Annotated in this window: 46 protein-coding genes; 22 read left to right on the plus strand and 24 right to left on the minus strand. The window is 59.8% G+C overall.

Features of this window, described 5'->3' with window-relative positions; genetic code table 11:
* Positions 1-169: Rieske 2Fe-2S domain-containing protein (locus tag BM222_RS08125; protein ID WP_143105911.1), on the minus strand; the 169-nt coding region annotated here is incomplete at its 3' end.
* A gap of 284 nt (positions 170-453) precedes the next feature.
* Positions 454-2,100 (minus strand): phosphoglucomutase (alpha-D-glucose-1,6-bisphosphate-dependent), encoded by a 1,647-nt coding sequence (pgm, locus tag BM222_RS08130; protein WP_092227779.1) that lies wholly within the window; start codon positions 2,098-2,100, stop codon positions 454-456.
* 195 nt (positions 2,101-2,295) lie between these two features.
* Between pgm and BM222_RS40920 the strand changes: the two genes are divergently transcribed.
* On the plus strand, positions 2,296-2,472 hold the full coding sequence (locus BM222_RS40920; protein ID WP_177243078.1) for a hypothetical protein: 177 nt from the start codon (positions 2,296-2,298) through the stop codon (positions 2,470-2,472).
* Positions 2,473-2,567: 95 nt separating this feature from the next.
* A complete protein-coding gene (locus BM222_RS08135) occupies positions 2,568-3,722 on the plus strand; it encodes an acyltransferase family protein (protein ID WP_092227780.1) in 1,155 nt (384 codons plus the stop codon).
* Positions 3,723-3,884: 162 nt separating this feature from the next.
* Here BM222_RS08135 and BM222_RS08140 read toward each other — a convergent pair whose 3' ends face one another.
* A complete protein-coding gene (locus BM222_RS08140) occupies positions 3,885-4,769 on the minus strand; it encodes an aldose 1-epimerase family protein (RefSeq protein ID WP_092227781.1) in 885 nt (294 codons plus the stop codon).
* 287 nt (positions 4,770-5,056) lie between these two features.
* Between BM222_RS08140 and BM222_RS08145 the strand changes: the two genes are divergently transcribed.
* From BM222_RS08145 to BM222_RS08165, 5 genes are all read left to right on the plus strand, one after another.
* Positions 5,057-6,193 (plus strand): glycosyltransferase family 4 protein, encoded by a 1,137-nt coding sequence (locus BM222_RS08145; RefSeq protein ID WP_092227782.1) that lies wholly within the window; start codon positions 5,057-5,059, stop codon positions 6,191-6,193.
* A 180-nt stretch (positions 6,194-6,373) separates the two neighbouring features.
* The gene (locus BM222_RS08150; protein WP_244547039.1) at positions 6,374-7,555 is read left to right on the plus strand and encodes a glycosyltransferase; all 1,182 of its coding nucleotides are present in this window, start codon (positions 6,374-6,376) and stop codon (positions 7,553-7,555) included.
* A gap of 215 nt (positions 7,556-7,770) precedes the next feature.
* A complete protein-coding gene (locus BM222_RS08155) occupies positions 7,771-8,988 on the plus strand; it encodes a hypothetical protein (RefSeq protein WP_244547040.1) in 1,218 nt (405 codons plus the stop codon).
* Between the two features lie 79 nt (positions 8,989-9,067).
* Positions 9,068-10,300, plus strand: coding sequence for a glycosyltransferase family 4 protein (locus BM222_RS08160; RefSeq protein WP_092227784.1), 1,233 nt, complete (start codon positions 9,068-9,070; stop codon positions 10,298-10,300).
* Between the two features lie 63 nt (positions 10,301-10,363).
* Positions 10,364-11,752 carry a hypothetical protein gene (locus BM222_RS08165; protein ID WP_092227785.1) on the plus strand — a complete coding sequence of 463 codons (1,389 nt, stop codon included), beginning with the start codon at positions 10,364-10,366 and terminating at the stop codon, positions 11,750-11,752.
* Here the strand turns inward: BM222_RS08165 and BM222_RS39860 are convergent.
* Positions 11,730-11,987 carry a hypothetical protein gene (locus BM222_RS39860; protein ID WP_143105912.1) on the minus strand — a complete coding sequence of 86 codons (258 nt, stop codon included), beginning with the start codon at positions 11,985-11,987 and terminating at the stop codon, positions 11,730-11,732. The genes BM222_RS08165 and BM222_RS39860 overlap by 23 nt on opposite strands.
* 162 nt (positions 11,988-12,149) lie before the next feature.
* On the opposite strand from BM222_RS39860, the gene BM222_RS08170 reads away from it, so the two are divergent.
* The 4 genes from BM222_RS08170 to BM222_RS08185 all read left to right on the plus strand — a co-directional run bounded on the left by BM222_RS08170 (position 12,150) and on the right by BM222_RS08185 (position 20,214).
* Positions 12,150-16,061: an RHS repeat domain-containing protein gene (locus BM222_RS08170; protein WP_092227786.1), complete on the plus strand. Its 3,912-nt coding sequence runs from the start codon at positions 12,150-12,152 to the stop codon at positions 16,059-16,061.
* Positions 16,062-16,314: 253 nt separating this feature from the next.
* Positions 16,315-17,445 carry an acyltransferase family protein gene (locus BM222_RS08175; RefSeq protein ID WP_092227787.1) on the plus strand — a complete coding sequence of 377 codons (1,131 nt, stop codon included), beginning with the start codon at positions 16,315-16,317 and terminating at the stop codon, positions 17,443-17,445.
* Between the two features lie 55 nt (positions 17,446-17,500).
* The gene (locus BM222_RS08180; protein WP_092227788.1) at positions 17,501-19,006 is read left to right on the plus strand and encodes a lipopolysaccharide biosynthesis protein; all 1,506 of its coding nucleotides are present in this window, start codon (positions 17,501-17,503) and stop codon (positions 19,004-19,006) included.
* An 89-nt stretch (positions 19,007-19,095) separates the two neighbouring features.
* Entirely contained in the window at positions 19,096-20,214 is a 1,119-nt protein-coding gene (locus BM222_RS08185) for a glycosyltransferase family 4 protein (RefSeq protein ID WP_244547041.1), read from the plus strand.
* Here BM222_RS08185 and BM222_RS08190 read toward each other — a convergent pair.
* From BM222_RS08190 to BM222_RS08205, 4 genes are read right to left on the minus strand one after another with little or no spacing between them, the layout of a single operon-like run.
* On the minus strand, positions 20,196-21,317 hold the full coding sequence (locus BM222_RS08190; protein WP_092227790.1) for an acyltransferase family protein: 1,122 nt from the start codon (positions 21,315-21,317) through the stop codon (positions 20,196-20,198). The genes BM222_RS08185 and BM222_RS08190 overlap by 19 nt on opposite strands.
* Positions 21,314-22,420 (minus strand): acyltransferase family protein, encoded by a 1,107-nt coding sequence (locus tag BM222_RS08195; RefSeq protein ID WP_092227791.1) that lies wholly within the window; start codon positions 22,418-22,420, stop codon positions 21,314-21,316. The genes BM222_RS08190 and BM222_RS08195 overlap by 4 nt, the downstream gene beginning before the upstream one ends.
* A gap of 8 nt (positions 22,421-22,428) precedes the next feature.
* Positions 22,429-23,772: a hypothetical protein gene (locus BM222_RS08200; protein ID WP_244547042.1), complete on the minus strand. Its 1,344-nt coding sequence runs from the start codon at positions 23,770-23,772 to the stop codon at positions 22,429-22,431.
* An 8-nt stretch (positions 23,773-23,780) separates the two neighbouring features.
* Complete coding sequence (locus tag BM222_RS08205; protein ID WP_244547043.1) at positions 23,781-24,992, minus strand: acyltransferase family protein; 1,212 nt, start codon at positions 24,990-24,992, stop codon at positions 23,781-23,783.
* A gap of 705 nt (positions 24,993-25,697) precedes the next feature.
* Here BM222_RS08205 and BM222_RS08210 point away from each other — a divergent pair.
* The 3 genes from BM222_RS08210 to BM222_RS08220 all read left to right on the plus strand — a co-directional run bounded on the left by BM222_RS08210 (position 25,698) and on the right by BM222_RS08220 (position 29,024).
* Positions 25,698-26,111 (plus strand): hypothetical protein, encoded by a 414-nt coding sequence (locus BM222_RS08210; RefSeq protein ID WP_244547044.1) that lies wholly within the window; start codon positions 25,698-25,700, stop codon positions 26,109-26,111.
* Positions 26,112-26,134: 23 nt separating this feature from the next.
* Positions 26,135-28,366, plus strand: a complete 2,232-nt coding sequence (locus BM222_RS08215; RefSeq protein ID WP_092227793.1) for an AAA family ATPase — start codon at positions 26,135-26,137, stop codon at positions 28,364-28,366.
* Positions 28,367-28,730: 364 nt separating this feature from the next.
* Positions 28,731-29,024, plus strand: coding sequence for a hypothetical protein (locus tag BM222_RS08220; RefSeq protein WP_092227794.1), 294 nt, complete (start codon positions 28,731-28,733; stop codon positions 29,022-29,024).
* A 36-nt stretch (positions 29,025-29,060) separates the two neighbouring features.
* Here BM222_RS08220 and BM222_RS08225 read toward each other — a convergent pair whose 3' ends face one another.
* Positions 29,061-30,491 carry an undecaprenyl-phosphate glucose phosphotransferase gene (locus BM222_RS08225; protein WP_092227795.1) on the minus strand — a complete coding sequence of 477 codons (1,431 nt, stop codon included), beginning with the start codon at positions 30,489-30,491 and terminating at the stop codon, positions 29,061-29,063.
* A 480-nt stretch (positions 30,492-30,971) separates the two neighbouring features.
* On the opposite strand from BM222_RS08225, the gene BM222_RS08230 reads away from it, so the two are divergent.
* On the plus strand, positions 30,972-31,706 hold the full coding sequence (locus BM222_RS08230) for a metallophosphoesterase family protein (protein ID WP_092227964.1): 735 nt from the start codon (positions 30,972-30,974) through the stop codon (positions 31,704-31,706).
* Between the two features lie 172 nt (positions 31,707-31,878).
* Positions 31,879-32,181, plus strand: coding sequence for a hypothetical protein (locus tag BM222_RS08235; RefSeq protein WP_143105913.1), 303 nt, complete (start codon positions 31,879-31,881; stop codon positions 32,179-32,181).
* Positions 32,182-32,236: 55 nt separating this feature from the next.
* Here the strand turns inward: BM222_RS08235 and BM222_RS41950 are convergent, their stop codons facing one another.
* From BM222_RS41950 to BM222_RS08250, 3 genes are all read right to left on the minus strand, one after another.
* Positions 32,237-32,953 (minus strand): hypothetical protein, encoded by a 717-nt coding sequence (locus BM222_RS41950; RefSeq protein WP_244547045.1) that lies wholly within the window; start codon positions 32,951-32,953, stop codon positions 32,237-32,239.
* 765 nt (positions 32,954-33,718) lie between these two features.
* Positions 33,719-35,248 carry a hypothetical protein gene (locus BM222_RS08245; RefSeq protein ID WP_092227798.1) on the minus strand — a complete coding sequence of 510 codons (1,530 nt, stop codon included), beginning with the start codon at positions 35,246-35,248 and terminating at the stop codon, positions 33,719-33,721.
* A 28-nt stretch (positions 35,249-35,276) separates the two neighbouring features.
* Positions 35,277-36,725 (minus strand): UbiA family prenyltransferase, encoded by a 1,449-nt coding sequence (locus tag BM222_RS08250; RefSeq protein ID WP_092227799.1) that lies wholly within the window; start codon positions 36,723-36,725, stop codon positions 35,277-35,279.
* A 200-nt stretch (positions 36,726-36,925) separates the two neighbouring features.
* On the opposite strand from BM222_RS08250, the gene BM222_RS08255 reads away from it, so the two are divergent.
* Positions 36,926-38,254, plus strand: coding sequence for a hypothetical protein (locus BM222_RS08255; protein ID WP_092227800.1), 1,329 nt, complete (start codon positions 36,926-36,928; stop codon positions 38,252-38,254).
* 25 nt (positions 38,255-38,279) lie between these two features.
* Here BM222_RS08255 and BM222_RS08260 read toward each other — a convergent pair whose 3' ends face one another.
* Complete coding sequence (locus tag BM222_RS08260) at positions 38,280-38,852, minus strand: WcaF family extracellular polysaccharide biosynthesis acetyltransferase (RefSeq protein WP_092227801.1); 573 nt, start codon at positions 38,850-38,852, stop codon at positions 38,280-38,282.
* Between the two features lie 223 nt (positions 38,853-39,075).
* Between BM222_RS08260 and BM222_RS08265 the strand changes: the two genes are divergently transcribed.
* Together BM222_RS08265 and BM222_RS08270 are read left to right on the plus strand one after the other, a co-directional pair.
* Positions 39,076-40,326 (plus strand): WcaI family glycosyltransferase, encoded by a 1,251-nt coding sequence (locus BM222_RS08265; RefSeq protein ID WP_092227802.1) that lies wholly within the window; start codon positions 39,076-39,078, stop codon positions 40,324-40,326.
* Positions 40,319-41,515: a glycosyltransferase family 4 protein gene (locus BM222_RS08270; RefSeq protein WP_092227803.1), complete on the plus strand. Its 1,197-nt coding sequence runs from the start codon at positions 40,319-40,321 to the stop codon at positions 41,513-41,515. The genes BM222_RS08265 and BM222_RS08270 overlap by 8 nt, the downstream gene beginning before the upstream one ends.
* A gap of 5 nt (positions 41,516-41,520) precedes the next feature.
* Here the strand turns inward: BM222_RS08270 and BM222_RS08275 are convergent, their stop codons facing one another.
* Positions 41,521-42,678: a glycosyltransferase family 4 protein gene (locus BM222_RS08275; RefSeq protein ID WP_092227804.1), complete on the minus strand. Its 1,158-nt coding sequence runs from the start codon at positions 42,676-42,678 to the stop codon at positions 41,521-41,523.
* Here BM222_RS08275 and BM222_RS08280 point away from each other — a divergent pair.
* Together BM222_RS08280 and BM222_RS08285 are read left to right on the plus strand one after the other, a co-directional pair.
* Entirely contained in the window at positions 42,668-44,065 is a 1,398-nt protein-coding gene (locus BM222_RS08280) for an endo-1,3-alpha-glucanase family glycosylhydrolase (protein ID WP_143105914.1), read from the plus strand. The two genes, BM222_RS08275 and BM222_RS08280, sit on opposite strands and share 11 nt — an antisense overlap.
* A gap of 235 nt (positions 44,066-44,300) precedes the next feature.
* Positions 44,301-45,470 carry an O-antigen polymerase gene (locus BM222_RS08285; RefSeq protein ID WP_143105915.1) on the plus strand — a complete coding sequence of 390 codons (1,170 nt, stop codon included), beginning with the start codon at positions 44,301-44,303 and terminating at the stop codon, positions 45,468-45,470.
* 21 nt (positions 45,471-45,491) lie between these two features.
* Here the strand turns inward: BM222_RS08285 and BM222_RS08290 are convergent, their stop codons facing one another.
* The 6 genes from BM222_RS08290 to BM222_RS08315 form a co-directional block, all read right to left on the minus strand.
* Positions 45,492-46,166 (minus strand): hypothetical protein, encoded by a 675-nt coding sequence (locus BM222_RS08290; protein WP_143105916.1) that lies wholly within the window; start codon positions 46,164-46,166, stop codon positions 45,492-45,494.
* 71 nt (positions 46,167-46,237) lie between these two features.
* Entirely contained in the window at positions 46,238-48,469 is a 2,232-nt protein-coding gene (locus BM222_RS08295; RefSeq protein ID WP_244547046.1) for an AAA family ATPase, read from the minus strand.
* A 170-nt stretch (positions 48,470-48,639) separates the two neighbouring features.
* Positions 48,640-49,263 carry a hypothetical protein gene (locus BM222_RS40925; protein WP_177243079.1) on the minus strand — a complete coding sequence of 208 codons (624 nt, stop codon included), beginning with the start codon at positions 49,261-49,263 and terminating at the stop codon, positions 48,640-48,642.
* A 91-nt stretch (positions 49,264-49,354) separates the two neighbouring features.
* Positions 49,355-50,461 carry an O-antigen ligase family protein gene (locus BM222_RS08305; RefSeq protein ID WP_177243080.1) on the minus strand — a complete coding sequence of 369 codons (1,107 nt, stop codon included), beginning with the start codon at positions 50,459-50,461 and terminating at the stop codon, positions 49,355-49,357.
* Positions 50,462-50,834: 373 nt separating this feature from the next.
* Entirely contained in the window at positions 50,835-51,980 is a 1,146-nt protein-coding gene (locus BM222_RS08310; RefSeq protein WP_092227965.1) for a polysaccharide biosynthesis/export family protein, read from the minus strand.
* A gap of 265 nt (positions 51,981-52,245) precedes the next feature.
* Positions 52,246-52,962: a metallophosphoesterase family protein gene (locus tag BM222_RS08315; protein ID WP_092227810.1), complete on the minus strand. Its 717-nt coding sequence runs from the start codon at positions 52,960-52,962 to the stop codon at positions 52,246-52,248.
* 403 nt (positions 52,963-53,365) lie between these two features.
* On the opposite strand from BM222_RS08315, the gene BM222_RS08320 reads away from it, so the two are divergent.
* Positions 53,366-53,983, plus strand: coding sequence for a transglutaminase-like cysteine peptidase (locus BM222_RS08320; protein WP_092227811.1), 618 nt, complete (start codon positions 53,366-53,368; stop codon positions 53,981-53,983).
* A 966-nt stretch (positions 53,984-54,949) separates the two neighbouring features.
* Here BM222_RS08320 and BM222_RS08325 read toward each other — a convergent pair.
* The 4 genes from BM222_RS08325 to rfbC form a co-directional block, all read right to left on the minus strand.
* Positions 54,950-55,210 carry a hypothetical protein gene (locus tag BM222_RS08325; RefSeq protein ID WP_092227812.1) on the minus strand — a complete coding sequence of 87 codons (261 nt, stop codon included), beginning with the start codon at positions 55,208-55,210 and terminating at the stop codon, positions 54,950-54,952.
* 455 nt (positions 55,211-55,665) lie between these two features.
* On the minus strand, positions 55,666-55,911 hold the full coding sequence (locus BM222_RS08330; RefSeq protein WP_092227813.1) for a hypothetical protein: 246 nt from the start codon (positions 55,909-55,911) through the stop codon (positions 55,666-55,668).
* A gap of 306 nt (positions 55,912-56,217) precedes the next feature.
* Entirely contained in the window at positions 56,218-57,108 is an 891-nt protein-coding gene (gene rfbD / locus BM222_RS08340; RefSeq protein ID WP_092227815.1) for a dTDP-4-dehydrorhamnose reductase, read from the minus strand.
* Positions 57,108-57,662, minus strand: coding sequence for a dTDP-4-dehydrorhamnose 3,5-epimerase (gene rfbC, locus BM222_RS08345; RefSeq protein WP_092227816.1), 555 nt, complete (start codon positions 57,660-57,662; stop codon positions 57,108-57,110). Before rfbC ends, rfbD begins: the two co-directional genes overlap by 1 nt.
* Between the last annotated feature and the right edge of the window lie 9 nt (positions 57,663-57,671).

The raw sequence follows: 57,671 nt of genomic DNA on the forward strand, positions 1-57,671 counted from the left end.
ACGGCACCAGGCGGTGCCAGCAGGCATCCTCCAGCGCAGTCACCGAGCCATCGGCCTTCCGATACATCACGACATGCTTGCCGCAGATCGTCCGCGGCAACAGCGCCGGCTTCACCTCGGCGTCCCACGCGGCGGCGTACCAGGCATTCATCGGGAAGGGTTTTGTCATGGGCGTCTCCCAAAGCTGCTGTATGCGTTATGTATACAATAGCGAAGGAGGAAAATCGTTCAAGCCCTTATTTGCTTACTACAGTACCTATTATGGAGACAATGTATACAACCACGAGATCACTGTCATTCCCCGCGAAAGCGGGGAATCCAGTACGCCGCGGCCGACATTGCGTTCACATAATCGCGGCCGCGGCGTACTGGATCACCCGCTTTCGCGGGTGATGACAGCGGAGAATGCGGCAACCGCTCTCTCGAAGGGGCATCTGGGGCCCCGCCCGGCAGCTACGCCGCGAACACCTTCGCGAGCCCGGCCTGGGCTTCTTCCTGAATCCGCTTCAGGTGCTCGGTGCTGCGGAAACTCTCGGCGTAGATCTTGTACACATCCTCCGTGCCCGACGGCCGCGCCGCGAACCAGCCGAAATCGGTCTCGACCTTGATGCCGCCGAACGGCTGGCCGTTGCCGGGCGCCTTGCTCAGCGTTGCGCGAACGGGATCGCCGGCGAGATCCTTCAGGCCGAGTTGCTCGGGCGTGACGGATTTCAGGATATTCTTCTGCGGGCCGGTCGCGGCAACATCGATGCGCGCGTAATGCGGCACGCCGAACTCGGCGGTGAGATCATGAAACAGCTGGCTCGGATCGCGGCCGGTCTTCGCCATGATCTCGGCGGCCAGCAGGCCGAGGATGATGCCATCCTTGTCGGTGGTCCACACCGTGCCGTCGCGGCGCAGGAACGAGGCCCCTGCACTCTCCTCGCCGCCGAAGCCGAAGCTCCCGGTGACGAGGCCGTCGACGAACCACTTGAAGCCGACCGGCGTCTCGACCAGCTTGCGGCCGAGCTTCTTGGCGACGCGGTCGATGATCGAGCTCGATACGACGGTCTTGCCGATTGCCGCGCCCTTGCTCCAGTTCGGCCGGTGCGCGAACAGATAGGAGATCGCGGTCGCCAGATAATGGTTCGGGTTCATCAACCCGCCGGTGCGGGTGACGATGCCGTGACGGTCGGCGTCGGTATCGTTGGCGAAGGCGACGTCGAAACGGTCGCGCATCGCGATCAGGCTCGCCATCGCGTAAGGCGAGGAGCAGTCCATGCGGATCTTGCCGTCCCAGTCGACCGTCATGAAGCGGAAGGTCGCATCGATCGCCTCGTTGACCACGGTGGCCTTGAGGCCGTAGCGCTCGATGATCGGATGCCAGTAATGCACGGCCGCGCCGCCGAGCGGATCGATGCCGATCGTGATGCCGGCGGATTTGACGAGCTCGAGATCGACGACATTGCCGAGATCGGCGACGTAGGGGGTCATGTAGTCGTAGGCATGGACGGTCGAGGATTTCAGGGCCTTGGCATAGTCCATGCGCTTCACGCCCTTCAACCCATCGGCGAGATAGGCGTTGGCGCGCTTCTCGACGACCCCTGTGACATCGGTGTCGGCCGGACCGCCATGCGGTGGGTTGTATTTGTAGCCGCCATCCTCAGGCGGATTGTGCGAGGGCGTGACGACGACGCCATCGGCGAGGCCGCCGGCGCGACCCTTGTTGTAGGTCAGGATCGCGTGCGAGATGACAGGCGTCGGCGTGTAGCCGTGATCCTTGTCGATCATCAGCTCGACGCCGTTCGCCGCGAACACCTCCACGGCACTCACGAGCGCCGGTTCGGCCAGCGCATGGGTGTCGATGCCGATGAAGAGTGGACCGGTCAGCCCCTTTTCCTGCCGGTAGTCGCAGATCGCCTGCGTCGTCGCGAGGATGTGCCCCTCGTTGAAACTGTTCTTGAGCGAGGTGCCGCGATGGCCCGAAGTGCCGAACGCCACCCGCTGGGCCGGGTCTGCCGTGTCCGGAATGCCAGCGAAATAGGCCGTCACGAGCCGCGGAATGTTGGCGAGCGCGTTCGGCGAAGCCAGCTTGCCCGCCGCGGGATGAACATCAGCCACTGAAATATCCTCGTCCTGTCATGAAGAGATTGCGGGCCACCATAGCATCGGGCGGGCTGGCGCCAAACCACAACACGTATGACGGGTGGCCGTTCCCGAGATCGTGCCATGGCCGGGTGCACCGGACAGCCTTCCGACCGGCGGCAGCCCCGGCGGCACATCGGATGTTAACGCCAATGACGTAGGACGGGCTCGATGCGGCGGGATCCGAAACAAGCAAGTCTCGACGCGACGTGGAAGCACGTCGTGATGGCGGTGCTGTTGTCGGCATCAACCTGTGCCCAGGCCGGGAATGCCGAGCTGGGCGCGGCCGAAACAACGACATCCAGAATCGAGATCCGGAAGCGCGGGCGGCCGTTGACTGCTGGTTAACGCAAGAAGAGGCTTCCGCTTCGGTTCGGCTGGCGCGGCCTCTATGCTTTCACTTCGCAAGCGCGGCAGATGCGCAAGACCACGGAGCAAGCGTGATGCAGGGGCAGGCCTGGTTGGCCGGTCGAACCGATACAGGCGCGGCGCCGTTCGGCCGTTCGCACACGCTCGACGTCCTGCGCGGCATCGCCATCGCGGCCGTGATCGCGATCCACGTTTCGCAATCCTTTCCGTCACACATTCACGCGCTCGACGACGCCCTCCTGTACGGTTGGACCGGCGTCGACATATTCTACTTCGTCAGCGCCATCACGATGTGCCTGATGTGGACACGACGCGACGAGGCGGATGCGACGCGCAAATTCTATATCCGCCGCTTCCTGCGCATCGCGCCGCTGTTCTGGCTCGCGATCCCGGTCTATCTTTTCATCAACGGCACCGGACCGAGCTACAACGCGCCTGATGGCATCGGAGCGCTTCAGGTGATCCTGACGGCGACATTCCTGCACGGCTTCTGGCCGGACAGCGTCAACAGCGTCGTGCCGGGCGACTGGTCGATTGCCGCCGAAATGACGTTCTATCTCGTCTTCCCGCTCGTGATCACGGCATTCGGATCGCGTCGCAATCTCTATCTGCTGCTCGCGATCGTGCTGCACCTGGTCAATGTCGGTCTGTTCAAGACATGGGCGTTCGAGCAGTTCCTGGCCTATTACGGGCCGGATCAGGAATCCTTCGTCTGGACCGCGCTGCACATCAGCTTCCTGAACCAGCTGCCGATCTTCCTGGTCGGCTGTGCGCTGTTCTTCGCGCTGCGCGATGGTTTCACCAAGTCGGACGCCGCGACCCTCGCCGGCTTCATCGCACTTTCCTTCGTCGCCAACCGCGCAACCGGGGCGCACGAGTTCAACTATCTCCTGATCAACCTCGCGCTCGGCGCGCTCGTGTTCTGGTGCATTCGTCTTGCACTCCGTTTCGCGCCGATCGAGGCGCTCGGCCGCAACTCCTATTCGATGTACCTGTCGCATTTCGCGGTGATCTACGGCCTGCACCGGCTCTGGCCGTTCGCCGATGGATTGGCATCGCTGCTGCTCGTCTATGTCATCACCACCGCTTCGAGCTATCTCGTCGCGCGCGCCACCTGGTACCTGATCGAACGGCGCGCGCAGGATCTTGCGCGCCGCCTGACGTCCGTCGGATCGAGCCGCTCCACGCTCCAACCGATCATCGCAGCTCCCGCGGCAGGCATGCGCTGAGCGCCTGAGAGCCGGTGCGGCTTGCCTCGCGGTCGACACCGGCCGCTGGAAAATCACGGCCGACCTGGTCTCGCATGGCGACGGCCTCGACATGTCGCCGGCGTTTCTTGCGCGCTGGGTGTGCCTTGGCTGCCGGTTGATGACCCGGCGAGGCCGTCCGGCTCAGGACGCTCCGGCCTCGATTCGGAACAACAACTGCTCCTCCGCGCCTGGTGCGATGTGCATCAGGCCGGGCTTGTCGACGAATTCGCCCTCGAAGCCCATGGGGCTCGCATAACCGCGCCAGGGCTCGATGCAGAGGAACGGCGCGCCTGATGTTTTCGACCAAACGCCGAGCTCACGAAAGCCGCGCCAGGACATTGCGAGCCAGGGCCCGCCGCCATCCCGGGAAGCGTAGCGGACCGCAGTGCTGTTGATCTGATCGAAGATCACGGCGTCATCGACGAACAGAGATTCGGACAAGGGCAACACCGCGCCTTGGACAGGGCTCGGCTCTGCGGCTACCCGCATCAACCCACCCTCGACACGACGGATAGGCGACGGCTCCGCCTGAGCGAAGGTGAGCGCATAACTCTCCTTCGTCACGCCTGCCTGCAGCGGCCAGTTGAAGGCGGGATGACCACCGAGCGATGCCGGCAATGTCTCCTTGCCTGTATTGGTGACCGTGAGCGTGAGATCGAGACCTCTGTCGTCGAGCGCATAGGTTGCCGTCAAGCGGAATGCGAACGGATAGAGCGCGCGCGTCGCCTCGCTGTCCTCGAGCACCAGCACGCAGCGGCTGTCGCCGCGCTCCGCCCAGACGAAACGGTTGTCGCGCGCAAAACCGTGCTGGGTGAGCCGGTACGTCTTGCCCCGGTGCCGCAATTCGTCATTGGCGAGACGCCCGACGATCGGAAACAGCAGGGGCGCGTGACGCGGCCAGGCCGGACCTGCCTGCCAGACGAATTCAGTGCCGTCCTCGTGCCTCAGCGAGCACATCTCGGCGCCTTGCGCCTTGACGGTGGCGCCGAGGCGGCCACTGCGGATCGTGTGCGTATCATCGGTCATGACAACTCCAGGGCAGCGCGGCTGATGTGCGCGACACAACCACATTGTTCGGGCGAACCATAGCGCATTGGAATCGCCTTTGCGCGCCCATATTGGCGCGGCAAAGGATCGGGCCCTGCAAGATGAGTCAGCCCTGCGGCGAGCACCCCTCGTAAATGAAGCCCGCACCGGTGTGCAGGAACCTGGTGCCAGCATCCATGGCGCATTTTTGCCTGGTCATATTTCCGTGCCGAACCCCTGCTTTGTACGGGTCATCGGCTGGCCGCTCCATGTAACGCCCGAGCATCATGACCACACAGAACTCCAAAAGCTCTTACGCAAATTGCAAGAACCAGACCTTCTTCATCAATGGCCGATTCCTGTCTCAGGCGCTGACCGGCGTTCAACGCTATGCCCTCGAAATCGTGAAAGCCTTGGACCTCGCGCTGACCTCGGGTCGGTTCCCGGTGAGACTACAACATGCACAATGGCGATTGATGATTCCTCCCGATGCGCACAACCTGCCCGCGCTCGAAAAGATCGCGATTGAAAAGGTTGGGCGCCTGAGCGGACATGCCTGGGACCAGATTGATCTGGCACGCGCGACCAAGAGCGGGTGCCTGATCAGCCTGGCAAATTCGGGCCCCGTGCTGCATCGTGACCAAATCGTGGTCATTCACGATGCCCAGATATTCCGCCGTCCTGATTTCTTCGGCTGGCGCTATCGTACGGTGCATCGGACGATCGATCGGCTGCTTGCGCGGTGTGCAACCATCGCGACGGTCTCAAATTTTTCGCGTGAGGAGCTCGCCGCAACTCTGAATCTGAGCGCTTCGACGATTCCGGTGTTTCCCAACAGCGCAGAGCACTTCGCCTCGACCGAGCCGGATTACACCATTCTCGACCGGTTGGGCCTCGACCCCAACAGCTATTTTCTCTTCATCGGCTCGCGAACAAAGAACAAAAATCTCTCGGTTGCGGTTCGAGCCGTGCATCTGTTGGACCGGCCCGACGTTCCACTCGTCATCGTCGGCAGCCACAACAACAGCGTCTTCCAGGACAATCTGGGCGAGGCGGACTCAAACGTGATCCTGGCAGGTCGCCTGACCGACAGTGAGATCGCCGCACTCTATGCGCGCGCTTCAGCATTCGTTTTTCCATCCCTCTATGAAGGATTTGGCGTGCCGCCGCTCGAAGCCATGTTGTTCGGATGTCCTGTGATCGCATCGACCGCCGACGCAGTCAGGGAGACTTGCGGCGATGCGGCTGCCTATTTCGACGCCACAAATGCGACTGCATTGCGCCGGTGCATGCAGGAACGATTGAAAGGAGGCAGCATCACGGAGGACGAGCGTATGAAGCAGCAGAAGCGCGTTGCGATGTATTCATGGCAACGCTCTGCAGATTCATTGCTCCAATTCCTGTCGGACCGACAGGTCAACTGACACGCGCAACCCCATGAAATGCTCGCCGCCATTTTTCGTTCCAATCAAATTCACTTTTTCCGCGGCGAGTGGCGAACGAAAAATTCTCGGCGCAACAACACCACATCGCCGTCAAAATATTGCTCCGTATTGGGAGGAACGTTAACGGGATTCTGCTGACGACAACGAAGGGACTTCGCGATGTCAGGCTCGCTCCAACGGCCGCTCAAGGTGCTGCACGTCGCTGAGACGATCCGGGGCGGAATTGCGAGCTATCTGAACGAGCTGCATCCACAACAAGAAGCAAGCTTCGGCGTCGGCAACGTCCACTACGTCGTACCGTCCGATCATCGCGGTGACCTTGCCATCGATGACGACCGTATAACGACATTCGAGCGACCCGGCCGCAGCGTCGCGGGTCTCTTCCAGATGCTGCGGGCGAGCCTGCAGGCGATCGACGCATTGAAACCCGATGTCGTCCACCTACACTCCTCGTTTGCTGGCCTCGTTCTTCGCCCCGCGCTCGCAGCAAGGCCCCAAGCACCGGGCGTCATCTATTGTCCACATGGCTGGGCATTCTCGCGCGAGACGGGCCGCCTGAGTCACCAGGTTGCGAAAGCTGCCGAGAATGTTCTGGCGCGAACGACCGACCGGATCATCTGCATCTCAGCCGATGAGTTCAACGAAGCCATTCGCGCGGGGATCTCAGTTGATCGCCTCACGCTCGTACATAATGGCATCTCGAGAACACGCCCGGACCCCAAAGCAGTGGCAGCGACTTGGCCATCGGCCTGGCCATCCAAGAAGACCAAGGTGCTCTTCATCGGGCGTCTGGATCGGCAGAAGGGCTATGATTTGTTGATCGAAGCGGCAACAAGGCTCCAAGACGTGCTGGATGTGCGCATTGTCGGCGCCTCGGTCGTCGGCAAGTTCGATGGACCCGCCGTTCCTCCAAACGTCACACTGCTCGGCTGGCTCGATCGCCGCGAGATCGAGGGTCATCTGGAGGCAGCAGATCTGGTTGTGATCCCCTCGCGTTGGGAGGCTTTCGGTCTGGTCGCGCTGGAAGCCATGCGTGCCGCCAAGCCAATCCTCGCGTTTCGCATCGGCGCACTTCCGGAAATCGTGGTTGACGGCGTGACGGGTACGCTCTGCGAGCCGGTCTCCGCCACCCAGCTCGTCCAGGGCTTCCAGCGCATGCTAGATCTCGACCTGAAGGTGTTGGGGCATCGCGGCTACGATCGCTTCAGGCAGTTCTACGACGTGCAGAAGACGCATCGTCAGCTTCAGCAAGTCTATATGGACGTGCTGCAGAGCCACGAGCTTCGTTCCGAAAAGCAGACCCGGGCTGCAGTCGGACCTGCCGAGCAAAATTTGAAGTGAATGGACGCAATCCCAGGCACGGCGAAGCCACCAGAAAAGGACCGGCGTCAGGAAATCCCCTGACCTCACGAGCGAGGACCGCGGTGGGCGCGATCTAGATGATGCACAGCACCTTGAGCAGCAGCGCCGCTCGACAGACCGTCGTGTGGCTCCTTACAATCGGCTTGTCGATCTCTTGCGCGTTCGCTCAAGCTTCTCAGCCGCTGGACCGCCGGTTGCTGCTTGGTGTCGGTACTCATCAGGGACTCGGCGGTCCCGTCAGCCCGCGCGGCTACGTGCCGGCGACCAATATCGGCCAGATCAAGGAACTGGGCCTGAACGCCTTTCGCGACGATTTTCCCTGGTCCGATTTCGAGCACGACGGCGGTCGGATGGGCTTTCCCCCGCAGCTCGGCCGTCTGGATGCCCAGATCCGATCCGGCGTCGCGCGGCCCTTCCTTATTCTTGCATTCGGGCATCATCTCGTCCCGAATTCGATGCCACCCACCACGGACGAAGCGCGCGGGCGGTTTGCCGCCTATGCGTCGGCCGCGGCGCGCTCGGTCGCCCCGGAGCGTCCGATCTTCGAGCTCTGGAATGAATGGAATCTGGCGGCCAAGAAGGATCTTGCGTTCTCGGTCGACAACTATCTTGCCTTGGCAAAGGCGGTTCGGCCCAGCGTAAAGCAGGCCGCGCCTGACGCTCCCTTCGTTGTGGGTGCAATTGGCGACGACCCTGGCTGGACGTGGACCGAGCGGATGCTGCGATCGGGCATTCTTCAATATGCTGATGGCGCCTCGATCCACCTCTACAATTTCTGTATGGGTCCGGCCAAGCGCACCTCAGCGGAAGTCATCGATCGCTTGAACGCATTTCACCGCCTCGTCAGCGACGCCAGCGGCAACCCGACCTTTCCGATCTATTTGACCGAGGCCGGCTGGCCCACGGCAGCCAACAAATGCGGCGTCAATGAGCAGGCCGAAGCAGACAACATGGCCCAGCTTGTCCTTTGGGCCTCGACCGCATCGCGCTGGTTAAAGGGCATATGGCTCTACGAGCTCAAGGACAGCGGCACGGATGCCTCCGACCTCGAGCACAATTTCGGGCTCTATCGGTTTGACAATTCGCCAAAGCCCGCAGCCTGCGCGGTCCGCGACGCCTGGGCGTTTGTCCGATCGAGCACCGATGCGCAAGAAAGGAAATTAGCAGACGGAGTTGTTTCGATCGTCGCATCAACGCCAGCTGGCCAGCGGATTGCGCTCTGGTCCAGCGATCCGAACCAGCGTCACGTGGTTCGGCTACGATCCGACGCGCCCAATGCAACCTACGGCGCCCCTTGCGACGCTTCGACCAGGCCCGCGTCCGGAGTTTGGATGCCGATCTCGAGCACACCGCTCCTGATCCGAGCGAATTCGCCTGCCGCGCTCGACTTCGAAGTCCGGGCCGAGAGATGAGCGATATCGGGAGAGCATGCGGCCCCAAGCAGAATGATCCTGACGACTTCCCTTTGCTTTCAACAATGAGATTGGCACAATGAAGGTTCTTCTGACATCCTCACTCTATCCCACGCCCCAGACACCGATGGTCGTTGGAGGAGCAGAAATATTCGCGCGCCGTTTCGCAGAAGGCCTCGCGGAGAGCGGCGACCAAGTGGAAGTTGTCCGCACCGCCACTTCAGACGATCGACGCCCGGAAGCACATAACGGCATCGATATCTACACCGCCCCCGTGCAGAACGTCTACTTGCCTTTCAACGAGCCGAAGAACGTTGCGCTGCGCAGCATATGGCATGCGATCGAGGACTGGCAGATCCAGGCGCCGATGATCGAGGAGCGAATCCACGCGTTCAAACCGGACATCATCCACTCCAATAATTTGTCCGGATTGACCACTGCGATCTGGCGAGCCGGGGCGCAACTCGGCGTTCCCGTCCTTCACACGATCCACGATTATTATTTGACCTGCCCGCGCTGCTCCCGGTTTGCCAAAGGCAAATCCTGCGAGCACACCTGCACCAGCTGCGCATTGCTGACCTATCATCGCAAACGCGCGACACATTGGCTAAGTGCAGTGGTCGGGGTCAGCGCACGCGTGCTGTCGATCCACACGGATCTTGGCTTGTTTGCCGATACGCCGATCCGTACTGTCATCCATAACGCCTCGACGGCGCCGCCAAGCGCTCCCCATCTTCGACCGCTCTGCACCGGAGAGGTGACATTCGGATTCATCGGGCGCATCACCGAGGAAAAGGGCATCGAAAACCTGATGCGCGCGCTGGCCACGCTGCCGCGCGAACGCTTCAAGACGTTGATCGCCGGCCGGGTCAGTGACAACGAGCAGCAGCGGCTTCGGGCGATCGCCCCGAACGCGCGCGTCGAATTTCTGGGATTTGTCTCGCCCGATGACTTCTATCGGGCGATCGACGTCGTGATCGCACCATCGATTTGGCATGACCCCGGTCCGCTCGTCGTCGCCGACGCCAAGGCGGCTGGCCGACCGTTGCTCGGAACGCGATTTGGCGGAATGCCTGAGGCAATCGTGGACGGCGTAACGGGATGGCTCACCGATGCCGACCCGGCGTCGCTCGCCCGCAGCATGCTATCCATCGCAGCCGACCCGCACAAAATCGTCGAGATCAGCGAGCGCCTGGCGAGCGACAACAACCGATGGATGTTCCCCGACGTCGTTGCCGCCTACCGGAAACTTTACGAGCAATTGCGCGAAACCCAGCCGCGGCGGGATTATGCGCGGCGAGTCACGCACTGACATGCCGAGGCGGTTCCGCGTGCTTTTCTGTGCATCACTTGGCCACGACACCTCGACACCAAGATGATTCGACTCTTCGCCGTTGCCGGTTACGTCTATCAGAGCGCAACCGCAATTCTTCTGATCTTTGCGATCAATCATCTGCTCACGGCGGTCGACTACACTCATTTTTCGCTGGCACTCGCCTCGAGCCAGCTCCTCTGTGTGCTCATGTTCGAGTGGCTGCAGCTTGCCGGCCTTCGCTTCCTCGCGGCCGCCGGCGACCGCGACGCTGCGCGGCTCAGATGGTCGCTGTTCGCGGCTGGCCTCCTGAGCGCGGGGGCTTTGATCGTGGTCGGCGGCTGTGCCTCCCTGATGAGCCCATTGACGCCCGAAGTGATCGTCCTCGGCTTGAGCGTCGCCGTGCTTCAGGGGCTGACCGACCTGTATTTCCTGACGATTCGCCTGTCGAACCGGCTCGGCCTTTCGTCCTGTCTCCTTGCCTTGCGCGCGACCGCTCTTCTTTTCGGCGCCGTCACAGGTGCGGCGCTCTCCGGAACCGCGGAGGCGGCGCTGTTCGGCACCGCATCCGGCCATGTCGTCGGCCTCGTCGCGGGCCTGATCACAGGTCGGGCCAAGCTCGAGCGGGCGCCGACTTCAGCCATGCTGAGCGATTGGTCCGCGTTTCGCCGCTACGGCATGGTGGCGGCTGGAGCATCTGTCATACACATGTCCGTTCCCGTGCTTTTGCGCTTCATCATCATCGGCCGGCTGGGAGCCACCGGAGCCGGTGCCGGCTTCTCGGTCGCTCTCGACCTGCTGCAGCGCCCTTTTGGAGTCCTCAACGCGGCGATCCACACGATCAGCTATCCGGAAGTCGTTCAGGACTTTGAACGCGGGGGAACCGCCCGCTCAGTCGACTCGGCGCGGCGAATGTTCGAATTCATGATCTGCACGACGATCGTGCTGCTGGGCGGACTGATCGGCTTCATTCCGGATGCCGCTCACATCCTTCTGCCGGAAGAGAGCCTTGACGGCTTTCTCGCCACCGCTCCCGCAGTGGCCCTGTTCTATTTCCTGCACATGCATCTCCAAGGCACGGCCGCCATCGTCCCCCATCTGGAGAAGCTCGCAACTCGCCTCGTCATTGTGGCATCCGGCCAATTGGTGCTTGTCGCGCTTTCGTCCGCGCTTGCGGTGGCAGCCGGCCTGTCGTCGCGCGGTGCCGTCGCCTGCGCATCGGTCGCAACCGGACTCGTGATCTTGTTGGCACTCGGCCCGACAGTCCGATACCGCGCCGTGCCCCACGCGATCCTCATCATTCAGGCCCTGGCCGCAGCGTTCCTCATCGGATCGCTGGCATCCGTGCCGCTGCAACCGCTATGGCTCGCGGGGAAGGTGTTGATCGCAGCTCTCGCCACTGCCGCCGTAGCCTGGCGCGGAGATTTCCTCATGCTGGCGCGCCGCGGCTGACCGCGAAGTTCCAAGTCAGGAACCGCCGGCTTTCGACCAAAAGCGGCATCAACCCGAAAAGCAACGCGCTTCGCCACTCAACCATTGCGGTTGTCCGCCCATTATGCTCGCCATTGAAAATGGCGCTACGCAACGCGACCTCGTGACGAATCCCGCACGGGCATGCGCACATATTCAGCAGCGCGAACTGCAAAATTCTTGAAAGCGCCGTCGTCGTGCCATCGTAGATTGACAACGCTTCGATATCACGCCTGTCGGCACGACATCTGTTCCTGCACAAGGAACTCGGGTTGGGCACTTTTGCACGTCGATCTTTATTTGAAATTCACATTCGAAATCGAGAGTCGCGTTCAATCCCGCGGGCAATTCCGTTCGCTCTCTACAACTCGAGTGTGCAATGTCGTCAGATCAAACCATCCTCTCCGCCAGCGGCTTCATCAATTCCATCGGCGTCAACACGCATGCCGGTTTCGGATGGACCGACTACAACAATCTCGCAATGATGGACGACGACCTGAAGTACCTTGGTGTCACCCATCTACGCGACGCGATGGCGACCAATCCGGCCGCACAACCGGTCGTCGCTGGTCTGGCGGCTGCGGGCTACAAATTCGACTTCCTCGTGTCATCAGCCTTGCCCCAGCTGGGCTCGGCCGGTGTTCAGGATTATGTAGCCGCACTCGATAAGTTTTTGGCAAGCCATCCGGGCAGCATCAGCGCCATCGAGGGGCTCAACGAGGCGAACAACCAGCCCTTCAGCTACAACGGTAGCTCCAGCCTTGGTGCTGCGGCTCAATTTCAGAGCCTGCTCTACCAGGCGGTGAAGGCCGACGGCACTCTCTCGAACATTCCGGTCTACAATCTATCGCTCGCTTACAACGATCCGCAAGGATACGACCAGCTCGGCAACATGTCCGGCTCGGTCGACTATGCCAACGCCCACGCCTATGTCAGCACGGGTTCGACGACTGCGAGCTCAATCGCGGCTACGCTGAGCGCTGTCGAGGCAGCGGCCCCCGGCAAGCCGGTGGTCATCTCCGAGACCGGCTACACCACGCAGGCCGACACCCAATATCTCGGTGTCGACGAGACGGTGCAGGCGAAATCGATTCTGAACACGCTCGTCGACGCCTACAAGGCCGGCGTGAGCTCGACTTATCTCTACGAGCTGTTCGATCGGAATTCGTCCACGAACGACACCAACCCGGAGGACAAATACGGTCTGTTCCATTCGGATGGCACCCCGAAGCTCGCGGCGACGGCGATCCACAATTTGACGACCATTCTGGCGGACGATGGCACGGGCGGCCATCAGCCGACTGATCCATTGAACTACACGTTGAGCAACATGCCGGACTCCGGCAACAGCATGGTGCTCGGCAAGAGCAACGGCGCCTATGAGCTCGTCGTCTGGGCAGAGCCCTCGCTCTGGAACGACACCACCGATACGGAAACATCCAACCCGACGCAGACCGTCACCGTGAATCTCGGCGGCGTGCATCATTCCGTCAAGGTATACGACACGATGACGGGGACGACGGCAATCGCCAGTTATGCCGACGTGTCATCGATCACGCTTCCGCTCAGCGATCACCCCCTCATCGTTGAAATCGATGCACCTGCGAGCTCGACTGTTCCCGCGAGCGAACCGCCGACCGTCAGCGGCACGGCGGCCGAGATCGTACCGCAGCTTTCGGCTCTGAACGACTCAGATACCCTGCAGTCGATCGCGCTAACCGACACTCACGTGCTGCCGGTCGCCTCACAGGCGACGATGAACTACATCATCTCGCACGACACGAACGCCCTGGCGAAGATCCAGGGCGGCTATTCATTCTCCGTCACCAACTCCGCGGCGACATGGAGCAACACACTCACCTACGATTCGACGGGAACTCTTACGTCCGACTCCAATACCGGCCTGGACGCCAATGGCCTCCCCTTCACGACGACAGTCACCCACTCTGACGGTTCGCAGGACGCAATCGGCTATGCCAACGGCATCGAGACGACCCTCGTCCACGTGACGGCCGACGGCACGCGAACCACCGACAGCTATACGAGCGCCGGCGTCGTGGTCAGCGAGGTCGTCCAGAGGACGGACGGTTATTATTCCACAACTCTCTACTCCAATGCCGAGAAGACGGCGGCCTATGTCAAGAACGCCGACGGCACTCAGGACAATTACGCCTACAACATCTCCGGCCAGAGCTATACGACCGAGCAGCAGCATCTCGACACAACGGGACGGGTCGCCAGCGTGATCCGAACCCATGCGGACGGGACCCTCGATTCGACGCAGGTGTTCAACAGCGATGGCAGCAGTGCGATCACGATTTACGACGCCGGCGGAGTCAAACAGGTCGAGACCGACTACCACGCCGACCACAGCATGGACGTCTGGACCTCCAATATCATCGGGCAGAACTATGCGTCCGAGCACGATGTCTACGACAGCAACGGCTTTCTCACATCGTTGCAACGAACCCACACCGACGGCAGCCGCGCCTTTGGTCTGGCCCAGAGCACCGACGGAACCAAGACGAGCGATTGGTACGACGACAGCGGACATCTGACGACCGAGGTCGTTCAGATGGCCGACGGTTATTATTCCACCACACTCTACAGCAATGGCGTCGAAACCGCGGCCTATGTCCGCAATCCCGACGGCAGCCAGGACAACTATAGCTACGGCGTAACCGGCCAGACCTACAGCACCCTGATCCAGCACGTCGACCCCACCGGCCATGTGACGGCCGTCACCCGCGAGCATGCCGACGGGACGCTTGATTACACGCAGGTCATCAACAATGACGGTAGCAGCGTCGTCGCCACCTACGACAGCACGGGCACGAAAAGCAGCGAGACCGATTTCCATGCCGATGGCGGCAGGGATCTGTGGCTCTTCAACATCAGCGGGCAGAGCTACACGACCGAGCACGACGCCTACGATACCACGGGCTTCCTGACATCCCTCGTGCGCAGCCATGCCGACGGCAGCCTGGCGTTCACGCTGTCGCAAACCAACAACGGCGCCTACACGTCCGACTGGTACGACTCCACCGGCACCCTGACGAGCGAGGTCGCGCAGAATGCCGACGGCTCCCATTCAACGACGGTATACACGAACGGCGTGAAGACCGGCGCTTACGTTACCAACGCCGATCAGAGCCAGGACAACTACAGCTACAACATCACGGGCCAGAGCTACACGACTGAGCACCAGCACCTGAATGCGTCAGGCACCCTCGCTGAGCTCACGCGAACCCATGCCGACGGCACGCTCGACTATGACCAGATCAACAATGCCGACGGCAGCAGCGTAGTCAGCAATTACGATGCAACAGGCGCGAAGATCAACGAGACCGACTATCACGCCGGCGGCTCAAAAGACGTGTTCCTCTACAATGTCGCCGGTCAAACCTATGCGAACGAACACGACACTTATGACTCCACCGGCTTTCTTACCGATATCGTGCGCACCCACGCGGACAATAGCCTCGCATTCACGCTCGCGCAGACCGCCGATGGTACGAAGACGACGGATTGGTATGATGCAACTGGAACGCTAGCGACTGAAGTCACCACCCAGACCAACGGCTATAGCTCCACCACCGACTACACCGGCGGCGTGAAGACCGCCGCATACATCACCAACCCCGACGGCAGCTCCGACAATTGGAGCTATAACGTCACGGGCCAGACATACACCACCCAGCACCAGCACCTGGATTCCGCTGGAAACGTCATCGCGGTCACACGGACCCATGCCGACGGCACCCTGGACTACACGCAGGTCGTCAACAAGGACGGCAGCACGCTGACTGACCTTTACGACGGCACTGGCACCAAGACGCAGGAGATTGCCAACAATGCCGACGGCACCAAAGATGTGCTGCTGTTCAACTTCAACGGACAGACCGGCACGACGCAGCACGAAAACTATAGCCCGGCCGGCGCGCTGCAGTTCTTCGATGACGAGAAGCCCGACGGCACGCACAACGTGACGGCGGTCGCCGCCGGAATTGGCATTCAAGGCGGAAATGCTGACGATCTGTTCTCGACCGCGCCCGATTCAACCACTGTGCTCTACGAGCACGGCCATGATCAGATCCTGAACTTCAAGGCGGGCGATGCAGCCACTCACGATGTGATCGAACTTTCGAAGCTGCTGGCCCCCGACTACAGCCATCTTCAAATGTCGCAATGGGGAACCGACGTGGCCATCCAATTCTCCACCAACGACTCGATCCTGATCAAGAATCAATACGTCGCCAACCTGACCAGTCACGACTTTGCCTTTGTTTGATCGAGGCAACGCGGCAGGCGTGAGCTTCTCGGCTTCTCCGTGACATCGGAGGATCGGATCGGTCCCACGAACCGATCCTCCGATCATCATTCAAGCGCCTGCTCTTTCCTTGAGCAGTTCACGCGCACTTCGGAGCAGGTCTGCCGCATCATCGACGCAATGCACCGTTGCGCCGCGCCGCACCATTGTGCGAACTTGCGTCACAATTCCCTTCTAGGATCGCCGGCGGTCTTCATCAACGCGATGCATCGGTATGGATGGCAACGAACCACGACGCTTTGTCGTCCTCGATTTCTACAGGTTCGTTGCCGCTCTTGGGGTCTTCGTCTTTCACCTGAAGACTATCGACGGAAACATTTCTCCGGCATGGAACGGGTCGTTCGGACTTTTCGTCGATATGTTTTTCATCCTTTCCGGGTTCGTCATCTCGTACTCCTATCCGGCGCGGTCGGCTGAAGGTCACTCCTACCGCCGTTTCATGCAGCGCCGGATCGCGCGGATCTATCCGCTGCATCTGCTGACCCTGCTGGCGTTCGTCGGACTCGCTCTTGCCAGAATTCAAGGCTCGACGTCGGGCGCCAGCGCATCGGACTTCATTTTCAACCTGTTCCTGGTCCAGGCCTGGGGCGTCACCGATCATCTGAGCTTCAACACGCCAGCCTGGTCGATCAGCGCGGAGCTGTTTTGCTATCTCTTGTTCCCGCTCCTGATGTATCTCGCGCGACGCGTATCGCCGCTGATCTTGGCGCTGGTCGTCGCCGCCTCCTACGGCATTCTGGCCCATGGCCATCTTCCCATCTGGCAAGAACGGTCCCAGATGTATGGTGCAAACTTCGACTATGGAATGCTGAGGGCCTTGCCGAGCTTCCTGAACGGCATTCTCTTGGCAATTTTGTTTCGACTATCGGGCAACTACCGCAAAAGGATCGTGATCTTCGCCGGTGTCTCGGTCTTCGCTCTGGCGGTCCTGATCCTCAACATATTCGCCAAGCCGGATCTCGCGATCATTCTGTTCTCGCTGGCGATCCTTCTGACCGCGATCGGAGAGAGTGCGTTCGATCGGGTTCCCGGCGCTACGTGGTTAGCCCGTCTCGGCAACACGTCCTATGCAGTTTACCTGCTCCATGAAGTCCTGATCATCCTGGTTTTCGCACCCCTGTGGAAGCATTTCTCGCTGAGCGCCAGCGAGTTTCCGCTCTTCGTGCTCGCGTGCTGCATTCTTCTCACGATCGCCGCTGACGTAACCTACGCTTATGCGGAACGTCCAGCACGCGACTGGATCAACCGGCTCGGCTCTGCAGCCCCTCGGCCGGTCACGCCGACAGCGTCAGCAAAGCCCGATGTTCTCGAGGTCGAGGCTCCGCAGACGGCCGGCGTGCGCTAGCGGCATTCACACCAGCTTCGGACCGGCGACGGCGAGCCATCCATAGGATACGGAAGTGACAGATCTCAATCCGCGGTACTCCGAAGAAATCCACGCGCGAAGGGTTCGCGCTGGAGCATTCGCCGCCATCGTCACCCAGATAGTACGCGTTGGTACACAGGCCGGATCCGTGATCATCCTCTCCCGGCTGCTCACACCGGTCGATTTTGGCATCTTTGCGATGGCCTCGCCGGTGCTTGCGTTTGCGATCCTGTTTCAGGATCTCGGACTTGGACACGCAACCGTGCAGAAGGAGTCGCTCAGCCAACGCGACCTCAGTTCGCTGTTTTGGGTCAACCTTTCGGTCGGCGCCGCGCTTGCGCTAACCCTCATCGCGCTCTCGCCCCTCGTCGGGGCGTTCTATGGCGAGCCCAAGCTGGCGGCACTGACCGCAGGCATGAGCTTGACTCTCCTGCTGAGCGGCGCTGACGTTCAACATCTATCGCTCCTGACCAGGCAGATGCGTTTCTGGACGCTAGCCGTGCTCGAATCGCTGGCAGCACTGTCGGGGCTCGGGGCTTCTATCTTGATGGCACTGCTGTACCATAGTTACTGGGCTATTCTCGCGGGCAGCCTGACGTCAGGTGTTGTTCTGGCTGGTGGGGCATGGTTGAGTTCGGGATGGTTGCCGTCGCGTCCCTCATCCATCCGGCACTCGCGCGGGATGCTGACATTTGGTCTGGGTGTCACCGGCTACAATCTGGCTGAGTTCGTCTCCCGCAATATCGACAGCGTTCTGATCGGGCAGGTGTGGGGCGCCGCATCCCTCGGTGTCTATAATCGCGCCTATCGGCTGCTGCTCTTTCCGCTTCAGCAAATCACCAATCCGATGATCCGGATCATGCTTCCGACGCTCTCGGGCCTTCTGAAGGAAGCCGACCGCTACCGCCAATCGTACCGTCGCGCCGTATTTCCCGCCTATATCGTCGTGTTGCCGGGCGTCGCTTTCATGATCTCGACCGCCGGTCTTCTGGTCGAAACGCTGCTTGGCGATCGGTGGCGCGACGTGACACCGATCTTTATCGGTTTGAGCGTCGCGGCACTCCTGCAAACCATGAATGGCCCCGCGAACTGGCTTTTTCTCAGCCAAGGGCGCTCTCAAGAATATATGAAATGGGGACTGTTCGTCGCATCCACATCCGTCATCGCATTTCTCTGCGGCCTGCCCTACGGACCCGTGGGTGTGGCTGCGGCATATTCGATCAGCGAATGCCTGCGGACGCCGGTTCTGTGGTGGTTGGCCGGACGCAAGGGTCCGATCGCTCATCGCGACGCCATTCAATCGATAGTGCCGCACTTCGTTGGCGCCATGGTATCAATAGCAGGCGCTCACCTGCTGCGCGAATTCATGATGGCGCGGTTCGCCGGTGACTTGCCAACACTCGTGGCGTGCTTCGGCCTGTCTTACGCATTGTCTCTGCTCGTCATCGCAGCGTTCCCTTCCGGGCGCCGCGAGATGAGCCGCTACGCCGCATACGGACTTGTCAAATCAGGCGTGAACGCGCGTTTTGCCAATAATTGAGCTCTCGAGGCTGTCCGATCTTGGCGGACCGCCATCATCAGGCCTCGAGAATTGTCTGATCTAGGTACGCTGCCAAACTGGAGATCGTCGTGCACGGCAAGGCCAAGAAGTCCCGACGCTTGCGTGTGGCAATCTACGCGCCGCATTTCGCAGAGTATTCGTACCGGTTGGCGGCGGGCCTTGCGCGACATTGCGACGTTCGCCTCGTGCTCAATCGCAAGGATGCCAATCAGCAATGGAACCTCGACTGGATTGCGTCGTCGGCGCCGTTCGACGCGAGAGTGCGCGACCTCAGCCTGCGGCGGTACGGAGCGATCGGGCTTCCGACCTCCTTCCTCGACGTCCTCGCCTTTCGTCCGGACGTTGTTCATTGCCACGAGTGCCCGGAATACTTTACCGCCGGTCTGATGGAGCTGCTTCGGCTCACCAATCTGCCGCGCGTCCTGACAGTCCATGACGCAATTCCCCATTCGGAGGGCGGTTCGGGGACGAACTCAACAGAGGAATCCTTGCGAGGACGAATGAGGGCGGCCGCGACGCACATTACGGTACACGGTGAGAGTTGCATCGCAGATTTCAGGCGCGCTTCGCCCGACTACAAAGGCGGGATAACTTCATCCATACACGGCGTGCTGATGGTTCCGCCTGCTGATGTAGCGCCGGTCCAGGCCACCAAAGGACGAATTCTCTTCTTCGGGCGGATGTGGGCCTACAAGGGCCTCGACGTCTTCCTCGATGCGATCGCCATCCTTGCCGCGCGCGGCGTCGACCACCACGCGATCGTGGCAGGTCGCGGGCCGGAAATGACACGCCTTGCGGCGCGCATGAGCATGATGCCAACCGTCGAAACGATCGACCGCTACATTTCGCCCGAAGATACGAGCATTCTCTTCCAATCTGCGGAAATCATTGCGTTACCTTACAAGGATGCAACGCAGAGCGGCGTGCTCGCATCGGCCTTCGGCAACCATCGTCCCGTCGTTGCGAGCGCGACCGGAGGCATTCCGGACGTCGTGACCGACGGGGTAAATGGCCTTCTCGTCCCGCCGGGCGATGCGACGGCATTGGCGGACGCGCTCGAGCGCGTCCTGACATCGACATCGCTGTCGGCGCAACTCACCGACGGCGCCAGAGAGACGGCGGCCAATCAGCTGAATTGGGACCACATCGCCGACGATCTGGCTGCCTGCTATCGCCGTATCGCGTGAGTCCCCGCGGAGACGGAGTGCTGCATATCCGGCGAAGGACGGATGAACAGACCGCGCAAGTATCTGTCCAGCACCCGACGTAACCTGACCTCGATCAGTTCATAGCTTATGGCGCTCGCGATCAGCGACATGACCGCCCCCAGACCAATGAACGCCGCCCAGAGCAACCAACGGTCTACGCCGAGCGCGACAAGCTTCAGCCCAACGACCTGCAACGGGAATAGTACAAAGGGATGCACCAGATAAAGGCTGTAGCTGACCTTACCCACGTATTGCAGCGGTGCCGTGCTTAGCGCGCGGCTGACGCCCGACTCCGGCGCAAGCACCATCGCAAACAGCAGAAAGCCCGGCAGAAGGCTCGCGAAAGGATGGGACAGCGTGAGACCCGCATACATTGCGACGGCACAGGCCAAGCCAGCGATCAGGCCGAGCGCCCCAGGCGCATTGATGCGAAACTTTACCGCGCTGAGAAGCATGCCGATGCAGAAGAACGCCGTAATCGGCCAGTGAAACGCGCAAGCCGCTCCGATCAGAACCAGAGGACCCGCGACTGTTCGACCACCAAACTTAAGTGCGGTGAAGCTTGCCGCGAACCAGATGTAGAACGCCCACTCATAGGTTAGCGTCCAGGCGTTCTGTTGTGCGATCGGCAGCCCGAGCAAATCCTGCAGAAAGAGCAGATTGGACGCGAAGACCGCGACATAGCTTCCAGCGTCGATTCCCCGGAAGAATTTGTAACCGACAACAGGCCCAACTACGAACAGTGCGATATGCAGGACGAGGAAGACCGGCATGATCCGCAAGATCCGATCAAAGAAGAATTGCGACAATGAACCGTGCCGTATCAGGCTTGCCGGGATCAGAAAGCCACTGATCATAAAGAACAGCTCGACCCCATGCCCGCCGACGTTGATGACAGACTGCAACCAGGGCCAAAGCGGCGGCAAAAAGCCGGGATCGGGGACGTCATACACGCCCCCTTTTGGCATATCATAGAAGTGATCCATCAAGACGCTCAGCGCAGCGACGCCGCGAAGCCCTTGGACGGATGGAACAAAACATCCGTCCTGCGCAATACTCCGCTTCTGCGTTTGTTTGATCACTCCGCGGCACCCTGCGTACCGTACGACGGTTCAAGAGGTACTAACCTCCGGCGCACCGAGCGGAATCGGTGCCCAAACGAAATGCTGGGCTTTTCGACGAATGTGTATGTCGCCCAGCTGACGAGGAGCGAGAGCGCGAGGATCACGGCGGCAAATGCCGCCCACCCCGCTGGTCCATCGCCGACCCAAAAGAGTCGATTGATGAGCACGATCACGAACGGTGACATGAGATAGACCGAGTAGCTGATCACCCCGACGAATGCCATCGGGCGCCAGGACATCCTCTCACCAAACGCGGCGAAGACAATGAAAACGAGCGCGGCAAAGACATAGGCCGATCCAATGGAATAGCTGTAGAAGAAATTCTCCTGATAGACGCCGCCGAACCGCCTATCGGCCAGAACGATGGCGAAGACGGCGTAAAGCAGCGTACAGCCGACGACATGGGGCCACCTCAACTTCCCGCCGACGACCGCGTCACGCACGATCTTGCCAAGGAACATCGCGGAAAGGTTCAGCCCGACCTCCATCAGCGACGATACTGTTCTGCTCTCGATAAAGACCGCTGCAATTGTCCCGATCACCGCCGCGGCCACGACGATGACGACAGCACTCATCGGCCGGTTCAACACGCCCATCGCGAATAGGATCGTGCATCCGACGTAGAACAGAAGCTCGATGGCCAACGTCCAGTAAAAGACCCAGAGATTGGGAACATTCACGAAGGTCTGCAACATAGTCACGTTGGCGGTGATCTGCGACATCGAATAGGTTTGGGATTCCAGCGCCGCCATTGCGACGAGCCCGACTACGATCGAGGTCCAGTAGGCCGGATAGAGCCTGAAGAAGCGGCTTATAACAAAGTCCTTTGCGGGGGTCGCACTGTCAGGAAAGCTGAATGGAATGACAAAGCCACTGACGAAGAAGAACAGCACGACGCCGAACCGACCGAAGTTCATGTAGTAACCGATGACGTCGTGGAAGCTCCAATAATATGCTCCGGTGGGGTGCTTCTGCACGATCACCTCGAGCACATGCTGGAACAGCACCGACAACACGGCAATGCCCCTAAGGGTGTCGATGAACGCTAGCCGTTTATGCATCTTCGTACTCACCTGCTCCCGCCCAACGCCGCTTTCGTCGTCCCTGCACTGAAGCCGTCCGCAGGATGAACTGGCAGCGGCACTCCCGTTCCAATACCGAGGGCGGCCCTCGCAGGCATGGACCGTCGAGCGAGCACGTCGCTGAAGCTCAACGCAATGATCAACAGGCCGGATGCAGGTCCATAGTTCAAAACCGTGATCGTGAACATGTTCACGACAAACAGCAGCGTGAGCTTGTAGACATCGGTTGTCGTAAAGGTCGCACGAAATACCAGCACCATGAACGCGACGAACGGAAACCCGAACATCAGGTAGGTGCCGATGTAGAAGTTGTCGACAGGCACCCAATATGCGGCAAGAGGCGAGAACAACTGCTGCGGATAGTTGAAGCAACCCGCGCCGCAGCCCGTAATGACACCGATTGGCATGAGTTGCATCAGATACACAAACGGCAACTGCCAACTGTTGTTGATCCGATCCAAGATACTATAGAGCGTCGAATGCGGAACCGCGGGGGTACCCGATACGAGCACGATCAGGAATATCGGAACGAGGATAGCAACGAACGACCACAAAGCTATGTTGCGAATGGCCCGAAGGCGCGCCTCCTGCGGCAACATCCGCACCAACACCAGCAGCACCAGGTATAGCGACAGAACGATGAAAGTCGTTTTGCTCGTGGTAATCCAAACCGCATACTCGGCAGCAGCCCCGAACAGGAGGCACCAGCCGGTCGATTTGCGGATCGACGTAATTGTGAACGAGATCAGGATAAAGAACGCGGCCATGGTATTGTCCGCCGCAAAACCCATCAAGCGTTGGTCGTCACCGCCATAGGACCACCATAGCCGGCCGGCCTCCCGGACGGCGCCGAACGATTCGTACTTAAATCCAACCCATGGCATGACGTAGAATTTCGTCAACAACACGCCTATCACGGACAGATAGAAGGTCGCCGCAACGACCAATAGCAGCCTGCGGTAGGAGCCGAGGCTGGAATCGCAGAAACAGAATCCGACGAAAACCGGCAACATCATCTTGAACGACGACATCGCCGCATTGGCGGTGCCAAGCATGAAATATCCGAGCACCAGCGACAGCAGGATCTGTGCGAAAACGAGAAAGGCCAGCGTGCTGCGATTGCGCAGAATACAGTGGGCGACGAATTGGACCAGGCAGATCAGCGCAATCCCGTCTGGCAGGTACCAAAGTGCATCAAGGTGGAGGATGCTGGTGTAATAGCGCATCACGCCGCCGAAGGCGTCACGGACCAGATAGGAGCCGAGCGCGATCGCCTCGATATTGAGACTGATCACTGTCATCCGTGGACGATGAAGCGCGATTGCAGTCATGCCAGCGCTCAGTTTATCGGTCGCGCCGACGGCGCGTGCGCCGACGAGAAGCCGGCCTGCCTTCCGAGACGATTTCGAAGCCATTTGCCACCGGGAACTTCGACGTATCGGTAAGTGTAGTGGGACACAGCGAACACGGCGGCGAGCGACACGACGAGATTGAGCGTCGCTGGCAGCCCAGGCCGGATCGAATCGAGAGCCGCAATCCGCTGTGCGCCGAGCGCCCGCACGAAATATTCCGCAAACAGCACGACCAGCGCATGCACCATGTAAATTGAGTAGGATCGCTCTCCGAGCCAGACCAATGGTCTTGTCGTCAGCATTCGCGGCACCAGGAGCGCATCGGGAAACGCGAGCAGGCTGCCGAGAAAGACCGAAAATGTCAGCGGCGCAAGGAAACTGGCTGCCGGATACGCCTCCACCATGCTGACCAGCACGACACTGGCCGTCATCGCAACCAGCTGCACCGCGCCCTGCACGGCCGGGCTCGGCCTGGCCGTCAGGCTGCGGACCGCCCTCACCGTGAGCACGCCCAGAAAAAAGCTCACGAAGCAACGCAGGATGCCGAAATCGGTCTGCAATCCGAGACTGTCCTTATTCAGAACGAACACGATGATGGCGAGACTCCCGGCCGCAATGACGCCCGAGAGCACATAGAACAACGACAGGGAACGCATGCGCTGGGCCAGCAGAACGACCGCGCCAAAGGCCAGGTACGTGTAGAATTCGACACTGATGCTCCAGCTCGGCGCATTCCAGCTGAGATAGTCGATGAACCCCATCGAGTGCAGAAGAAAGACGTTGAGCAGGAAGGAATAGGAATTGTTCACCTCGAACGCCGCCGGCGCCGCAACGACGACCCCAACCATGACCAGGCTGATGCGCAAGAGACGAAACAGCAGATTCGCGGCCAGCATCACGACGTGCAGCGGATAGACCCGCGCCAGGCGCCGCACCATGAAGTCGCGCAACGAAAAGCGGCCGAACTCACCCTCGACGGAGCTGATCGACATTACCATGCCGCTGAGAACGAAGAACAAGTCGACCAGCAGCCATGAGCTCCTGAAGAACGCGCAGTCAATCCAGGCATTGTGCGGGAATGCCGCAAGGAATGTCGGCATCAGCAAGAGATGATGAATCACCACCGAAATCGCTGCGATACCTCGAATGCTGTCCAGCGGCAGGACATGCGCCTTCTCACGATGAATCGACTCCGTCACATCGACATTCCGTAGCTATTTCGCCGCCGCAGGGTGGTGTATCGGCTCGCCCGCGCCTTCAATCATCGCAATGAGCGACTTGCATTCTTCGCATGGTGCACGACGACATCTTCATCACTATGCCCCATTCCGACAGATGCGCGCCAAGGTCGCGCCACTTTTCCAAATTGCGAGATGATCGCGACGCGATTGCGATGCTTGCGAATCTTTACGTGTAAAATGTGCACGAAATCCGGCGTTGTTGCGATCACTGGCGTCATACGAAACCGCGAGCACAATCATCTCATCGATGGAACAAATTCGTACGTCGTGACTTGGGCCATGTTTGCGAGAACGCATTTGCCCTACGAATTCTCAACTGCAACAACCGGAGGCGGACGATTGCCGTTCTCTCAGGCACCGCGACTCTTCCTCGTACAACTGCCGGCAAATCAAGCGTGCGCGCACAACCGATGCGACTGATCGAACCAGCTTTTGCGCCGCACAACATTTGACACAGTTGCATGTCAAGTTTCACGGGCTTTCATTTGCCGCAACGTTGAAGGGAGTCGGATGGGCCGCGGATCAACACGTCATCGCTTGACACAGCGATGGCTGCAAATCGTGTCGATGGGATCAGTCCTGATTGCGTTGAGTCTCAGTCCCTGTCGGGCTCAGTGTGTCGAGTTCTCGGACCGCGCTTCGCAGGTCGATCTCGACGCCTTCGTGAAATCACCGTCCTCGCTCCTCGAGCGGCTGCGCAATGACAAGGAGAAGTTGAAGTATCGCCTCTCCTCTTATATCGCCACCGATCCTTCTACGCTGCCCTCGGTCCAGATCCTCATCTCGGAGTCGCCTTCCAATGACCGTTCGGCCATCGGCTCGGCCCTACGGCTCGCAGAAGCACTGTGTATCGCGACGAAGCCCGATGTTGCGCGCAAGATAAAGGATTTCACCAAGCGGATCGGTGATTTGTCTGTGCAGGCGGGCTATTCCGCGGCGGGCGAGGTTGGCTCAAACGCCCTGCCGCCACGGCGTGACAAGGATTCAAAAAGAATTCTGGGTAGCGGAGCGCTTCTCGAAGGCGAATGGAACACTGAACTGGCGGACCCGTTCAAGCCCGTTGCCATTCCTCATTGATCGTTCAAGGCAGTTGTTGACAGATGTATCAGCCCAGAGAGCAATTCCGGTCAGGACACAAATTCGGCGTCGAATTCGGCGGGGCGGTGCTGAGCTTCGAGCGGGTCACCGACGTTCTTCGTCGTCAGTGGCCGATCATCGTTGTTTCGGTCGGAGCTTCGCTAGCCCTGGTGCTCGCCTACCTGGCTACGACGCATCCCATGTACACGGCCAACGCCCGCATCATGATGGATACCCGCCAGACCCAGGTTCTGGACAAGGACAATGGGACCAACAGCAACCTCATCGACACCGGCTTCGTCGATAGCCAGGTCGAGGTCATCAATTCGGATGATCTCATTCGATCGGTCGTTCGCCGGCTGCATCTGACGGAAGATCCCGAATTCAGCGGCTCCAATCCGGGCCCCCTCGGCAAACTCCTCGGCCACGTCATGTCGCTATTCGGTTCCGGCGAGCCACCGTCACCGGAACGCGTCGAGCAGGCCACGGTCGAGCACATTCAGGCGAACCTCCGGGTTGAGCGCGTTCTGACGACTTATGTTCTTTCGCTCAGTTACAGGGCGCTCACGCCGGATGCGGCCGTCAAGATCGCCAATGCGATCGCCGATGCTTACATCGTCGGCGCGCTCGAAGCCAAATATCAGTCGACCAAGCGCGCGACCGAATGGCTTCAGCAGCGCAGCGCCGAACTGAGTCAGCAAGCAACGGCGAGCGACCGGGCGGTGCAAACGTTCAAAGCGGAGCACAACATCGTAGGAACCAGTCGCGGCTTGATGTCCGAGCAGCAACTGTCGGATCTCAACACGCAACTCGTCCAGGCTCGGGCGGCGACCGCCGAGGCGAAAGCGCGTCTTGACCGCATCAATGCGATCTCTGACAAGGACGTCACCCAGACCACGGTGACGGACGCGCTCAACAACCCTGTTATCACACGGCTCAGGGCCCAATACCTCGATCTCGCCGCCCAATATTCCGATTGGTCGCGACGCTATGGCGCAATGCACCTTGCGACGGTCAATCTGGCCAGCAAAATGGATGAGTTGCGCAAGAACATCGCCGACGAGGTTCACCGCATCGCGGACGCTTATCGTAGCGATTATGAAATCGCAAAAAGCCGCGAGGCATCTCTCGAAAAAAACGTGAACGATCTCGTCGCCCAGGCTGGTCACACCGGTCAGGCAGAAGTCAAGCTGCGGGACCTCGAGAGCGCTGCCGACACCTATCGTAGTCTCTACAACAATTTCCTTGAAAAGCTGCAGAATGCAACGCAAAATCAAAGCTTTCCGATCAGCGAAGCACGCCTGATCAGCACCGCGACCAAGCCCGACCGCAAGAGTTCGCCGCGCACAATGCTGGCGTTGGTGGGAGGCCTGGTCAGCGGCCTTTGTCTCGGCTTTGGACTGGCATTTGGGCGCGAGTTCTTGAGTGACGTATTGCGGACCCCGGGCGAGGTCGAGGACGAACTCGGCGTGAAATGCCTCGGCGTGCTTCCCGATATACGTCCCCCGACACCGGCAGGGGCACTGCTCTCGACATCGGGCAAAAGCACCGCCCCCGATTTATCTCGCTACGTCGTCGATCATCCATTCTCGCGTTTTGCGGAAACTTTGCGCAACATCAAGGTATCGATCGACGTCGCGCGTCTCAGCCGGGAAATCAAGGTTATCGGCATCGTGTCCTCACTGCCGAAAGAGGGAAAAACCACGGTCGCCGCCAACTTCGCCCAATTGGTTGCTCTCACCGGTCACCCAACACTCCTGATCGACGGTGATCTGCACACGCGCTCATTGACCCGCGAACTCTCACCCAATGCCAAATCAGGGCTGGTCGAGACACTGAACGATCCCGCCAGCCTCGCCTACCACGTGCAGCGAAGCAAGGAGACGGGCCTCGATTTCCTGCCGTCGGTGGTCGCCTCTCGTATGCTCAATTCGGCCGACGTCATCGGATCGAGGGCCATGGCCGAGCTCCTCAAAACGCTGAGGGATCGTTACGAATACATCGTGATCGATCTGGCCCCTGTGATGCCGGTGGCCGATTCCAAGGCTGTCAGCTTCCTCATCGATGCCATGGTCTACGTGATCGAATGGGGGCAGACCACGCGGTCCGCGCTGCAGGAATCCATCTCGGGATCAGAAGTCCTGCAAAAGAAGCTGTTGGGCGCCGTCCTCAATCGCGCCAACCCGAAGATGCTCAAGCGCATCGAGGCGTACAAGGGCAAGCACCATAACAGCTATTACGTGGAGCACGTCTGAGCGTCTTAAGCGCGTACGCGCCAGCGCTGTAGCGAGATCGGCACCTCGGCTGGCGCCCTCCCCTCCGGCGCCTGAAAACGATTTGCCGATCGGCTCGATCAGCAGGACCGACGGCTACGGCCGCCGGCCGGCCTGTTGGCCAGGGCGGCCGCCGGCCCGATTGATTTCAGTAATCATCCGGAATCCACAATTTCTTCTCAATGCCTTAGGCCAAAGCGGGGCTTGACGCATGGACGGCGATTGCGAGATCGTTGCTCATCGGCAGGGGCGCTTATCGGATCCTTTGAGTCTTGACCGTCTTTTCTTTCGAGTTCCCCGAGGCTAAGTTGAGTGCATTCTCATTGCCCGTATTTGGTGCGTTCGGATGCTGATCGTCCTCACGATTTTGTCGATTTGGGTGCTGCTCAACATCCTGTTCGTGCTGATCGTGGTTCCACCACGCCAGCCGCGACGGCTGCCACGGCCCGCCGCCCCCGCCCTGTCGCGGGCTCCAATTGACCCCGACAAGCAAGACCTCGAGCAGGGCGAGCCGTTTTCCCTGCGCCATGTCGTGGCATCCGTCGCGATGGGTGCGTTTTTTGTGCTCGTCCCCCCGCTGCTCGCACTGCGCAATGCGGTCATGCAGCTCTTCAGGAAGTCGTCTCAAGACGGCCGATAGCGAGCACAGGATCCGCCCAGTCCTCGGCTTGGCCTCTCAGTAAGCTTCCTGGAACATTACGGCTGACGCGGTTCGCACCATGATCTTCAGGTCGAGCCAGATGCTCCAGTTGCTGACGTACCAAACGTCGTATTCCACGCGTTTTTCCATCAGGTCGATCGTGGGCGTCTCTCCGCGAAGACCATTCACCTGAGCCCAGCCGGTCAAGCCCGGTTTCATGTGGTGGCGGTAGACATATTTGCTGATGAGCTCATCATAGTAGTTGTCATGCGCCAGCGCGTGCGGCCGCGGTCCGACCAGGGACATGTCCCCCCGCAACACGTTCCAGAGCTGTGGAAGCTCGTCGATGCTCGTCATGCGAAGGAAGCGTCCGACCTTGGTCACCCTCGCATCCTTCTTGGTCGCCTGGGCGATGGTCTGACCATTCTCGGAAACTGACATCGTCCGGAACTTCCAGATATCAAACGGCTTTCCGTTGAATCCGCGGCGCGACTGCCGGAAGATGACGGTTCCCGGCGAGTCCAGCTTGATCAGCATGGCCACCGTCAATAGCAGCGGCATCAGCACGACCAGCGCAAACATCGCTACGCCGACGTCGAGGCAACGCTTCTGCAAACGCTCGAAGATGCTCAGCGGCGGCCGTTGCATCTCCACGGCCACGGTCCCACTGGCCAGCAGAAATGGGCGCGAGACGATGTCTGAAATGGAATCGTCCGGCAGGAGGCGCACTGGCTGCGGCACGGCACGCAGACAATGGCCGAGCTTTCGCAGCATCGGCAGTTCGTTCCAGTCGATCGCAAGCAAATATTCGTCAACATCCGTCAGGCGCGACTGACGGATGACGTCTCGCACCTCTCGCTCCAGATGGCTTCCGTCGCCACCATCAATTCGCAGCACGAAGTGGCGCACCACGTCGAAGCCGTTTCTGCGCAGATCCTTGAATCGGCCCGAGGTGAAATCGAGCGGCTTGAGACTCAAAAGCACCACCTTGCGATCGACGAGACGACTTCTCGCGAAATTCGTGCCGAGCACGATCTGCCAGGTGAAGCGGAGGCTGATCAAACCCAGACCGCCTATCGCAGCGAACACAATCACGGTGCCACGGGACAGATTGTCCGTTGACTTCAACAGGAACGCTGCGAGGGCGAGCACCGTCAACGCAACAAACCAGATGAAAGCGGCCTTCCGCAGCTGCCAAACAAGACTCAGCAGGCGGTGCGTGGCGTAGACATCCTGTAGATACGCAAGCGCGATAAACACAAGACCGACGATCAATCCAGCACCGACCGACGTGGCATCGGCCGTGGACGTGGTCGCGAAGCCGTAAAGCGCGGAACTGGCGACATAGCTCAACAAGATCGCCAGAAAGTCGGCGCCAATCACGAAGACCTGAAATGGCCGCTGAAGGGCAGTGCCGCGCGACAACGGCGAGTAAGCCTTCTCAGAACCATACGTTGCAACAGCCATTCGAACCTCTAGTGTATCGATGATGCCCGACGCTCTTCGTGATGCTGAAAAATCGTCACTTGCTTTATTGAAACTGTAAACTGATCGCAGCGACATTATGGCGCCGCACGCAAAACTTTTGCGACGCGAAGAACGTGGAAGATCAGTGAAAAAAATACGACTGCGTCAAGTCGCGTTGGAACGAAAACGTCGTGCGCCGACGCGACGATGAATGGCTGACCGACCGCGAAGCAAGTTCCGCAGCGACAGAACTCATGCGAGAGTCATTCAGATATCGCAACCCACGGCAGTCCTAATCGCATCGTGGTTGAGACTGGCTCCGACGCCTATTCGCTAGGCAGAACGTGGCGCCCTGCTTTCGGCACGATCGCGCCTGAGAAAGAATGACATCTCCAACCAAAACAACCGTTCTTGCCTCAGATGAGGTTATCCGATGTCTATCGCGTGCAACGTCTTCTCGATCATCAAAGACCCAAGATAATGTTATCGCGTTCTCGATCACGACCGCAAATTCCCAAACCGCAGCTTCCGGAAGGCGTTCGCATCTACGCGATCTCGGACATTCACGGCTGCGCGCACCTGCTTAAACCCATGTTACAGGTGATCGATGCTGACCTCGCTTGTAGTCGACCGCACTACGCGATTGAGATCTTCATGGGTGATTACATCGATCGTGGCCCCGATACGCGTGCGACCCTTGACATCCTGATCGAACGGAGCCGGAGGAGAAACACTGTTTTCCTGAAGGGCAACCATGAGGCATTTCTGGTGAACGTCTTTGAAGACCCTTCGCTGTTTGGGGAATGGCTCAAGGTCGGCGGCGCCCAGACGTTGACGTCCTATGGGCTTGCGCCCGATCTGAGCAATGTCGACCCGGCAAGCGTCATGCAGGACCTCATTCGCGCGATGCCACCACAACATCTGGAGTTTCTGGACAATTTGCGATCAAGCTTTACTTGCGGAGATTTCTTCTTCGTACACGCCGGCGTACGCCCTGGCGTTCCGCTGAATGATCAAGCCGAACAGGACTTGCTGTGGATTCGCGAGGATTTCCTGCGCAGCAACAAGCCGTTCGGGAAGTATGTCGTCCATGGACACACACCGGTCCGGCAGCCTGAACTTCTGCCAAATCGCGCCAATATCGACACTGGCGCTTACGCAACCGGCAACCTCACATTGATGAGCATTCAGGGCAGCCGAATGCTCGCAGTGTAGTTGCGCGCAAAGCATTGAGCGGGTGAATCGCGCTGCAATTGCCCCCCATGGAAAACCCATTCAAAGGACTCGATCCGGCAATCGATCACAAACGTCGACAAATGGCCTGAGTGGGTTAAGTCCTCCTTAGGTGACCGCGATTAAGCTCAGGGCTTTGGAATGGAGCAGTCCGGTGACCTTGCTGGCTTTGGGAGGAATGCTGACCGGGATGGTTCTCGGCATCCGATTCAGGGTTTACATCCTCATACCCTTCCTTTTTGTCGGATCCGTCGTCGGGATAGTGTTGGGGTTGGCGAGAGCCAACGATCTCATCCAAACCATCCTTTGGATTCTCGCGGGCCTCGTGCCGCTTCAGCTCGGATATCTGTGCTCCTCTCTGGTCGCTTCCAACATCTCCGATGGTCTCGAAGAGAGGTCGGAGGGCCCAACCCCCGGTTACACCGCGCAGAGGCGGCTTCCAGGTCTCGCGGAGTGATGGCCATCGCGGTGCGACGCCTGCGACGCCCTCAGCGGCTCCGTTCTGGAAACAATCAAGGATTCGGACACTCCGAGTAGAAGATGCCGTTCGCGGCCGAAATACGCTCTAAACATTGCCTCTTGTCGGTGATTTTCCCCTCTACGGTGAAATCGAAGCCTGATCCGTTCAGCGCCAGCACGTAGCGTCCGGGCGGTAACGAGAGGTCCGGATCACGCGGCAGGATCTGATACATCCCGGGCTGATCCTTGAACGGAGCGGCTCGATACGGGAGCGATATGTTTCGAATGACCCAGCTGCGCTCGCTCGAAACGACCGGCTTTCCAGACGCATCGAAGTCCGTTGCCTGCTTGACCTGCGCCACCACGCGCAACTCGATTGGGTCCGAGGCATCGCTCGTCGGCGTCTCCCGACGAAACACAACAAAGCGAATCCTCCCGTCAGGCAGCGCGGTTTCGCTCGATTTTGTGATCGCCGCGGAGATCGCGACGCGCGGATCAGGAACCCTCCCTTGAAGGGCCTGCAGCTCGTAGAGACGGTTTCCGCTAATGGCATAGACCCCATAGGCCGTGGGCACCAATGGATCGACTTTCGGCTCCGGCGCCTTCGTCGGCACGGCGGCGGCAGACGTTGGACTCGCCTCGGGTGTAGGCCGTGTCGCCGATGCTTCCGACCGCCAGATTTTCGCGACGAGCCTGTCGGCCGAAGGCGGAGACCAGCCTCGACGCTGCAGCACGATCAAACCCGCAATGCCGGCGAAAAAGATCAGCATTGCGAGATAACGCAGTGGCACCCCGGACGACCATCGCGAGCGCCGGCGCTGAGACGCTGACTTCGGATCGTTGCTGTCGTCAGGTCGCACCGGCTCTACCGGGATCGCATCGAGATCGACGGGGCCGAGCAGAGCTTCGTTGCGTAGCGGTCCGATCGGACGCTCCGGCTGCGGCAACCCGCTCGCTCTCATCGGATTGTTCCTGGTGTGCTCCTCCACCCCCGCAATAGCGACCTCGAGAGCCTGCATCAGCCGCTGCTTTTCGGACGGATCGTCGTGCGCGAGCTGCTCGAGCTTATGGCGCGCAAGGTCATAGACTGCGCTTCGGAGTTGTTCCGGATCTGACTGCAGCGCGTCGATCGTTCGCGCCAACACCAGTGCGAAATCGACTTCCGGATGGGCGGAAGCAACCTCTTTCGCAGATCTCTGAAGTGAACCTGACGTCATCCAGACAGCAACTCTTTCGAACCCTGTTCGCGACCCGCACGACGCACCTCTGAGAGGCACAGGCCAACAAGGCTGCATCCCCGATGCCCCGCATCATAAGTGATCCGCGAGCAAATCGAAGCAAATTAGTACCCGCAACAACCGGAAAGCCTCTTTGCCGCCTCTCTCGTTGGTCATCCGCCGGCGTACCCGCTGCTATGAGGCTGGCACGGATCACGACCGCAAGCGTGGGTGCCAGCGATCAGGACAAAGATCAAGGCCGGAGCCGCGTGGAGTATCGCGGGGTGGCTACCTCACCCGGCCTCGTTCCCTGCTGTGCTATTTACGGAGGCGGTAGATCACCTCAGGTCCGCTCGAACCAGCCGCCTGCTCGACTTCGCTGACGACCTCCGGGTGCTTTTCATTCCAGTAGATATGCGTCGCGCCGTGCGCACGAGCGTACTCGAGTTCCGACTTCGCGTCAGGCCCCCGGATCAGAAGCGGCCAGATGTCCGGATTGATCAATCCTCCGAGGTCAATAATGTAGCAATGCGTGAAATAGGCGGAGATCCCGAGCGGCTCAGCCGCGAGGCGGCAATTTCCGTTCGTCTGTTCGTCGAGCGCCCGGAACAGCCCGACGACCCTCTCGTCCCGCGTGGTGGGGACATCAAAATATCTCACTCCGGCGAGGTGCGTCACCACCAATACGAACAGCGACACTCCCACGCCAAGGATCGGCCAAGCCCGCTCGTTCGAATGGGGCATTCGTTCAGAAAGCACTACGGTCGCGGCCACGATAAACGACGGCAGCGCGACGATCAGGTAGCGCTGGAAGATAAGCGGCTGAAACAGGACATAGATTGCCAGATTCAATGAACAGAAGGTGACAAGAAACGACACCAGCGACATCGTACTGGCGCTGATGCGCGACCTCAGAGCCGCGAAATAGACGCCGATTAGAGCAACAAGAGGGAGCAGGCAGGAAGCAAGCACCACGGGGTGCTCAACAAAATTGCCGTAGATGATTTTCGGAATATAGCCGAGACGCGCCGGATAAGGCGTGGCAAGATACTCTGCTACGCTGGTGCCGATGACCGTAGGCAGATAAAGATAGAGCCGCCCCGCACCACTGGTTGGCAATGCTCCTCCGGTCTTCACAAACAGAAACACCTGCCACGGCGCGATGACCACCGCAAAAATAGCGCCGATAACCACAAGTTCGCCGACCAATTGGCGCAGAGAGATGCGCAACGTCAGGCGAGCCACGCAATAAGCCGGCAACACCAATACGCCTTCGACACGTGTCAGGAAGAGCAACCCGGCAACGACACCGACCGCAATGAGGCTCACCGAACGCTCGCTGATCACGAGACAGAAGATGATGAACAGCAGCATGAAGAGCGGCGTCTCCATGGCCGAGATCGCGTAATAGAATCCGTTGAAGGCAATGCCGGCGAAAATCCCGATCGCGAGCACGCTCCGGCCAGCCGGAACCGCGAAGCGCCGAAATAAACTGTCGAGCGCCATCATCACGCCGGCAAAGAGGGCCATTCCCAGCCCCTGAACAGCGAGCGGGAGATAGCTTTTCGGTATCAGCGCCGCGCAGATCGCGCACAGCACCGTCCACAGCGGGCTGGACGTCGCAAACGTGAGCTCTGGCGGATTGATCGCCCACGAAAAATGGTCAGCGATATTGCGTGCATAGGCCAGGAAGATATATCCATCTGCCAGGAAGAATACGCGAGAGCGCGCGAGATAAAGCGCGCCCAGCACAATGACGATTGCCGCACCGAAGAATCCGGCGCGGCGCCGATCGAATACGCCCCCCGCCCCTACCGTGCGGACGGTTGTTGAATGCATGATCGTCATACCCTTCCAGATGCTCTGTATTGCATGTCTATGCCCCACCCACATGCAGAACGGCGATCGCGAATGTAATCGCCATCAATCCGGCAAGCGCCAGGCTTGGCTTGTCCTTCAACGCGAAGGCCACCGGGTCGTCCCGCAGTTGGCCGCGCTGGCACAAGAGCCAGACGCGGCCAAGAAAGAGAAAGAGAATCGCGGGCACTGCCCATAGCGCGGCCGGATTGCCATAGAACCCGCGAGGAAACGCGTCTTCGATGAGATACAGAATCAGAATGAGGACCGCGCCGAGCATGGCCGCAACACCGATCGCGAGCATCAGAGGTGCATCCTGAGCGACATAGCCGCGCCCGTGCATGGACGTCAGCCCGTTCGCGCCCATGCGCAGCACCTCGGTATGCCTCTTGGCCATCGACAGCGACATGAACACGAACATCGAGAACACGAGCAACCAAGGGGAAAGCCTGACCTGGGTCAGCACGATGCCGAAGCCCAGACGGAAGGTGAACAGCGCGGCAAGGACCAGCACGTCGAGCACGGGAATGCGCTTCAGCAGGAACGAGTAGGCCGTCGTCATCGCGACATAAAGCCCGAGCAGGGCAAGGACCAGCGTTCCTGCGGAGATCGCGATGGCTGTGGCGGCGACAAGTCCCACGATCGCCAACAGCGTACCCTGGGCAATGGAAAGCTCTCCGCTTGCGAGCGGACGCGACTTCTTCGACCAGTGACGCCGATCGCTCGGAAGATCGAGAAGATCGTTGAGGATATATGTCGCGGATGCCGCCAATCCGAGCGCCAGGAAACCGAGCAGAGCGGCAATCCAGGCATTGATATCGCTCCCCCTGCCGCCCAGCACCAGAGGAATGAAGATCAACAGATTCTTGGCCCATTGATGAAGCCGCAATGTCCGCCGCACCGTGTCGAGGCCGATCCGTTGCCGCGGAAACTCGGCAAGGGGGGTACCAAGGCGTCGAACTCGTTGCGCCAGTCCTTCCGGGACGCTCACCAGAATGCTGTGCCTGCTTGTTTCCCAAACCTGATAGTCGGGTTCGGAGTTGCCGGCATAGATGAAACCTTCCGGAAAGGCCTGGCGCAACCGGTCGGCCTTCGCACGTCCTTTCAGATTGCTGGAGCCATCAGATGCGATCACTTCCGTAATAAATGGAAAGCGGCGCGCGATTGCGTCGGCCACAGCGCGATCCGCCGCTGTCGCAAGCACGATCCGGCGTCCGACCGCAGCTTGCTTCTCGAGGTAGGATAGGAAGTCCTCATGTACCGGCCACGCGTCCGCATCGATCACCTGTCCGCGGGCAAGGAAGTCCTTGACCGCAGCCCGTCCGATGGCAAGCCTGTAAGGAAGCTCCCACAGCGCAAGCGGATTCGACCTCAGCAAATCAAGAAGGGTCTCGTGCAGAGAATCCGTCCTAAGAAGCGTCCCGTCGAGGTCGATCACCAGAGGGAGGTCGCCATGGTCATCTCGCATGCATCACCCGAGGCGCGGCGCGACTAGAGAAGTACGCATTGATTTCTGGTTAACCTTCAGTTTTGCCCTATCGAGACGATCCCAAAATGGGCAAAAGGCGTTGCCCAAGCGGCTAGGTCCGTAGTCTATCAAATCCGGACTTAGGATTTCTGAACTTTGGGACGTTAGGATTAAGTTCGTAGGAACTCTGAGCCCACGCGATGACGACCGCCACTCTCAACTTTCTCGCCGTCAGGCGCCGGATCCGCAGCGCTTTTGCGGCTTTTCTGTTTGCCCGGGTGGTCAGGGTCGCAGAGCAACTCGTTCTCGTTCCTCTTTTTCTGGCGAGCTGGGGCGCGCGGTCTTACGGCGAATGGCTTGCGCTGGCAGCGTTGGCCGGCTTTGCAGCCCTTGCCAATCTCGGCGTCGGACAGGCGGCGGCGTCGGAAGCGATCCTGCAGGCGGCCCAAGGGGACTCCGAAAGGGCCTCCCGCACCATCGTCACGGCCCTCGTAACCCTCACAGGCAGCGTCATGATCGGCATCGCCGTTCTGGCCCTGGTGCTGATGGTTGTCGATTTGCGGAGCCTCGCCGGTCTCGCACTGGACGACATGCCCGCCCCGAAATTGCTCGTTCTCATGCTCGGAGGCGCTACGCTCATCACGTTCCTGAGCGAGCCGCTAGCCGGCGCCCTCTCGGCGGCGCAAGGAGCCGCCCTCCCCAATACCCTGACCGCGCTCTCCAAGACCCTCGAGCTGGTCGGTATCGGTGTCGCTCTCGCGGCCGGCGCAGGCCCAATGAGCATTGCCGCAATCATCCTTGGCGGAGCCGTGTTGAACATGATTCTATATCTGATCGTCACCGATCAGAATGCGGCCTGGCTAACGCTGTCGCCTGCAAACTTCGATTTTTTCATTCTCAGGCGGATATGCAGGCCCGCCGCGGGCTTTTTCGTGATCTTCGTCTGCATCAACATCATCGGCGTATACCTGCCGCGCCTCCTGATCTCCCACAGCCTCGGGCCGATCGCACTCGCGACCTTCGGCGTGCTGGCAACCTATGCGAAGACCGCGCGCAACCTCGCCACCATGACCTCGCAGGCGACCCAGGTCGAGATCGGGCGCTTGTGGGCAGGCGGCGACGTCGGGAGCGCCCGGCAGCTCATTCACCGGATGCTGCGGAATGCCCTTTTGATCGCGACGGCCCTCCTGGTGGCGGAGCTGTTGCTTGCACCGATCGTCATTCCGCGCTGGACGAGCGGCCACATTGCGATTGATTGGGAGCTTATGTTCGCGCTCGCATCCGTGGCTCTGGTCGGATGTTACTTCGACGGGACGCTGCTTGCAGCCAGCGCGCTCAACCGGGTCGAGCTCATCTCGTTTGGTTACGCCACGGGATTAGCGCTCGGCATGATCGCCGCAATCCAGCTCCTGCCGCTGACAGGGAGCCTGGTCGTGATCGGGATCTGTCTGCTGCTTCCGGAGATCGGCGGTGCGATCGCCGGGCACAGCACATTGGCGAGACTGACCTCTCGGACGACGTCCGGATAAGGCCGCTTCCTGGCAGCGCAGCGCACTACTCCTCACTTGCCGGCCCACGTGAGCCGATCACGGACGCGGGATGACCGCCGACGATCGTCAGCGGCGCGACGTCTCTCATCACTACGGCGCGCGCCTGTACGACGGCACCACGACCAATCCTGACTCCGGGTGCTAAGAAACACTCGGCGGCAATCCAGGCCTCGGGCTCGATGACGATCGGGCGTGCAAAGATATCGAAATTCGCTTTGTTGTGGTCATGAGACCCCGTGCAGACGTAGGTTCCTTGCGATACGACCACATCGTGGCCGATCTCGATCTCGCCCAGGCTGTAGAGATTTACGTCGTCTCCGATCCACGAATTTGCGCCGATCGAAACTTTCCAGGGGTAGACAATCCGCACGGAAGGCCGGATCAACACGCCTGGTCCCACCTTGGCTCCGAACAGCCGCAGGATAAAGCGACGCCACGCAAAGAAAATCTGCGGCGTGGGCCGAACAAGGAGAGCCTCGGCTATCCACCACAACTGCACAAAAAACGCCGATCGGCCGCGAAAGCCCGGAGGATTGGTAAAACTGGACAGATCCTGCACCCGGGCTTTATCGGGCATCTTCAAAACGCTCTGGCTGGCACCGCTGGCACCCTTAAATACCGTTCATGATGTTCTGAAACGATTGTTTCGTTAATACAACCCGATGTCTAAAGATGCGATTTATGCCAGCCGCTTAGCCAGCGGTCGGGGGATGACGCCAAGTTGAGCAACCCTGGCCCGGCCGCACGGTCGGGCGCAAACGGTTTTTCAGCGGATTTCGATCCGGGGACTCGTTCTTTTCATGAAAATTCTGGCTTATGGCCTCAACTACGCTCCCGAGCTGACCGGAATCGGAAAATACTCCAGCGAATTGTGCGAGTGGCTGGCCGGGCGCGGTCATACTATCGAAGTCGTGACCGCCCATCCCTATTATCCTACCTGGAAGCTCGCCAAAGGTTACGATAACCGCTCCTATCAGCATGAGGTTCGGAACCGAGTTAACGTCCATCACTGCCCTATTCACCTGCCCCGTAGCCTGCCAACAGGCAAGAGCGGCAGAATTCTGAGCCATGCATCCTTTGCAGCCTCAAGCATTCCCAAGTTGTTGAGCTCCGCTCACCGGCTGAAACCCGACATCCTGTTTGCTGTCACCCCATCGTTCCTGATTGCTCCCGCCGCGCTTGCGGTCGCACGCATCGCCGGCACCGCGAGCTGGCTGCATGTCCAGGACTTCGAGCTGGATGCGGCCTTCGAGCTTGGCATGCTGGAGGGCAACGCGCTTCGGCGGACCGCGATGTCCATGGAGTCCATGATCCTTCGCCGCTTCGACCGCGTCTCCACTATTTCGCCACGCATGATGGACCGGCTGCGGGACAAAGGCGTAACGCCGCAAAAGAGTGTCGAATTTCGCAATTGGGTCGACACGGACTTCATCAAACCCGCTGATCGGATGACAGATCTCCGCGCACAACTCGGTCTAACCGATCGGCACGTCATCGCCCTCTATTCGGGCAGCATCGCAGCAAAGCAAGGCATCGAGAGCCTTGCGGAAGCCGCCGTCGAGCTGAAGGACAGAGCTCCAGACATCGTATTCGTGTTCTGCGGCGGCGGCGCGCTGCTCAATCATCTCGTCGAGCTAGCCTCCGCTCTTCCCAATGTCCGGTTTCTCGACCTCCAACCCAACGAGCGAATGCCCGAGCTTCTCGCGACGGCTGACATTCACCTGATTCCACAACGTGCTCAGGTCGCGGACCTGATGTTGCCATCGAAGCTCGCACCGATTCTTGCCTCTGGCCGGCCGGCCGTCGCCATGGCGGAGGCCGGCACGCAGCTTGCCAGCGAGATCGAGGGCGCGGGTATTGCCGTCTCGCCATCCAATCCGCAATCCTTGTCTAACGCGATCCTGCGCCTCGCGGGAGACGACCAGATGCGTACGCAGATGGGTAAACAAGGCCGCGTCTTCGCGAGCGAACGGTGGCGCAAGGAATCCATCCTCAGTTCGCTGGAGACGCGGTTCGACGAATTGATCAGCTCGAGGCACTGTCATGACTGATGCCGCCGATCCAACGGTGAATATCGCCGTCTGCGGAGACTTCAAGCAACTTCAGCTCGTTCCAGAGCTAAACAAAGTGGCGCATCTGCAGCGCGTCTATTATGCATCCCGGCTCTCGAACGACGCCACCAAATTGCAGATCAGGCCGTCTCAGGCGCGGAATCTATTTCTGAAGGAATATCTGCTCCAGTTTCACGCGCGTTATCTCAATCATGCCTTTGCCGACACGATCTACCCGCTCTATGACAGGCTGTGGCGCGCCTCAGCACATCTCGCATGGCAACCCTGCGGCGTGCTGCACGTCGTCACCCAGGGCAAAGCGCTAGGCCTAGTGCAACGCGCAAAGTCTGAGGGCTCGGCAATCCTCGGCCACCCAATTGTCTGTCATCCTGATTTCTTCGAGCGAGAAATGCGTCTCGAGCTCGACCGACTGTCACTTTCGCCAGCCTCCTTCCTCGCCGACATCGCTGAAACGCGTGCTGAAATTGGTCTTTGCGATCGCATCTACTGCCTATCGGGGCTCGTCCGCGACAGTTTCGTGGCCGCCGGATTTCCCGGCGAATCCATCGACATCATCCAGCTCCCGACGGACCTCGAAACATTTGCTCCCGCATCGGAAAGAAACGAGGACGGGCCTTTCCGCGTTCTCTGCGTTGCAGAACTCAATCCGATCAAGGGACACGTCTACCTTCTCGAGGCTTGGAAGGCGCTAAGGCTGCAGAACGCCGAACTGGTCTTCGCTGGTACGATCAGGCAGGAGATGAGAGCAGTTCTGAAACCTTACGAGGGGCTTTTCAGATATCTCGGCCCTCTTGCCCGCCGCGAGCTCGTCCGCCTGTACCAGGACAGTTCTCTGCTGGTGCTACCATCAGTTCAAGACGGGTTCGGATTTGTGGTCACCGAGGCAATCGCCTGCGGTTTGCCGGCCATCGTCACAGATCATGTCGGCGCACGTGACGTGATAGAACCTGGCACGAACGGTTACGTCGTACCGGTTCGGTCCGCCGAGGCGATCGCAGAGACGATCCGGAAGGTCTATGCTTCGCGTGAGCTCCAACGAAGCTTGCGACGAGGCGCCATCGCGAGCCGCGCGCAGGTTCCGAACATTGCAAGTACTGCCCGGCAGATCGCCGCAGCTTATCGCCGAACTTATGACGGCCGGCGACTTGAGCAGGCCAAACAACCGTAGACGTCCTAGGGAGCGACACCGCCGCTTATGGCATCAAGCAGCGCTTGATAGCCTATTTCGGCGCGCTGTCGGCATTCAGCGAACCTACGGCGCGAGGCAGATTTCGCGGCATTGAGTGTGGCCCGATCTTCGCTCCACGACGCGATCTGAGCGCAAGCCGCCGGGATGAAATCGATCGAGGGATCTATGAGGACGCCGCAATCGGGAGTCACATCTTCGCTGAGACAACCGCGCGCGAACACCACAACCGCAACCCCCGCCGACATGGCTTCGAAGATCGCGTTCGGCTGCGCTTCGTTGCGATAACTCGTTGGAAAGACAAAGACGTCAAGCCCGGATAAAAAGCGATCCTTATCAGCTCCGTAGAGCGGGCCGAGATAGTTGAGCCGCTCCCCGAGTTCAGCCCGCGCAGCTTCGATGGCAACAGCATCCTCCGGATGTTCGGCCGGACCAGCAAGGATACCTTGGACCGACACTCCTCGAGCAGCACAAGCTCGCAAGAGATCCAGAAATACATGGAGCCCCTTGTCGCGCGTCAAATTGCCAAGCAAGCCGAGCCGCAAGACATCCCGAGCTTCGGCCGGCGTATCAACGATAGCTGACAGGTGAACAGCATTGGACGAGATGAGCCCTTTCCAGGAGCCGGCATAATTCTGTCGAAAGCGTCGCTCCATGACCTCGCACAGAAAGATGTGGGTGGCCTCCGATCCAGCGATTCGGACCATCGCCGTCATCAAGACTTGCCGACGGTCGACGGCGGAAAAACTGTGGTGATGGACGAAAATGGCTTGGCTTGAAATTCTCGCAAGAGAGGCGAGTAAAAGCGTATAGACCAATCCCAACCCGCCATCCGCGGGAAGGTAAACGCAAGGATGGAGGCGCCGAGCGTTGCGCATGATCCCAAACGCGGCCATGATGGCGGACAGAAACCGACGCCAATGATAGCTTGGAGACCGGGTCAGGGAACGCGACGATAAGTCGTAGCAGCGAACGTTGGCCAGCCCAGCGAGGTCGGAGGCAATCGACGCCGAAATCTTCGACAGCCCGTGGAGCGGCGGCGGAAACGCAGCAGCGACGACCACGTTGCGTTTTCCAAGGTTCACGTCCCGCTCGCCGCTGTGGCGCTCCTGTTTCTCGACATTTAGAGGATTCGTGCCAGGCACTCAAATCACCGACCTCGCCAGAATGGCAAACCGCGCTCTGCTGGGCTTGCTGGGCCGCCACATGGTTTCAACGCTTTTCGCGCTCGCGACGCTCGTAGGGACCCTTCAGGCGCATGAGCCGCCCTCCGTTCCCAGGATGGTGTTCGCCCACTACATGGTCTGCTGCCCTGTTCACGGACTTGCGGCGACGATCGAGGATTTCGCGCAGGAGATCGCTATCGCGCGGAGCTACGGCATCGATGGGTTTGCCTTGAACGTACCAGGCTGGAAGCAAGAGCCTCACTATCTCGAGATCAGCCGGCGAATATTCAGGGCTGCGGAGCGGAGTGGCTCGTCATTCAAATTGTTCATGTCCTTCGATGGGGCTCCTGTCGAAGACAGTGCAACGATGCTTGCCGAACTCTCTCAAAGCCCAGCCTATCTCCGCATTGACGATCGCCCGGTCGTCAGCACCTATTCGGGCTCGCCGGAATGGGGAGAGCGCCTGGTCCGGCGCCTTGCGGCGATGGGGCTGAAGCCCTTTCTCGTACCGAACTATCAGTACCCCTCTGAGCACTTCTGGGTGCACAATCATGGCCACCCAACGGCGGAATTCCTCGACGCCATGTATCGGGACCACCCCGAAGTCGATGGCTACTTCGTGTTCGGCCCCGACCTAGGCTATCCCAAACCGCCAGCAGACGGCGCGCTTGTTGCCAATCGCAGCAAGATTGCCGGCAAGATCTCGATGATCGGAATCATGCCCTATTATCGTGGCCTTCGCGGCAACTTTCGTGTGTTCGAAAGTGGAGGCTTGCAAGGCATGGCCGCACAGTGGGCTTCCGCGATCGAGGCCGGGGCCGACTGGATCGAAATTGTCACCTGGAACGATTGGGGAGAAGCCACCTATGTGGCCCCCTATGGAGGCAGCCGGCAACAGGACCTTTGGAACTATGGCTGGGGCCCTCTGCTCAGTCACGAGATGTTTTTGAAGGCTAGCCGCTACTACATCGATTGGTTCAAGTCCTCGCGGCCACCCGCGATCGAGCATCCGTCGATCTATTATTTTTACCGGCCACATTCGAAATCGGCGTACGGTATCGCATCTCCCGACACCGGTGAGCAGGGCCGGCCGAAGGGCTCCGAGGATCTGGTCGATGGAATCTACCTATCCGCCTTCTTGCCGCGCCCTCTCACCGTCGATCTCATAGGAGGAGAGCGCCACCAGTCGGTTTCACTTCCGGCTGGAGTTTGCCACCACCGCTTTGACTTGATGGAAGGAGCGCTCACGATCAAAGTCAGCGACCAGGGGCGGCAGATTGCTGAAAAGCAGCTCGAATTTCCGGTTACGAAGCTGGGGCAGATAGGAAACTTTAACTATTTCGCAGGCGAGGTTCCTCTACCATGACGGCAAACGAAGTATCGGAAAATGGGCGGCCGAGCCGTCTGTAATACTCACTATGATTGAAATTGCCCTCGCAATCCATATTGCCTTCTTCGTCGGCCTTGTCGTCAGCCTGAATGCGCGTGGCTATCTCAATATCTATTCCGGGCTTTTCCTATATCTGGCTTTTCACTTCATCGTCTTTGTGCAACGGCCTTTGATCGTCCACGTGTTCGATCTGCGATCAGAGTTCGAATTCATGAACTTCATGCCGACGGACGACATTTTTCTGAAGACCCTCTTTGTCTCGGACGTCGGCTTGCTGAGCTTCATTGGGGCCTATCTCATGGCACTGGGCTCAAAGCCGATACAGCCGACGTTCCAATACATCAGCCCGACGCAATCGGAATTGCGCGCTTTCCTGATTGCATTTCTTCTCTTGTCGCCACTCATTCTCTACTCGCTCTTTCTCGCCCTGACCATGCGCCAGACCTACGGCGTCACCGTGTTTCAGGAGTTGGGCGAGATCAACATGACGATAGATCCGGCAACGGGACAGAAGCTCTTCGCCGATACGACCGCGTATGTGGTAAACGCGCGCAATTTCGCGTTCCCGTTCGCAGGACTGTTGATTCAAATGACGCGGGGGCGCTGGTGGTCGTACGCCGCGATATTTCTCTGCGCACTTGTCGCGCTACAGCTCGGCGAACGATGGGAGATCGTCATTTCGACGCTGGTTGCCAGCATGATGACGCTTTACATTCATAGACGCCGCACATTCACTTCGGTCCACTATGCGGGCATGGTGATCGTGCTGGCCCTGTTCGTCATGATCGGCCAGAATCGCGACAGCTTGATCAAATTTCTGACGACGGGCGAGATCGAATTCAGCTTCGACATCGCGAAATCGTCGTTCGGGTCACACCCCGATTTTGCGAATTTCGACTTCCTCACGTTCATCCTCGCCAAGGTACCTTCCGTCAGCGGGACTTACTCCTATTTCACGCAATATCTCGGCATCTTCACCCAACCCATCCCGAGAATGATCTGGCCCGATAAGCCGGTGGGTTCGCCGGTTCAATGGGTCAACCTGGCCGCGTACGGAAATTTCGTCTCCCGCACCGCGTCGCTTGTCGGTGACGGCTGGATCAGCCTCGGCTATGCAGGTGTCGTCACCACACTCGGCCTGTGCGGCTGGTTCTTCGGCACAATCTTCCGCAAATTTTGCCAACCGGGAATCTCGATCTATTTCTATCTCGCTTATTTCTGGATGGTAGGGCTTCTGCTGCAATGGGCCCGCGACGGCGGTTACAAAATCCTCGATTTCTTCCTGTTCTGCATAGGCCCGCTCATGCTTGCCTACTTTATCGAGCGGATGTTCTGGGGACGGCCCGCGACGCTCTCTGACAAAGCTCAGCCCAGCGGCTAGACCAGCCGCAAGCATCGAAGCTCAGTAGAAGCGCTTCTCGGCCGGTTTGACGCCGGGGACAACGACATCGATTGTAGTGGCATCGGTCAGATAGCGCGCAAGTCGCTCGCGCTCTGCAATCGGCACTCGGCCGAGCCCAGCGAGCAGCTTCTCCCGCACGGGGGCACTCGCGCTCACCAGGCTGGCGGCTGCATCGACAATCAGTCCAGCGGCAACCATTCCGGCGAACTCTTCGACAACCCGTTCCCGCATACCGGCAGGCAATTCCGACATCACCGGGAGAGCAAGACGATTGCGCTTGATCGCCACCCAGCCCTCATTTGGACCCAGGTCGTAGGAAAGTTCGAGAAGCTTGAGCTGACTGGGAGAGAAACCTTCTGTCGTGAGCTGGCACCAGTAATAGATCAGCCAGAAGAAGGAATCGGCCGGATCGACCTCGAAAAGAGCCACGGCAGCAGATTTCAACGCGGCGAAGCGCTTGTCCAGCGACAGACGATCACCTTGCTCCAGCGCATCTTCGACAAGTCTCAACTCGAGTGTGGTGAGGCTACGCCGCACGGACGCCTTGGCAACGAATCCATCCGCCTCCGTCCTGGCGACTTCCGCCGCAATGTCTGCAGTTTGGAAACGCTGCCCCTGAAGGATCAGATCCGCCGTTGCCTCAATAGCACGGCCGCGCCAAACGACCGGGAACACCGCCACTCCCCAGCACACAGAGGCGAGCGCGAGGACAAGTGCAAGCGCTCTGACCAACCACGCCGGCACGGCTAACGCTCGTCACGGTAACGCGAATAGTACTTGTTGTGGTAGTAGCTGCCCTTGTAGGACTCATAGCGGCTCAACGTCGCGATGTTGGCCTTGTTGAGGATGACGCCGACCAGCTTTTCATGAACGTTTTTGGCGTCGGTCAACGCATGCGCAACGGCATCGACACGGGTGCGACCCCACTCCACGACGTAGAGATAGGAATCGATCAACCCAGCCGTCGTGCGCACGTCGACGACCGGCGCAATGGGCGACAGGTCGACGATAATGTAGTCGTACACAGACTTTAGTCGCTCGAACAGCATACCCATGGACGGCGACGACAGGATCTCGTTGGTGTGCGCGACCTTGCTATCGACCACCGACGGCAGGAAATCGAGCTTCGTGACGGGCTCCGTCCACACCACGTCGGACAATGTGTTGCTGCCTCGTGCGAGCTCAAGAAGGCCAATCGTTGCATGCGGAGCAAGCCGGCGCGTCAGCGACGGGTTGCGCAGATCAGCATCGATCAGAACTACGCGCGCTCCGCTCTGGGAAATCAATTCAGCGAGGGAGGCTGCGATCGTCGACTTTCCCTCATTGGGAAGCGTCGAGGTCACAGCCACCACTTTCTTCGGGCGATCGATGTTTGCAAGGTCCGAAGCAACCTTGATCGCACGGACCCCTTCGGTAAAGCGGGAGAAGGGCCCGTTGACAACTTCGGAGAACACCTCGGCATTGTGGTTGAGCACTCGCGAGGCGCCCGCGCCGCTTGGAACCGGAACCGAGGTGTCGGGGACCGCAGCCGGCTTCAGCAATGGCAGGATTCCAATGCAGTTTACGCCGAGCACAGACTCAACCTGATCGGTGGTGCGGAAAGAGCGGTCCGACAGATCGCGCAAACGTCCGACGAGGAAGCCGAGGCCGAGACCGAGGAAGCTTGCGACCAGCAGGGTCAATGTCCCTTTCGGCTTGCTCTTCGTCAGCGGCGGTGAAGCCGCGGTGATCACGCGAGCTTCGGTGATCGGGAACGATTGCTGCTGAACCGATTCCGTATAGCGCTGCAGAAAGTTGTTGTAGAGCGTCCGGTAGGTCTGCGCCGAACTCTCCAGATCTCGCAACGATACCTGCGCCTGGTCCGTCACCTGGCTATCGGACACAGCCTCGTTCAGACCGCGCTCCAGCGCCTGCTCGCGCTGCTTTGCGATCTCGTAGTCACTCTTGTAAGTCTGGGCGATGCGCTGCAATTCGTCACCGATAGAACGGCGCAGCTCCTGCATCTGGCTTCGCAACTGGATGGTCGCCTGATGTTGCGCACCATAACGCTCCGACCATTCGGCTTCTCGCGCCTTGAGCTCCAGATATTGCTGCCGAAGCTTGGTGATCACCTCGTTCTTCAACGTATCGGTGACGGTCGCATCCGGTTCGGCCTTGACGATGTCGTTGATGCGGTCAAGTCGTGCCTTGGCCTCCGCCGTCAATCCGCGGGACAGAATGAGCTGCGTATTGAGTTCACTCAATTGCTGCTCGTTCATCAGGCGGCCGCCGGTATTGACGAGGTTGTTCTTGGTGCGGAAGTCGACGACGGCCCGCTCAGCGGTCGAAGACTGCTTGCGAAGTTCGCCGATGCGGTCCTGAAGCCAGATACTGGCTCGCTGTGTCGCCTGGTACTTGGCGTTCAGCTGGTCGTTGATGTAGGCATCAGCCACGGCATTGGCGATCTGCGCCGCCTTGGCGGGATTATTCGAGGTAAAGGCAATCTCGATGATGTAAGTCAGCCCGACGCGCTTGACGCTCAGCCGATTGGCGAAGGCCTCCACTGCACGACGGTTCAGCCCGGTTTGCGATTGCGGCGCGTCCGACTCCAGCAGCCCCGAAACGGTGCTGACAAGGCCACCCAAAAGGCCACCGCCAGGTCCCACGAACTCGGGGTCGTCGGTCAGCCGCAATTGCTTGATGACAGCCGAGGCGATGTTCTCCGAGCGCAACACCTCAACCTGACTCTCGACCATGGACGAATCCACGGGACTGTCGCCGATCAGTTGTTGCTGAAATACGTTGTTCTTGCGTGTGTCGATGATCATCGTCGCCTGGGCCGTGAAGCTCGGCGGCGTGTTGATCAGATAAAGAACTCCACCGGCGAGGCACGCGAGCATCACCCCGAGGATGATCGTCGACTGCCGTCGGGCGAACGAAATCAGGTCAGCAACGCCATTGCTGCTCTGGCGCTGATGAAGCGTTTCGGGCTGAGTCAATTTAGATGCAGGATTGACATAGAGCATGAACTACCTGGCAAAAAGCCGAACCGCCTCGCGTCCGGTCTGGGGACAACGAGGCGACGATCCAATCTGTCTCAATCCGCGTGCACCTCGCCGCCGGAAACGGCAAGACGATATCTTCCCAATCCTACTTCTTCGATAACCGTCTACGGGCTAACCGACGTGTTCGGGTTGCTCGCACTTGCGACAGAAGCGCTGTAGGTAAAGTTTCCGGTATTCACGCCATTGCCGTTGATGCCCTCGACGGTGCCGCCGCCGCCGGCCGGGCCGCCTGCCGTCGTGGTCGCACCGCCAACACCGCCCGGTGAGGCACCCGCACCAGAGCCACCAGCGCCGATGCCGCTCGGGTCGTTTCCTGCGGATGTGGCATAGGCCAGCACAAGGACAGGGTCTTTGGTGTCGGCAATCGCCTGCTGAATATTGTTGGCGTAAGCTTGGTCCTTCGGCACGCATACACGCGCCGCCTGGGCCAAGCCCGAGCCGATCGCCTTCTTCTGATCATCGTTGGCGCCGTTCAGGAGGCCGAGGATCAAGGGCAAGGTCGCCGAATCGGTCGCCGCCAGATCGCGGACTTGAGAAATCAGCGCACCACCGCCATTCGGCGCGCCGCTGAGCAGCGAAGCGGGGTTACCAGTAAAGTTGGACACCTGGCTCGCGGGAAGCTGCTGATTGGCATCGTAGCAGGTCGCTGCAAAAGCAGTGGCATTCAGGCCGCTCATAGCGACGAGCACGGCTGCACCAACCGAAAGGCGCCGGCGGATCAACGACATGGCAACTCTCCAACCATTCCTGCACTGCAACTTAGCATGTTGGACGAACGGCCACCAAGGAATTATCGGCAGAAACGCCCTTGAGGGTTAATTAACCAATCGCCGCGTCCGGTCCAAGATTTCGCCCAATTCCCCGCTCATCGAGGTTGCGCGTGGCGAACGATTGGGCGGCACCGACGCCGATCAGCGCCATGGCGGGAAGGGCAAATCCCGGGATTTGAAGCGAAAAATCGATCATTGCATGGACCAGCGCCATAGCCGCTACGGTTAGCCCCGCCACCGGAAAAAGGGTATCGCGACGCCGCTGACGGATCCCACATGCTAGCAAAACAAGGACGGCGGACCACGCCGCTACGACAACAATGGCCAAAGGCAGACCGCCTTCGGCGGCAATCTCCAATATGACGTTGTGTGCACGGTCCCAGACCCCCCAGACACTCCCCGTCCGGTAAGCTGGGAACGCAAAGGGAAAGCCGCCGAGGCCGACCCCCAGCCAGGGGAAATCTGAAATCATCCGTAGGGTCGCGCGGTAGGTGTCCATACGGCCCTCGTCGACCAGCCCGTGCTCATTGAAGCGGCTCCCCGTGCTTCCCCCCAAGGTCTGGAGCACGATCAGCGCGATGAGCCCGCCCAAGACCAAAGCTGCAGCAGGACCGACCTTTCGGGGCAAGTCGCGCCAGAAATACAGCGTGAAGGCCAAGACCTGCCCCGCGAGGGCCAAAACCGTACCGGCTCGGGACGCCGTGAGCAAAGCCGCGATCAGGCAGAGAATTGGAGGCGCGCTCCGAACCAAGCCCCGAAAATGGAGAATTCCAGCGCCGGCCCGGAGCAGTGCAGAGGGAGTCACGCCCCCATGCGGAAGGCGCGGGCGCAACATCTGCCAAAACAACAATGCGCCGACGACACTGCACGTGCCGTAGTAGAGCGCAGCCGCGTTACGATTGACAAAGGGGGTCGTCAGCACGCCGCCATAGGCGAACTTGTCCCACCAAAACAACTTCGCAGGATTGATCAGGAATGACACGATCGCGAACAAGGCAAGGCCTGCACCAGACCAGGCGATGACCTCCAGGACCTGTTTCGCCCGGACACGATCCACGCCGACCAGGTAGCCCAACAGACCGGCTAAGAGGCCTGCGAGCGGCGCGCCGACAGCGAAGAACGGCTGCTCTCGAACGATTGAGACCGAGGGCGACAACGGCCGTGCGAGTAGGGCCGATGCCCTCGCCCAGAGCGGATGAGGTGGCAATCCGGTTAGGGCTGGTGGCAGAAGCTGTGCCAGCAGAACAGCCCCGTAGGCCGTCACCACGACGACCACCAGCCAGAAGCACGCTCGCTGACCCTGGCGAAGCGATGAGACCTCGCAGCAGGCAAGCCCTACCGCCAAGGTGATGCACCACAGCGCGATGGCGGAAGGAGTGGTTGACCCAACAAGGAGCGGTGCTCCGACGATCACAACAGACAGGATCACGGAGGATAACGATGAAGAGCCCGTCCGCATCGCCAAGGAACCCGCAAAAAGCGGTCGGAACTGTAAGCGCCGACCGCCGTCCGATACCACCGTGCTCAGATCAAGGTGTCGTCGCCGTAGCCGTCGTGGTGGATGAACCGCGGATCGCCCCCCTAAGCGTATAGGCGTTCGTTGCCGTCACGATCGGATCGTTCACGGTCGCGTTGACCAGGCGGATGAACTGCAGGATCTTCGCGGTCTCGACGGCAGTCGCGTTCGACGCATACAGGACGTCCTTGTTCCGGATCTGCATCTTGGTCGCCAGGAAGTATGTCGCGGGATCGCGCAGATTGACGACATACACGACCGGAATCAGCGGCGTTTCGAACTTGGTCACATCGACGCCGAGTTTCTCGGCCACGTCGCGGCTTTCGCCCCGGTAAACGAAGACCGATGCGGGATCGGCAAACGAATCGTTAAGGCCGCCGGCTTTGGCCAAGGCTTCAGCCAGCGAAATGCGCCAAGCCTCGAAGTTGAACTGCCCTTGCTGACCGGAAGCGCCGAAGGCCACGAAGGTCTGCGGCTCGCGATAGACGTAAATGGTGTCGTTGGCGTCGACATAACCGTTGTTGTTGGGCTCATAGACCAGAGCGCCAAACGGCACGGTCGTCCGCTGCCCGCCGCGCTCGAGCATGACCCACGTGTCGAAACCCTGCCCCTTCGGGCCGCCGGCGCGGGTAATGGCATCGAGGATCCGATCGCCAGCGGCGTTGAGTGGGAAGCGACTCGGATTGTTGACCTCGCCCAGAACGCTCACCAGCGAGGTCCTCTGATCGACCAGAGCAACGACGGCCTGGGGCTCGATCGCACGATTCTTCAAGCGGTCGACGATCGTCTGCTGGACCTCGCCTGGGGTCCGGCCCTTCGCCAGAACGGCGCCGGCAAACGGCACAGTGATATTTCCGGCAGTATCGACCGACTGGTTCGGCAAGGTAATGAAATTGCCAGGCCGGACACCCGCCTCTCGCGGAATGAACAAGCCGCCGGCGGCAGCTTCGAAAATGGTGACACTGACGACATCGCCGATGCCGAACTTGATCTCCCGTGGGGCGTGACGGCCAGTATTGCCGAACATCAGTCGAGGGGTTGCCTGCGACAACACGCCGATCGCCTCAGGCGTCAGCTTCACCAAGGCGTAAGGCAGGCTGTCAGCATCCTTCGGATTGCCGGATTTGATGTCACGGCTCGACGGACCACTGACGGGCATCTCGGAGCAGCCTGCAATAGCCAGCCCCATCAACGCCAATATCAACCAATTTCTACCACGGGCTCGTAGCATTGAGTCCCTTAACCCCTACTTTTGCGATTTTGTGCTTATCACGGATTATCCGGTTGGAAATATGAAACGGTCCTTCCGCACCCGAACCCACTGACGGATGTGGTATTTTCGCCACGCCGGAACCTCAAGCACGCCCGATTCAAAGCCAATACGGCTAAAGGAAATGCAGGCTCTGGCGCGGCTACAGTCAGAGCTAGACGAGGCGCAGCGTGTCCCCCTCAATGCGCAGGCACGTCAACATCCCCGTTGCATAGGCCCCCGTATCGATATTGATGCGGTTCTCCCGAAAATCGGGTTCGCGAACCGGTGTGTGGCCGTGGACGATCATCTTCTCGAACGGCGCGTCCCAGTCCAGAAACTCCTGCCGTATCCAGAGCAAATCTGTCTCGCGCTGGCGCTCGAGCGGTACCCCGGGCTTGACGCCCGCGTGGACGAAGAAAAAGTCGCCACAAGAGTAGAACGTCGGCAAGCCAACCAGAAAGTTCCGGTGTGCCGGCGGCAGGGCGGCTCCAAACGCGTTGGCTAGCGCCACCATTTCGTCGGGCTGTCGCGCCACCGGCACGAGACCGTAGGATATCAGCGTCTCCCGCCCCCCCAGACCCGACCACTCGCTAAAGCACCTGGGCGACCCGAGGAACCGGATGGCAAGCTCCTCGTGATTGCCCTTGAGGCAGACGATCTTCCGCCGGCCAGCCCGCTCGATCAGCATGTCGATCACTCGGCGCGTTGCCGGACCACGGTCGATCAGGTCTCCGAGATAGACTTCAACGGCCTGGACCGCCGCAGACCGGGCGCGATCAGCGTCAATCCGCGCGAACGTATCTTCCAGGAGGTCTGCGCAGCCATGGATATCGCCGATCGCATAGACGCGTGCGCCCTCTGGAAGACGCGGCCGCACAACATTCGTCATTGAGATCAGCCTTTTCAACTGCCCAGGCGCGCATCGCCCAAGGATCGCGGGTGCATCCGTTCGTGCCCGACGTCAGCTACGTCACGAATTCCGAGAATAGTCCTCAAAACATAATCATTCGGAAAGCATAATACGAGGTCGCTGCCGAGGCTCCAAACTCTTGGATCGTACCAAGCCACGACAAACGATCGACGGCTGATCCGTCGATCGCGGCTGGATGCTCAACCGAAGTCAGAATTGGCTCGATTGCCGCGCCCCCCGGCCTGCGATGGAGACGATGGTTATCGCCTCGTCAATCGCGCATCGCGCATTCAATTCAATTTGCCGCGCCAAGCTCAGCCTGACCGAAAATCTTTCCGGGTAGTGATCGATGCAACGAGGGACACTACAGGGGGTCAGTTCCATGCGTCGGATCATCAAGGCGGCTACCGCCATTGCAATGCTTGCGGGAAGCATGCTTGCACCGCAGGCGCACGCCGCGTTTGTCGGCTTGCCTGGCATGTTGCGAGGCCATTTGCAGAAGATCGCCCTGGGCGGTCCAACGCTCGCGCCATTCGGTCATACGCTCTTCTGCATGCAATATCCCGGCGATTGCACGGCGTCCCATAATCATTTTCGGCCGGGCCCGATCGCACTGGACGATTCACGCTGGAACGAATTGCGTGACATCAATCGCGAGGTCAATGGCGCCATTCGCTATGAGCACAATTACGAAGGCATCGTCGGCGAACGGTGGCTGATCGCGCCGAAGACCGGCGACTGCAACGATTACGCGGTGACCAAAAGACATGAGCTGATCGCGCGTGGGTGGCCGGCCCATGCCCTGCTGCTTGCAGAAGTCGTCACAACCTGGGGTGAGCACCACCTGGTTCTGGTGGTCCGCACGAAGAAGGGCGACCTCGTGGCGGACAGCATCGAACAGGATATCAGGCCCTGGACAAAGTCGCCTTATCAATGGGTCCGGATTCAGTCACCAAAGACGCCCACTTTCTGGGCCATGATTGGCAAGACGCAGGCTTAACCGAACAGCTCAAGTCTCCGGCCCTCGTGCGGCCCGCCTGGCAACCTGCCCTCCAAGTCGCATGTCGTTGCCTCGTCCCCGCTCCAATGGGAACTCATCGACACCGAGTGCTTGCCCGGGACGCGCGCTCGGTTGCTTGGGGAGCGAAAGAGTTACAGTTGCGCGCGGCGATGGGCCTTGTGCGATATAGCTCGTCACCTGTTTGGTGTCCTGGCACGTACAGCAAACGGCCGTGCTGCGACGAAATCCGGAGGTGACGCCGAGCGTTGCTGTGACGAGCTGAACTTGCTGACGCCAGCGGAGCCCAAGCCGCTCCTGGATGCAATGATCGCAGTAAGCGCGCCCGGCGCAGCGAACGAGGAACTCATTGATCCGTTCCGGAACAGTTCTGTCACTCATCGGGACGCCCCCTGATCGAATCCAAACCAGCGCAGTCGACTCAGCAAAGCTCGCGCCAATTCGCTTCATAACCTGATCGCAGCGACATGGTCGTGACACGCACCAAAGACCCGCGCCGCCAATACAACTAAAGATCGAGCCTCCGTTCTCGTCGGGCGCTCGCTTGAAATGCTTTCCGCACTCGAGAAATGACCAGCCACCAGATACTGGTTGCGTTTGCAGTCGACCTCGCAATCCACCGACACCCAAATGCGTCGTGATAATCCCCTTGTCAGCCAAATCTGTCTGTACGACTTTTCGTGAAGTTCAGCACATTAACTTCACGAGTGCGTCACCGCGCGGCGCATAGCACGACGAACCGCCGCATCAGGAGTGAACGGGTGTAAATATTGAATGTTGGAACTCAAGGTTGAGCTGAACGACGCCCTCCCGGGCGTGCCGTAGGTGCTCTGAAGCTGCTTCAAAATGTGCTCTGATTCCTTCTGCGGGCCACGCACTCATTACAACGCCCGCGCGCATCCCGCCGCGGGCGTCTTCAGGTACAACCTCTAAGTTTGGCTGTGAGGCTTAACGATATTCCGGCGGCACATATGCGGAATATGCATCCCAATACGCGTGCCCGCCGTAAGGGCCGTAGGCTCCGTATAGCGGATAACATGAATAAGCGTCCGGGCAGCGAAGAAAGCGGCGGGCGTGGCGCATCTTGATGTAGGTGCCATCACGGGGACGGAGCTCGACCGCCTTGTCGGCAGCGGATGCGGAGGGGATGGCCGCGCCCCAGACCAGGCCCGTCACGACCAGAGAAACGGCAACGAGCAATCGACGCATCCAAATCCCCATAGAACCTCATCCTCACAACAAGAGGATTGAATGATTAACGGGACTACGCGTCTCTGTATAGCTGGCCGCTGAGGTCGAGCCTTGAATTCACCTGCATTGTTGCCGCACTGCCGCAGCCAAAAGCGACGTGACCGCGACCGCCTTCAGGTAGCCAGGCGGATCAACTTTCGAATGCAGAACTCTACCACAAATTCAACGACTTAACTGAAGAACCGGCATTCTCTCACGTTCCGTCGCAGCGAGGATTTGCCCTCCTCTGCCTTCCTCCAGTTCTCAGGTCGAATAGACCTCGTCCGTAAAATAGAGGTGCTGGACCCCGGTCAAGGTGAGTACCTGACCGGTGTCGCCGAAGGTGATCGTGGTGGTCGATCCCGCAGCCACGATAGTCCCATCGGTCGATGCTCGCCCGTCGATAAAGGCCACGTTGCCGGCACCACTTCCGATCACCGTATCGTTGCCAGTGTGAAATGCGATCTCGCATGTCGTGTTGCCGTTGCTGCCGCCATGCCGGTGACGCGTGTGCCCCCAATCTCGGACTGCGGATCGAAAATCTGCACAGTCGCTTGCCCCGGCGTCACCAGGGAGGCGACGTTGAGCGAGTTGTAGAGAACATCCCCGTTTTCGATCACCTGTCCGGCGTTGTCGATCCCGGCCGGATAGGTGTCGATGTAAGTCTGGACTGACGACACGGTGCCGTCCGCACTGACGACAAAGGCGTGTGGAAGCGCAGCGACGACCGCAACGCCGGTAACATCGCCTGCATCGTTGATGCCGGTTAGGCTGTTTGCGTAGTTGCAATCCCATCGACGGTTGTGAGGATGCCGTTCTTCCAGATGAAGCCGTGAACGACCCCGCCTGAGTCCGTATAAGTGCCGACGAGTTGGCCCGAGTTGTTGAGCCTATTGACGCTGCTGTAGGGGGGCAGCAGTGGATCGAACGATACAAACGAATATCCCGAGTCGGGATCGAACGCCTTCACCTTCGCGCCCATGAAATCATTGAAAGGCGTCCAACTCAGACTGAAGTGCCTGCTCCCAGGGCTTGGGCACGATGCCATAGGCATCCTTGAGCCGCGTTAGATCCAATCGCGAGTTTGAAGGGCGCGTAGCCTTGGTCGGATAATCTGCGGTCGCAATCGGGGTCACGACTGCCGTCTTGAGAGCGACGCCGCGGGCGTGAAGCGAGTTGATGATCTCCGATGCGAAGCCGTGCCAGCTCGTCGATCCGGAATTGGTAAGATGCAGAAGCCCGCCTGCACGCGCAAAATGCCGCGGCAAATCTTCCGCGGGCTGCTGCTCCAGAATCTGCACCAGCGTAGTTGCGATGGTGGAGGCGGAAGTTGGGGTCCCGAACTGGTCGGCGACGACGCGCAGGGTGTCGCGCTCCTTTGCCAGCCTGATCATGGTGCGCATGAAGTTTGCGCCTTGCGCGGCGTATACCCATGCCGTGCGTATCACGAGATGTGAACCGCCGGCATTACGGACTTCGCGTTCACCCGCAAGCTTCGTTCGCCCGTATACCGACAAGGGGCCGGTTGGATCGTCCTCGCGCCAGGCATTGTTGCCGCCACCGGCAAATACATAGTCCGTCGAGAAATGGACGATCGGAACCCTATTTGAAGCGGCCCAACGCGCCATCGCCGCCGGCGCTTTTGCATTCACGAGAAGGGCGAGGGCCTCCTCGTCTTCAGCGCGATCGACAGCCGTGTAAGCCGCGGGATTGATGACGAGATCAGGCCTTACCTCATCGAGCTGAGCCTCGATCGAGTCCGGCTTGGACAGATCGAGATCCGCCCGTGTCGGCGCAATGACCGTGTGCTTGCGCTCCAAGAGCGGCAACAGCGCACCGCCGACCTGACCTCGCGTTCCCGTCAACAGGATGCGCATCAGATCTGTCCATAGATCGGAAGGTTTTTGACTTGCGACAGCAAGGGCGCCTCGGCGTCCTTTGCCGACAGCAAGGGATTGTCGACGCCCCAGGCGATACCGATGGAGGGGTCGTTCCAGCGGATCGAAACCTCGTCTTTCGGGCTGTAAACATCATCGCACTTGTAGAAGAAATCTGCCGTCTCCGAGAGGACCGCAAAGCCATGGGCAAAGCCGCGGGGGACCCACAATTGACGCCGGTTTTCCTCGCTCAATTCGACGGCAACGTGCCGCCCAAAATTGGGGCTGCCGACGCGGACGTCGACAGCAACGTCGAGCACGCGTCCGCGCATCGCGCTGACCAGCTTGCCCTGCGTGTTGGGATTTTGCAGATGAAGACCGCGAAGGACGCCTTGAGCGGAGCGGGACATGTTGTCCTGAATGAAAGGACGATGAATGCCCGCGTCCCGATAACGTTGAAACTGATAGGTTTCGAGGAAGAAACCGCGTTGATCGCCAAAAAGCTTCGGTTCGATAATCAGGACTTCCGGAAGATCAGTCGCAATAACATTCATTTTCAGCGC

The sequence above is a fragment of the Bradyrhizobium sp. Gha genome (assembly GCF_900113735.1).
Taxonomy (GTDB): Bacteria; Pseudomonadota; Alphaproteobacteria; order Rhizobiales; family Xanthobacteraceae; genus Bradyrhizobium.

Coding starts and splice junctions, on each gene's coding strand:
- BM222_RS40920 (WP_177243078.1), top strand. CDS start 2,296: ATGCGGCGGGATCCGAAACAAGCAAGTCTCGACGCGACGTGGAAGCAC.
- BM222_RS08135 (WP_092227780.1), top strand. CDS start 2,568: ATGCAGGGGCAGGCCTGGTTGGCCGGTCGAACCGATACAGGCGCGGCG.
- BM222_RS08140 (WP_092227781.1), bottom strand. CDS start 4,769: ATGACCGATGATACGCACACGATCCGCAGTGGCCGCCTCGGCGCCACC.
- BM222_RS08145 (WP_092227782.1), top strand. CDS start 5,057: ATGACCACACAGAACTCCAAAAGCTCTTACGCAAATTGCAAGAACCAG.
- BM222_RS08150 (WP_244547039.1), top strand. CDS start 6,374: ATGTCAGGCTCGCTCCAACGGCCGCTCAAGGTGCTGCACGTCGCTGAG.
- BM222_RS08160 (WP_092227784.1), top strand. CDS start 9,068: ATGAAGGTTCTTCTGACATCCTCACTCTATCCCACGCCCCAGACACCG.
- BM222_RS08165 (WP_092227785.1), top strand. CDS start 10,364: ATGATTCGACTCTTCGCCGTTGCCGGTTACGTCTATCAGAGCGCAACC.
- BM222_RS08170 (WP_092227786.1), top strand. CDS start 12,150: ATGTCGTCAGATCAAACCATCCTCTCCGCCAGCGGCTTCATCAATTCC.
- BM222_RS08175 (WP_092227787.1), top strand. CDS start 16,315: ATGGATGGCAACGAACCACGACGCTTTGTCGTCCTCGATTTCTACAGG.
- BM222_RS08195 (WP_092227791.1), bottom strand. CDS start 22,420: ATGCATAAACGGCTAGCGTTCATCGACACCCTTAGGGGCATTGCCGTG.
- BM222_RS08200 (WP_244547042.1), bottom strand. CDS start 23,772: ATGACTGCAATCGCGCTTCATCGTCCACGGATGACAGTGATCAGTCTC.
- BM222_RS08215 (WP_092227793.1), top strand. CDS start 26,135: ATGTATCAGCCCAGAGAGCAATTCCGGTCAGGACACAAATTCGGCGTC.
- BM222_RS08220 (WP_092227794.1), top strand. CDS start 28,731: ATGCTGATCGTCCTCACGATTTTGTCGATTTGGGTGCTGCTCAACATC.
- BM222_RS08225 (WP_092227795.1), bottom strand. CDS start 30,491: ATGGCTGTTGCAACGTATGGTTCTGAGAAGGCTTACTCGCCGTTGTCG.
- BM222_RS08230 (WP_092227964.1), top strand. CDS start 30,972: ATGTTATCGCGTTCTCGATCACGACCGCAAATTCCCAAACCGCAGCTT.
- BM222_RS41950 (WP_244547045.1), bottom strand. CDS start 32,953: ATGCTGATCTTTTTCGCCGGCATTGCGGGTTTGATCGTGCTGCAGCGT.
- BM222_RS08245 (WP_092227798.1), bottom strand. CDS start 35,248: ATGACGATCATGCATTCAACAACCGTCCGCACGGTAGGGGCGGGGGGC.
- BM222_RS08250 (WP_092227799.1), bottom strand. CDS start 36,725: ATGCGAGATGACCATGGCGACCTCCCTCTGGTGATCGACCTCGACGGG.
- BM222_RS08255 (WP_092227800.1), top strand. CDS start 36,926: ATGACGACCGCCACTCTCAACTTTCTCGCCGTCAGGCGCCGGATCCGC.
- BM222_RS08260 (WP_092227801.1), bottom strand. CDS start 38,852: ATGCCCGATAAAGCCCGGGTGCAGGATCTGTCCAGTTTTACCAATCCT.
- BM222_RS08265 (WP_092227802.1), top strand. CDS start 39,076: ATGAAAATTCTGGCTTATGGCCTCAACTACGCTCCCGAGCTGACCGGA.
- BM222_RS08270 (WP_092227803.1), top strand. CDS start 40,319: ATGACTGATGCCGCCGATCCAACGGTGAATATCGCCGTCTGCGGAGAC.
- BM222_RS08285 (WP_143105915.1), top strand. CDS start 44,301: ATGAACTTCATGCCGACGGACGACATTTTTCTGAAGACCCTCTTTGTC.
- BM222_RS40925 (WP_177243079.1), bottom strand. CDS start 49,263: ATGTCGTTGATCCGCCGGCGCCTTTCGGTTGGTGCAGCCGTGCTCGTC.
- BM222_RS08310 (WP_092227965.1), bottom strand. CDS start 51,980: ATGCCCGTCAGTGGTCCGTCGAGCCGTGACATCAAATCCGGCAATCCG.
- BM222_RS08315 (WP_092227810.1), bottom strand. CDS start 52,962: ATGACGAATGTTGTGCGGCCGCGTCTTCCAGAGGGCGCACGCGTCTAT.
- BM222_RS08320 (WP_092227811.1), top strand. CDS start 53,366: ATGCGTCGGATCATCAAGGCGGCTACCGCCATTGCAATGCTTGCGGGA.
- BM222_RS08325 (WP_092227812.1), bottom strand. CDS start 55,210: ATGCGTCGATTGCTCGTTGCCGTTTCTCTGGTCGTGACGGGCCTGGTC.
- rfbD (WP_092227815.1), bottom strand. CDS start 57,108: ATGCGCATCCTGTTGACGGGAACGCGAGGTCAGGTCGGCGGTGCGCTG.
- rfbC (WP_092227816.1), bottom strand. CDS start 57,662: ATGAATGTTATTGCGACTGATCTTCCGGAAGTCCTGATTATCGAACCG.